The following is a 56,038-nucleotide window of genomic DNA, read 5'->3' as shown; positions in this document are numbered from 1 at the left end:
GACCCGGTGAGGTCTGCAGTGCAGTGGTGGAATTCAGCCCGCCTCTCACATCAACAGGCAACATGAATGGTGCTGTTATAATAGACACGCAGGCTCAGGTGGTAACCGTTCCCATGTCAGCAAGGATGGATGTTCCACCTCCTCCAATGTCTCAGCCAGCTCCCTCCATAGGGTCGGGTGGCGGAGGTGGTTGTTCTACAGGCGGCAGTAGCATGGCATGGCTTTCAATACTGCCTGCCCTTGCACTTCTCAGAAGGTTCAGAAAGAGATGAGAGGTCTATCATACAACTTTCTCCGCAGCAACAGAGTTGCCCTCCTTGAGGAGGGCGAGGATTATATCAGAATTGCCCTTGCTGAAGAGGACCCATACCTCATAGAAATTCTGGAAAGAGTCTATGGTAAAAGGGTTGAGTATGAGATAACAACACCTGAAAGGATAGAGGAGCTCCTCAAAGACCCTGTGCTGACCCTTGAGGCAGAGAGGGATATAATAGAGTCCGACTTTCTGGACGAAAAAAAACTTGAGAATATAGCCTCGGAAGCTCCCATAGTAAAGTTCGTTAACGACACCCTTGTAGAGGCCATAAGGAAGAAGGCAACCGATGTTCATATAGAACAGTTTTCAGAAGATGTGGAGGTTCGCTACAGGATTGATGGGGTGCTTCATACCATAAGAAAGCTTCCAAAATACGCTGCACCACCCATAGTTTCACGCATAAAGATAATGGCAAAACTGAACATAGCAGAAAAGAGGCTTCCTCAGGATGGGAAGTTTTCCTTTTCTTACGCAGGGCAGGACTATGACATAAGGGTTTCAACCCTCCCCTCCGTTCATGGTGAGGGGGTGGTGATGAGGATACTCACAAGGGGTGAGGTGTCTCTTAATCTTGACAACCTTGGTTTTTCTGTAGAAGACACTAAAAAGATAAGAAGGTTCATAAGAAAGCCCTATGGTATGGTGTTGGTGACAGGACCCACTGGCTCTGGCAAGACTACTACTTTGTATGCCAGCATAAAGGAGATAAACACAGGAGACAGAAAGATAATCACGGTGGAAGACCCTGTAGAATACAACCTGAGGGGTCTGGTGCAGGTGCAGGTAAACCCAAAGGTAGGTCTAACCTTTGCCACAGCCCTCAGAAGCATTCTGCGTCAGGACCCGGACATTATAATGATAGGGGAGATAAGAGACAGAGAAACTGCAGAGATAGGCATACAGGCATCTCTGACGGGGCACCTGGTGCTGGCAACCCTGCACACCAACGACGCTGCCGGTGCCTTTGCAAGGCTCATGGATATGGAAATAGAAGAATTTTTAATAGCCTCTTCCGTCATAGGCGTCCTTTCCCAGAGGCTGGTGAGAAAAATATGCCCCTTCTGTAAGGAAGAGCACAGACCCAATTCTGCAGAGCTGGCACTCTTTGAGAGGAATGGCCTTGAGCTTCCCGATAGACTTTACAGAGGTATGGGCTGTGAGGAGTGCAACCGCACAGGCTACTCGGGTAGGACTGTAATAGGCGAAGTGCTTGAGGTCTCTGACAGCATAAGGGAGCTTATAGTAAAGAGGGCGGACGCAGTCCGTATAAGAGAACAGGCAATAAAGGAGGGTATGACCCCCCTCCTCGTTGATGGTCTGAAGAAGGCAAAAGAGGGAATCACCTCTGTAGAAGAAGTCCTGAGAGTCTACAAGGATTAGGCAGAAAGAGACATGAGGTTATTTCCCCAGTTCATGGAAAGAAGAGCTCTCTTTACCAGCTCCTCAAACTGACTTGCTCCCTGAGGGTCGTTGAAGGATATCAGAAGCCCCTTGGAGGTGGGCATGCCATCCCCATATCTCTGAACGCTTGCTCTGTCCTGCTTCACAAGCTCCTCAGCCTGTCTGTAGAGATCTGGGAGGTTTTCCTTTGCCCAGAACCTAAGGTCGTCGGTTATGTAGAAGTAGCCGGCGCTGCTGGCAGGAGGGGCCGGCACTTTGGGAGGATTTTTAGAAAGGGACTGAAGATAGACCATATTAGCCCTCTCGAGAAGCTGTTGAAACTGAAAGGCCTTTACCGGGTCTGTAAAGGTCAGGGCTGTGCCGTCGGGAAGTGGATTGTCCTCTCCGTATCTTTCTGCTCTGGCATATCTGGCAAGGTTAAGAGCCTGATAGTAAACCTCAGAAAAGTTGGTCTGAAGCCACGCCCTCATGTCGTCGCTCACAAAGAAAGTGTAGGATGTGTTGACTGTGTTCATTCTTCAACCTCCCTTAGTTTATCATGCTTATAAATATAATCAAACATTATAACTTTGTCAAGCATACAAACATGATTTAAAAACCTTCTATTGAGTTGGTAAGGCTATAATTATTCATACATGAAAGCAAACGGCTTCAGCCTTCTGGAGTTGATAATCGTCCTTGCCATATCCGCCCTAACGCTGACGCTTGTCATTCCTGCCATAAACAGGACCTTCTTTGGGGAAGAAGATGTCCTGAGGGCTTTTTTAATGAGGAGCTTAAACCAGTCTATGAAAAAGGGGAAAGTAGTGGAGATAGCGGGGGACGGAAGCAAGATAAAAAACTCAGAAGGTGAGACCATTGACCTTCCTTACAGGGGGCAGTGCTACGCATACCCCAGCGGAGAACTGAGATACTGCTGGTTTGAGAAGAGGGGAGAGAGAAAGTATTATACGGTATTTGACCTATAAAACCAGACGCTATTCTTCATACACAAACTCAGTAGAAGGTAGTAAAATCTCTCTCATGAGAGAGGAGGAGTTGATAGCCCGAATTGCAAGAGGCGACCAGCAGGCACTGAAGACCCTCATACTCATGTATAACTCAAGGCTCTTTTCCTACGCCTACGGAATACTCCAGAACTACGAGGACGCAGAAGAGGCTGTGGCTGAGACCTTCTATCAGATATGGAGGTCAGCCAGGAACTTCAGAGGTGACTCAAGGGTAAGCACATGGCTCTTTGGAATCTGCAGGAACGTGATAAGGAATATGCTAAGGAAAAACAGGAGGCACCCATTTATGCTTGAGATAAGAGAAGAGGATGCGGTGGTAGAAGAAGAAATAGAACCCATGGAGGTGGAACTGATAGCAAAGGCTCTTGACAGACTACCGGCCATACACAGGGAGGTCCTCCATCTTGCCTACTACGAGGACATGCCCTACGAGGAAATAGCAAGAGTGCTGGGCGTGCCCGTCAACACGGTTAAGACTAGGGTCTTTAACGCAAAGAAAAAGCTGCTGAAGGCTATGGAGGAGCTTAAAAATGAGCATAAGGAAAGCCTTTGAAGAATACTACGGCTCTTTGAAGCCACCGGAAGCCATGGACTTCAAGGTCGCCCTCAGGCTGGAAAGGGAAAAAAGAAAAAGGCTCCTCAAGGTTGCGGTCCTTGAGGCTTTTCTCATGCTGGTGCTTTTGGGATTATATTTTTATCAGCCACTGAAAAACACAGAATATCAGACCTTCTCCGCCGGTATTCCAGTAAAAATTGTTGAGGACGTAGGCATCAAAAAACTCTCGGATGAGCTCAGAAGCCATCAGCTCACTATTGAAGGTCCATACGAAGGGGACGTGTTCATCCTAAAGGGCGAGGAGAGTAGGGTAAGGGAGTTTCTCAGCAAGTCAAAAAACCTCAGAGCCCTTGACTGAACTCCTCTCCACATAGCCACCTTGCCACTGGCATCTTAGCCTGTATTCTGGCTCTCTCTGGAAGTAGCCCGTGTTTTTGAGTTTTATGTAACTTCTCCATGGCGGTATGCGGTCAATATGGACCCTCTTTTCTCCTTCCCAGAGCTCAAGGGAGCACCAGCCAGCAAAACCCACCCTTTCAAAGCTAAAAGTCAAAATATCCTTCCGAAGTTCAAGACTGACCTTCAGGTCAATTTCTGGCAGATTGACAGCCTCCTGACCCGCCCTGAGCAGGACCCCTACCACAAGCCCGTCTGGATATCTGGCTTCTACCCACAGGTCTTCTTCCATCGCATAGGGAACCTCAAGACCCTCCCTTGCGGAGCTCTCGCAACGCCCCTCCATCTGAAGGTTTTCCGAATAGACCCTTATCTGGGCGCTGGGGTGGACGCCCTCAAGCCTTACCCTCTTCGTTCTGACCTCCACCTTTGCCTCACCAGAGAAGTTCTCCCCAAGATTTACCCACAGCCTGTAGTCCATCCTGCAGGGAGTTTTCACACTTCCCTCCAGCCTGAGCCAGTAGGGAATGCCTCTGAACAAAACAAACCTCTCCCCTTCCTGCACGGGGATATCAAGCCCGTATGGTCTTACAAAAAGTCCGTAGTTCTCCAGCTCCGGTGCTGAGATGGAAAGGTTCAGAGATATGCATTCAAACAGCTCACAGGCGGGCTTGAAAGAGCCATCCGCATAAAGGTAAAGCCTTCTGCCCACACCTGCCAGAAGAGGTATGCCCCCAGAGAGCAGACGCTCTGAGCTAATTTTTATGATTTTGTCCTCCTTGCCCAGCTCCCCCACATAGGAGCCATAAAGCTCCAGCCTGCTTTCTCCCTCAGGAAGAGAAAAGGGAATCTCGTAAAGCCCTGAGTATGCAAAGGCATACTCCCCGGGAGCAGGCAGGTAGTTAAAACGCCAGCCAGAAGAGTCCTGAAAGGCTAAATAGGAGCCAACCCAGAAGGGCTCTGAAACTGTGGAGTAATTCAGGCTATAAAAGTCTTCAGAAAAAAGGTAAAGTATCCTTCCATCCACAGGCACCGCACTATCCAGAAACCTCTCCTCCAGTCTTACCCTGAGAAAGCTCTCCTGCATATCCATAACCACCACGCCACCCAAGAGGTCAAGGGTCCTTCTCCCATAGAAGGCAGGCCTTCCACTGGGGTCAAGTATGACCGCCTCTATGTGCCTTTCCCTGCCCGGTGGGAGCTGAAGCTCAAAGACCACCCTGTCCCCGGGGTAGAAAACTCCTGACCTCTGCAAGAAAACAGGCTCAAAGTCCCTTCCTGAAACCCTGACCCATACGCCCGTGTAATAGGGCTCAGAGGAAGAAGAGAGCCTGAGCTGAAGGCTGACAGGCTCACCACCCCCTCCACAGGATAGAACAAAAACAAAGAACAGGAGAAACCATGCAAATACCATGAAAAAATTTTAACCCGTGAACCACTGGTTAAAACCTATACACCCACTGAGTGAAATGTCAGGGGAAAACAAAAAACCCTTGACAAGCAAAAAATTTTTTGCTATACTTGTAAGCAACTAAAACCTTTAAGGAGGGTAGAACCATGAAGAAGAAGGCTATCGCAGCCTCAGCTCTGACAGCAATGGCACTCTTTGGTGCCAGCCAGCAGGCAAAGGCATCTGCGGTGATGATACCCGCCATTAAGTCTGGAGGTGGGTGGGTAACCGTTCTGTCCTACATAACAACTACACCCAGTCTTCCTAACGTCCTGGGTGCACCCGGCGTCCACATAACCTATCAGTTCAAGTCCAGCCTGGCACCAGCCATGACTGCCTGCTCTGAGAGGAACCTGCTTGTTCCATCCTCCACAAACGACCTCACCACCTTCATAGTGGATGCCACCGTATCCCCCGTTCCAAAGCCACCCATATTTGAGGGCGGTCTCATAGGAACTGTGGGCGGTGGATACGACCCTGGCATACCCATGCAGGGCTTTGCAGTCCTTGAAAACGTGGCTTCTACACAGCCCATAACAGTGGAAGACTGCGATGCTACTGAAGGCACCACTGCCAACTGCCAGACCCTCGCCGCAGAGGCGATCGTCTTTAATCTCACATCCAGATTCCTCTACTCCCAAAGGGCAATAGAGATGCACCATAGAGGCTTTGGCGATGTGAGAGAGCTCTGGGAAGCAGGAGGAGGTAACCACAACACGATAGCGGCAACTGTTGGCACTACGGAACCTGTGGATCACAGATATGCCAACACCGATTCCGCTCCTAACGTTGGATACTTTGCTTTCCTTCCTACTGACGTTGCCGACACATTCGTCTACGCCATAGCCGTCAATCGAGACCGCTTTAATCCCGGTAGTAATAACAATCAGCCCGGCTCCACGGTCAACTTCAGCAGTGTAAACTACGCCGCTGCCATAAGGCTCACCGCAATAACAGAGGGAAGAAACAACGACTTCATACCCGGCAACCCAATACAGGGTTACTACCTGCGTGACGAGCAGAGGCTGTCTGCTGTGAGAACCATAGACTTCAGGTGTGCAGCAGAGATAAGGGCTGCCTCCGAAGAGGGAACACCCGGTCTTGTTCCACTTGACCCCGTCATAAGGAGACATGGTGCATGGTTTAACCTCAGGCCAGTGGCATACTGTCAAGATCCTGCCGGCACTCCTGCAGCGTGCAACACCCTGCCCCAAGAAAACAGGGCTGCTGAGCTTGGAGACGGCATCATAGCCTTCAAAGTGGAAGTAAACCCCGCCTACGGCTTTGCCATAACACCTCTCCATCAGCTCATCTATATCAGATAATCTATCCCGTGGCGGGCTCTGCCCGCCTCTTCAACAAAAGGTGAAGGAGAAAAGATGTCACGGTTGTTTTTATTTTTCTCTGTGGTTTTGATTGGTCTCGGCTTCCTTTCCTGTGAAAGAAAGGCTCAGTCTTTTATCAAGTCGGAGAAAGAGATAAGGACCATAGAAATCCCCATAAGGTTTGATGATTCCCAGTATGAACCCATTAGAGAAATGAATTCAGAAGACAGAATTGCCTTTCTCTATTACGACCCTACCGGCAGGATACACCTCTGGGTGGATGGCAGGGACGTGGTAATAAACGAGGATGTGGTAAAAGAGCATCCAAGAGCAATCTATGGCAGGCTCTCCTACCTTTACGATGGGAAGTATCTGTATGTGTCTTACTGGATAAAGGAAGCCAACGATAAGCAGGTTGTGTTTACAAGATACGACCTCAAGGATGGAAAGATACTGACCAGATACTTCTCTACCACAAAGCAGGCTCTCAGCCCCGCCCACATGGCAACAGATGGAAAAGGGAGACTGCTTCTTGCCTGGTATGATGAACATCTCGTGGGATACTCCATCGCCTACCTGGTTCTTGAAAACTACGGGGAAAAAGTCCCTGAAAAGGAAGAGTTTATACATTTCCAAGGGCAAACACTATACGAAAAGTTCATGCCAGCTTATGCGGAGGGGGCTGGTTTTTACATCATCTATGCCATGTCTGGTGGTAAGGATTTTATCAAATCCTATCTTGTAGACAGAAGGGAAGACAGGACACTCTTGGAACGTGATAACAGGACAATATATCATCTATACAGCTTTCCTAAAAATTCCTATATTGTTACAGGCTGGTATGACCCGGCTGTGGGAGGTAACATAGAGGTATTTAAAATTGAAGGACCCGACAAACTGCGAAAGCTCGCCTCCTACAGTCCAGAAGAGGTAAAGAAGTACTATTACGGAACAAATTACTATCCATTTGCCTTCAAAGATGGCTACGGATCTCTTTTCCACAGAAGCCAGACGGAACCCATAAAGCTGGAAGGCTTTCCAGTGAGCTCCAGAGCCAACATATTCCTGAGTGAGAAAGGAAAAGGTGTGCCCCTCACAGATGATGTTCCCGAATACTTTTTCACTCAACAGGTCCAGTCTGTTTACTCAACTGATGGGGCGACTTTTTTGGTTTACTCCGACAACAGATACATATTCCCCAGTCTCATGGTAGCGTATATAACAAAGGATGGAAAGGTTTATAAAAACGGATTAATCAATAAACCTTCAGAAAATTTGGGCGTTCCCAAAATAGTCCATATAAAGGAAGACCTCTACAGAATATTCTTCCAGAACTTTGACAGAGACAAAAACAGATGGAATATGAAGGTAGTGGACGTTCTTGGGAGTAAAATAAGCAAAAACCACAGCTTACCCAGATCTAGAGACATGGAAAAGACATTAAAGGAAGCTACTGAAAACTTTTCAAGGTGTCAGATAAAGGACGACGTAGAGTGCATATATAAGTACTTTGACCCAAGATACAAAACTTTTGTATCCTTAGAAAGGCAGAAGGAGATGAATAGACAGTTAAATCTAAAGGTTAAGGAATTCAAATACGATAGTGTTAAACTCATAGAAAATACACCGTTAGCAGTAGCTAAGGGTGAGATGACGGTCCAGCTACCTGAGCAAATAATGGGTAAACCTATACAACAGGCAGGTGAGAGGAAATACAAGTTTACCCACATATGGCTTTACATAAATGGCTCCTGGTACTATGCAGTGGAAGCCCCTGTGGGAGATTTCTTCATAAGGTGGTAATTTTCAGAACAGGAAGGGAGGGCTACTTGCCTCCCTTACTATCAGAATGAATTTTTGCCCTTTCACGTATATCTCTATATAGTTTTTATTAGCCTCTATCCTCTCTACCCTCATATCAAGCCTTTTCTCATAAAGGGTCTGCATATTGACAGGATTTATTTCCTCGTACACAATACCTTCTGAACTTATAACTACTTTTACCTTTACATACGGCGAAGTGTAACCCGCCGTGGTGTAGTATTCAAGAGTTTTGCCACTTCTGTTTTCCACTAATCTGAAGTTTCTACAGAAAAGCATCTGCTCCTGTATTTTTGTAAAAAAACCATTCACTTCGTATGTTCTCCTTAAGGATAGCCACCTGCTCTGAAAACTCGTTAGACTCCCAAAGGTTGCATAAAGCATGGTTAACAGGAACATGGCTATGAGCACAGAGACGAGAAGTTCAATGAGGGTAAATCCGTATTTTTTCTGTGCCTTCATAGTCTATCAAGAATCTGCATGTCTGGAGAAAGAATATATTCAGCCTCGGAATAAAAGGGCTTTGCCATCCTGACTTTTATTCTGTAATATGCAGGTCTAGGTGTTGACGTTGCATATTTTAAGAGAATTGTCTCATTAAATGTATTGGTTATATCCATTATGTTTACCACACCATCTTTTCTTCGAGAAATTATAGCTTCTATGTCACCTCTCCCCAATCCGATAACTCTTATGGATTTTTCATCTGCATAATTGAGATTTAATCGTGGTGAGTATGCAGTTACATGGTCTTTGAGCTTACCAAATCCATTGCTTCCTATTATGTTGTATAGCTCATTGACTGAATTCATGCGTCCGTTCAGCTGCAAATAAGTGAAAATTAGCCTACCTTTATTCCTATCACCAAGAAAAATATCTGTGAGGTTCATAAGTTCATTGAGATTAAGACGATTTACCGGCACTTTCGAATCCTCTGCTTCAATTCTAACATTGTAAACTCTATTCATTACCTTTAGCTCCATCTCATATGGTAGAGTGAGTATTCCTGCGTAGGTAGGTGGATAGCTGTTCAACAATTTCCAGAGTGCAATGCGTGCAACTGCCTGTGATTCAAAAGTGAAAGCCAATTTATCCCTGTCTCTACTCTCTCCAAGATAAATGTTCTGAACTGAAGCAGATGCAACGAATAGAATAACAAACATTGCACTCATCATCCATAAGACATAAATCGTGACAAACCCACTTTTTTTGTGCTTCATTTTGGTATTAAGAAATAAAAACCACTGCTAAAAACTATGACTCTTACACCGTCAACTGGTGTATCGAGATAAGGATTAAGGGGCGAAAAGTCCTTGTATGGACATGATATATATCTCTCTTCTGAGCCTTTTTCTTCACATTCCCCCTTTATGCTTTCAAGTTCAAAGTAGAAGCTTCTGATAATGCTACTCTGGTTTGTCAATTCTCCTACTACTGAGTTGTTGTATCTCTGAAGATAATCTATCTCACGGGAAATTTTATCAAGATAGTAGAGTCTTGAACTGAGGGTTGAAAGGGTTTGATAAATAACGGGTATAGCAATAATGGCTATAGAAAAGGCGACTAAGATTTCAATTAAAGTATAGCCTCGCATATTCGTTCAACTTTTTAAACGTTAAAATTAATTGTGTTACGTGTTTCTTTTATGTATGTAAGTGCGTCTAATACAGCTCTGTGCAGTATAGCTCCGATTAATTCTCTATCTTCATTTTTGGAAAATAAAAGATAGTAGCCAGTGTCCAGAGGAGAACTTTTTATTCCAAAATTTACCTTATCTATGCCCATGTCCTCTATATGCGATTCAATCTCTTTGATTACCTCCGGTTTGTTTAACTGTAACCATCTTAAAAAATTATCAGAAAGGAAAATATATTCTCCTGAAGTGGCTTTCTTAGGTATTTCTGGAAAGCCAAAGTTGTTTTCCTGATTAACCCACAGAAGGGTTGCTTCTTGCAGTATGGCTCCAAATGTCTGGCTATCATCTTCATTCCTAAACCTTAGAGCAATTCCTCTTTCAAAGCTTAGGGAATCACCATACCTTTCAGCCTTTGCAACTTCAGCCTGTTTAATTAGCTTCTCATACAGAACTCTATCTCTACCCGCTAACCAGCCCATGAACCTATCGGTAAGGTAATATACTCTTTCCATGGCACATTATACGATTATAGAACTTAGCATAGGAAGAGGTGCATGATTTATATCATACAAGACTTAGTTCATCGATTATACGAGTATGATACAATTAATAGTTCATGATAAAAGTTTTAAAAATCATGTGTATAAGAGATGACAGGAAGCTGACTGTGTCCTACTACAAACCTGGCAGATTGGAATTTGATTTTGACGGTGTTTCCGAGGCAGTAGACAGGATAGATATTGAAGGACTCGAAATAACCCCTCTTGTTCTACCATTTTTAGTAAATACCGATCTAGATATTGAGAATATATATGTAGATTTTAGACCGTTTAATGTAATTTTTAACGCTATATGTGAGCCGGACATATGTAAGAACGCTTTAAAGTCTGCTATAGAACTTTTGAAAAATAATGTTAATAAACCTATAATAAATCATCCTCAGTATGTTATGAAACTGTCACGGGACACAGTCTACGAAATTCTTAAGGGTATTGATGGTTTAATAGTTCCTAAAGTTTTGAGAATAAAACCAGATTCCTTAAAATTCATAAAGGAGATTGCGGATAAAGAGGCAATGTATCCATTTATTTTCAGGGAGGTTGGGGTACACACATATCACGAAGCGGTCCTTGTGAAGAGTTACAAAGATGTAAGTTTGCTTGAGAGGTATCCTTTCAGAGGAGAGGAATATTACCTCGTAAAGTTTGTAGACTATAAGTCCAAGGACGGTCTATACAGGAAATATAGAGTATTCATTATTGATGGCAAACTATACCCGAGGACAATGATAGTCTCTGATTATTGGAATATTCACGGCAGGGATAGAGAAAGAGTTATGGATAAGTACGAAAAGTATAGGCATGAGGAAAGGAAATGGTTAGAGTGTTTTGATGGAAAGGAGTATAAACCTCTTGTAGAAATTTACAAGAGAATAAAATTAGACGTATTTATCGTAGATTTTGGCATTTTACAGGACGGTAGTATAGTTTTGTTTGAAGCTTCACCCTGTTTTAAATACCAGGCATATTCGGGAACGGATCCAAAATACTCTTACCAGGCACCCTTTGTCACATCTATAAAGAAAGCCGTTAGAGAACTGATATTCAAAAATGCCGAAGGATGAGCAGAAGGGCGGTCTAAATGTCTTATGGCTAAATATTTACGGGGAAGATTTAGAGATATTAAAAAACCTTGAGACAGAAGGATTTTACGTGTATGGCACCAAACTGTCTCTTGATAACCGAGAGATTATAAATCTTGAATGGAAGGATGCTATAGACGTCATAGTTTTCTCTTCTGTAAACACAACCATTGATAAGTATATTATTGACAACTTTAAGCGTCTTCAGCTCATAGTTACGAGATCAACCGGCTGTGAACACATAAATTTAGAATATTGTAATAATAAGGGTATAAAGGTATGCTCCATAAGAGGTTACAGCACCATATCAACCGCTGAATACACCATATCTCTTATTTTTTCACTGTTGAGAAAGCTGAAAAGTACTATACTGAAAGTGCAGAAGGGAAGGTTTGAAAGGGAAACTGGCGCAGACCTCCATGGTAAGATTGTGGGGGTTGTGGGCACTGGCCTGGTGGGCACAACAGTAGCAAAGCTTTTAAAATGCCTTGGTGCTAAGGTCTTCTACTGGAGTTTCAGAAGGAAAGAGGAGCTTGAAGGGCTCGGAATAAGGTATGTTGACCTTGAAGAGCTATACAGGTCAGCGGATGTATTGACCTTTCACCTGTCCCTGTCTGAAAAAACCCGCTATATCTTCAACAGAGGTTCTCTGAGAATTGTAAAACCTGGTGTATACATAGTTAACACTGCAAGAGGAGGGCTCATAGAACTTGAGGCTATCTATGAAGGACTAAGAAATGGCATAATAGCAGGCTGTGCTCTGGATTGTTTTGAGGGCGAGAGTTATTTTATAAGAGGGAAGTCAAGCGATAGCCCCTCCAAAATTCAGATAATCAATGATATAGCAAAATTCCCCAACGTGATAATAACACCGCATAATGCATACAACTCTGAAGAAAGCATAAAAAGGGATGTGGAGTACACATTGAGAACCTTATTGCATTACAGAAAAACTGGAGAATGTCTCTATCCATGTCAATGAAATAGAAGTGTTCAAGAGGCCTTTTTGTGTTATAATTCTTATGGAGAAACATGAAAAGTATAGCCATTTTTTGCACAGTAGCCATAATGGTCTTTTCATGCGGTCAGGTAGTTCAGGAGCATTACACCATAAAAACTGAAAAAATCCAGAAACAGGAGGAAGTGCCTCAAACATCCATCAGCGAATTAAAGTCAGAGAGAGAGGAAAAGGTCAATCCAGTGGTTTATGAAAAGCCTGCGAGAGAGGCTGCTGAAGAAAAAGAAATCCAGAAGGGTGGAAAAATCTCCCTCCACTTTGAGGACATAAGCCTTCAGGAGCTTCTGAATGAGGTCTTCTACAAGATACTTGGGCTTTCCTACGTGGCACCTGCAGAGCTTACTCAAAGGGTTACCATTCATGCAGACAAGATATCAAAAGAAGAAGCCTATGAGTATGTAAAGAGCCTTTTAGAGATGGCTGGCTATGGGGTGTTAAAAGAAGACAGAGTTCTTAGGGTGGTTCCTCAGAAGGCTACTACAGCTCAGGGGCTCGGCTTTCTGGTCTACAGACCTACCTACATAGCCCCACAGACACTCAACGAAGCCATAAAGGGGCTTCTTTCTCCTATAGGTAAGTCCTTTGTAAGCGGACAGGCGATTGTAGTCATAGATGAAGGGGCCAGGATAGCAAGAATAAGAGGTCTTATTCAGGGCGTGGACAGCTCTCTCTATAGCTCCACGAATATAGCTTTCATAAGAACAGCCCTTCCGCCGGAGCAGGTTAAGGAAAGCCTTGAGAAGATACTTAGGCTCCTTGGAAAGGCGGACACACCACAGGTGGTGGAGGCCCTGAGGAGGGAGGGACTTCTTGTGGTAGTGTCCTCCGACAAGAACCTCTTTGAGGAGATAAAGGGTTGGGTCAGGATAATAGAAGAATACTCAAAGAGAGAAAGACAGGAGGTTGCCATATACAGGCTCAACTTTGTGGAGGCAAAGACAGTTGCTGAGATAATATCCAGTCTGGCTCTTCTTCAGGAAACCCTCACCATAACAACAACTACAGAGAAAGTTGCGAGTGAGCAAAGAACTCAACAGCAGGCACAGCCAGAAAGAGTGGAAACTCCTGCCGAGACAAGAGCAAGAACACCTCAGAGACAGGCTCAGGAACAGCAGCCAGCTCAGCAACCCGCTCAGCAGCTTCAACGACCCGCTGAACCTACAACCATAAGGGAAGAGAGAAAAGAGGAAAAGCTGACAACCTTTGGCAACATAATAGCAGACCCAAAGAGCAACTCACTTATAGTAAGGGCTACGCCTCTACAACATCAGGTTATCAAGGCCCTTCTTTCGGAGCTTGACAGGGTCCCCAGGCAGGTGCTCATTGAGATGGTTGTGGCTGAGGTATCTCTAGGTGATTCCCTTCAGCTTGGCTTTGAAGGTCTTATAAAAGGCTTTATAGACAGCAAGATGTTCAACATATCCACATCCTTTGGGCTCATTCCAAATGCCCAGAACCTGCAGGGTTTGAATGTAGCCATTTTTAACAACGCTGGAGATTTAAGGGCAATACTTAATTTTCTATCAACAAAAACTTCTGTAAGGGTGCTTTCAGCACCGCATATTATAGTCAGGGACAACGAAGAAGCCACCATACAGGTTGGTGCAGAAGTGCCTATCCTCAGTCAACAGCTGGCTGTAAGCACAGGAGGTCTTCCAAGCGTTCAGAATCAGGTTCAATACAGAAACACCGGCATAATCCTCAGGGTGGTCCCCACCATAAGCACTGATAACAGGGTGACACTCAGGATATATCAGGAGGTAAGCGATGCAGTTTCCAACACCATAACTCCTCAGCTTCAGTCTCCCATAATTACCAAGAGGTCTTCTTCCACTACACTTATAACCGATGGTAATCAGGTGGCCCTGCTCGGGGGAATAATACAGAGCAGGACAACAAAGGACACGAGCGGTGTCCCTCTTCTATCTGATATACCGGGACTGGGCATTCTTTTCAGAAATCAAAAGGAAAGCACATCCAACACGGAGCTAATAGTGTTAATAAAGGCAAATGTGATAAACACACCTGCGGAAAATACAACCTACAAGGGAGAATTTCTTGAAAAGACCAGAAAACTGAGAGAGCTTATAAGAGAAGAATGAAGCCAATCGGAGAAAATCTGAGGAGACTTGCAAAATACAGGAGACAGGCGCTTATCTTGCCTGGTCCATTAATCATAATCTTTCTTATAATAGCCCTTGGCTACAGACCATACATGGAGCACATAAACAAGCTCAAAGAAGAGCACAAAGAAAAAAAGGAACTTCTCAGGAGATACAGAGAACGTGTAGAAGAAATCCCAAGGTTAAAGGAGGAGTTGAAGGCACTACGGGAAAGAACTGAAGAAGCTACGAGGATATGTTTTAGGGAAAAAAATTCGGAAGAGGCAAAATCAAAGTTTTTCCAGATGGTATCTTCGGAAACTCAAAACATGAATCTAAACTTACAGGAACCTGCAACAGAAACTTATGGCGATGTGGATATTTTCACTATGAATATAAGTGGAAGGATAGTGGATATAAAACCTTTTTTGCTTTTTCTTGAAAAGATGGAAAAGTCAGGCAACGTTCTTGTAGAATCACTTGAGATAAAGGTTGAAGACCCAAATAACCCCGTAACCCTACTGGTAAATCTAAAACTCGTTTCCTGTAACCTCAGAGTTTCTCCCTGAAGCGTAAAGGTTTACCATTTCGAGGGTCCTGTATACTTTCCAGACATACTTGCTGGTCTCTCTGGCATTTTTCCCCTTGTTGTAACAGTCTACAGCCTTCCAGCTTACTCCGTTTTTTAGAATACACTCTCGCAAGATGTATCCACCTGCCATTATGTTTTTACAGGGATGCCACAGGTCCTGTTCTCCTCCTATAATGCCTTTTCTCATTAGCAAGGGGATATTGGATGAGTTAACCTGCATTATTCCTATGTCGTAAGTTCCATTTTTGTTTCTGTTATATGCCTTCGGGTTCAGACCACTCTCCACATAAGCTATGACCACCATCAACTTCTTGGGAATGTCATAAACTTCAGATGCCTGCTGGAAGCAGAGAGACAGATCCATGATACTTTTATTCTAACATGGAATCAAGCAAGTCCATCGTCTTTCTGGCAGTATTCTTCCACGTAAAGAATCTTGCTCTTTCCAGTCCTTTCATACTCATACTGAGCCTCAAGCTCTCGTTCCTGATTACTGTTGATATCTTTGTGGCCATATCTTCCACATCTTCTGGGTCAAAATAAACAGCCGCATCACCACATACTTCAGGTATGGAAGCCCTGTCTGAAGCAACCACTGGACAGCCACAGGCCATGGCTTCAAGGAGCGGAAGACCAAAACCTTCATACAGAGAGGGGAATATGAGTGCTATTGCTCCATTATATAGCTTGACAAGCTTTTGCCTGTCTACGTAATCCAGAAAGTATACCCTCTTCTCAAGCCCCATCTGCCTCACTTCCCTGTAGACTTCTTCATAGTATTCGCCGGACCTTTCTCCCACAACCAAAAGCTTTACATGACCATGGTTAAGTTTTCCAAAAGCCCTCACCAGTCTATGAAGGTTTTTGTATCTTCTGACCGCACTCACAAAGAGAACATAATCCCCATAGACAAGCTTCTCCTGATACACCTCTTCGTAGGACAGCCTTTTGAAGGTATCTGTATCCACACCCGGATAAATGGTCTCCACCCTTTGAGAGTTTGATGGAAAATATTTATACAAGTCCTTTCTTGTGCTTTCAGAAACGCAGACTATACACGATGAGCTCTTTATTACGAGTGGTAACACGTACTTGAAATAATATCTCATTCTTGGATATTCACCCCAGAATATTAGAGGAAGAAAGTCATGAATTGTTATAATCTGCCTTACGCCACTTAATGTGTATATCATACCCTCTGGAACTGTTGAATAGAAAACTCCCACGCTGTTTTTTTTCAGAATGAAAGGAAGTCTTAACTGTAACCAGGCTATTCTCGCAATGCTGTTCAATAAACTTCTTCCCGGCATCACAATGTCAGACACCCCGAAGAACCTTGCAGAGAAATTTCCTTGGTAATTACGAGAATGTGATTCTGGTAGCAGAAATGCCAGTTCCCTGTTCAGATTAAGAAGGGATTTAACCACTTCATCTGTGTAAATTCCAAGACCAGTGGGTTTTTTATGTATAAAAAGTGCATTGATTAGAATATTCCTGTTCCCAAGTTCTGAGACGGTCATGGAGTTTCACGCTCTGAATATTTTAACGCAGTTCAAGTTATAATTTGTGCATGATACGGCTATTAGCCTTCTTCATGAGCATAAACCTGGCACTCTCTCAGACAATTGTAGTTCCCATACCAGGTCAACCAAGGGAGCAAACGCCACAACCTATCCAGACACCACAATCCTCCAGCGGTGGTGGTGCGGGGCTAGGTTTGGTAGTGGGTTCAGTGGTGGGCGGTCTGATTCTGAGCCTTATCTTCTCAAAGGCTGTGCCTGCAAAGCCCGCTGAAGGTAAGGGTGGGAAAGACCAGAAAATGCCAGCCTTTGTTCCCTTTGAGTTTATAGTGGTTCACAGAGGGCTTCTGGAGGGGCTTGAGGTGATAGAAAGGGGAATTTTTGAAGATATAAACTTCTCCCTTGTGCGGTGGGAGAAGAGCCAGAGGGAGCTGGAGGAGAGCCTGAAGGATAGTGTGCTCTTTGTTCAGCCAAACTTTATATACGAGCTCTTTGGCGAAGCCACAGCCCAAGTAAGGTCTGGTGAGGGAAGAGAGGGCGGGCTGAAGGCTGGCGTATGCCTTCTGGATACGGGCGCAGACCAGAAGGCAGTGGGTGGATTTTTACTGAGGGTTGAAAACCATCTGAGAAGTCCATACGCTCCAGAAGACCACGGCACTGCCAGCGCCTACCTCATAGGTTCAGGGGGAGCGGGTGTTTACCTCCACAGGGTCTGCTCTGAGGGCAGGTGCACCTCCTTTGCCTTTGCGAAGGCTCTGGTGGAGTGCTTCAGAGAGGGAGTGAGGGTGATAAACACGCCCTTTGGCATGTATGGGGAGGACAGGCTGGCAGGACTGATAATTTCTGGAATATCAAGGGCTGGCTTCAGGGTGGTTGCGCCCGTAGGCAACGAGCCATCAAGGGTTCTACCCTTTCCCGCAAGGCATCCGGCAGTTGTAAAGGTGGCAGGAGACCCTTGCTTTCCAAGAGGGCTGTGTGAAAACTTTCCCAGAGAGCCCTACAGGGTAAAGGCTCTGGGAGTGGGTGGTATGGAAAGGCTCTTTGTGGGTACCTCTTTCTCAAGCGCCCTCCATGCGGTCAGGCTTGCCCTTGAACCTTCTGAGGACAAGCAGTAGGGCAACAAAGCCATACACCCACAGATACTGAGCAGAGCCAGTGCTGCAACCCCCACCCCCGCCAGAAGTTGTGAGAGTGCCACCAGAGGGTGGTGTCTGACCTCCAGAACCGGGGGAGACGCTCATGACCGCCTGTGCCTTTCCACAGCCAAAGAAGTTGTTAGGCACACTGCCCACTGCTGAGTCCCTCAGGGCGTTCTGACAGAGAAGCTCCTTCGCCTGTTCTGGGATAAGGCTCGGGTTTGCTTCCAGCATGAGGGCAACAAGCCCCGCCACTGCAGGTGTAGAGAAGGAGGTGCCCGCCTCATAGGCATAACCCCCCATTTCCTGCGGCACATATACCACATAACCCCCTGCGCTTATGTCTGGCTTTGTCCTTCCGTCCACGGTGGGACCCCTCGAAGAGAAAAAGGCAAGCATTCCAAGGCTGTTGAAGGCTGGAGAGCCACTACTGAGAGCCTTTGAGGTAAAGGCACCCACCGCTATAGCCCTCCTTGCGGTAGCCGGCTGGGCAACTGTGTAGAGGTATCCACCTTGTCCGTCAGAGACCGTGTAGGCTCCAAAGGAGTTGCCCTCAAAACCTCCAAAGAGGTCCACTCTTGAGGGACCACCTGAGGTGAGTGTGAGCTTGAGAGTATAGCTTCCAGAGCAGTTGTGGTCAAACTCCACATAGACCTTTCCATTGAGAGGATAACTCTGGTGGGTTATGGAGTTGACGCAGGACAGGTTAAGGGTCGGAGGACTGCCCCTCTGAGAGACTGCACACCTTCCAGAGCTGTCGCAGAGCTCCACCCGATAAGAAGAACTTCCTCCATACCAGACCTCAAAGGGTATGCCAGGGCTAAGGCTGACGGGAACGCTCACAAAAGTAGCCTCCTGAATGACCGCCCTTAAGGGCAGGTGTCCCTCGTTTCCTGCGGCAGCTACTACGATGGTTCCAGGACCAGAGTTCTGGTCTATGAAAAGGTCAAGGAGTGAGGTGCCGTCGGCAGGTCCAAGGGTATTGCCAAGGGATATGTTCACCACCATGGGCATACCAAGCTGTTGTCTTTTGCTTTTTATGTATTCAAGTGCCCTCATTACGGTGGCGTCGTCAATGGCGCCTATAGAACTAACAACTTTTACCGCCACTATGCTGGCCCCGGGTGCAATGCCGTTTTTGCCCGCCAGCACTCCAGCAACCGCAGTGCCGTGCCCCCCAAAGTCGTAGTCGCAGTCTCCAGACTGACGCCTCTGTCTTATGGCGTTCTGGTCCAGCTCCAGCCCAGAGGTTGCATCATAAAAAAGCACTATCCTGTCTTCAAACTCGGGATGGCACAGGTCTATACCCGTGTCCACTACTACCGCCAGCACACCCCTCCCCGTCCTGCCAGAGAGCCTCGCAGATGTGCCAAGCCAGTAAGAGTCTGGCAGAAGGCTTAAAGGATGGGTCTCACTCCAGAGCAAAAGCCTGCCATCGGAGGAGCTGGCGCTTATGTTAAGGCTTCCGTCAGAAAAACAGCTGAGGATATTGCCAGACTGGGAGCAGGGACCTGAAAAGCTCACCGATGCGTTTATGGTGGAAAAGCCTATGGTCTGTCCTGCCCTCACTGGAAGGCTGTAGCTTTTTGAGCCCCTGACCCATATGCCAATGGAGGAACTCCTGAGTATTTCATCCTTTAGCCATAGCCTCTTGGGCTTTTCTGTGTATACAAGCTGAGACTTGAGACTTTTCAGAGCCTGCTCTGAAACCACGCCCACCCTGCCATCGTGATAGAGAACCTTTAGCTCCCCTCCCAGAGCAAAGCTCAATAAAAAGAAAATCAAAAGCCACATGGTGGTTTAAAATTTTAACAGAGATGGTTGACATAGTAAAAAGCTACAGGCTCATTCCAGTTGAGGAAAATGACTCCCTTGTGAAAGTTCTTGCACCGAGGGGAGCAGACCCTCTCCTCTTTGAGGAGCTTCGTTTTTCTCTTGGAAAGGAGGTGGTGCCCCTTTTTGTGTCTGAGGAGGAGTTTTCCCAGAGGCTTCAGGAGGTGCTGGCTCAGGAAGAGGTGCGTATAGAGACCGAAGAGGGGCAGGAGCAGGAGGTCAGAGATATCCTCTACGAAGAGGAGACAAGCCCTGCAGTGAGCTTTGTAAACCAGACGCTCATCAGAGCAGTGAATGTCTCTGCGTCAGACGTTCATATAGAACCCTACGAAGGGCAGTCTGTGGTCCGGATAAGGCTTGATGGTGTGCTGCATGAATACACGCGCATACCCCTTTCCCTGCACGAGCAGGTGGTCTCCCGCATAAAGGTGCTGGCAAACCTGAATGTGGCAGAGAGAAGGGTGCCTCAGGATGGAAAGATTGCAGTAAGAGTTGGCAGGAGACACCTTGACATAAGGGTATCGGTTGTCCCCACCGTCTTTGGGGAGAGGGTGGTTCTCAGGCTTCTGGAAAAGGGTGGAAGGCTTCTCAGGCTTGAGGACCTGGGGCTCTGGGAGGAAGACCTCATAAGGCTCAGAAGGCTCTCTCAGAAGCCCTACGGCATAGTGCTTGCCACAGGTCCAACAGGTGCGGGCAAAAGCACCACCCTCTATGCCATGATACTGGAGATTAAAAGCCCCACCAGAAACATCATCACCATAGAAGACCCGCCCGAGTATCAGATAGAAGGGGTGAGCCAGATACAGGTAAACCCAAAAGTGGGTCTTACCTTTGCGGTGGGGCTAAGAGCCATCCTGCGTCAGGACCCGGATGTTATCATGGTGGGGGAGATAAGGGACGCAGAGACCGCAGAAATAGCGGTGCAGTCCGCCCTAACGGGGCACCTGGTGCTTTCCACCCTCCATACAAACGATGCACCCTCCGCCATAACAAGGCTCTTTGACCTTGGCATAGAGCCCTTTCTCATAGCTTCAGCCCTTGAGGGGGTTGTGGCTCAGAGGCTTGTAAGAAAGATATGTCCACACTGCAGAGAGGAATACAGACCCACTGAGGAAGAACTTCTGGAGCTGGGTCTTTCTGGGGAATTCACCTTTTACAGGGGTAGGGGCTGCGAGCACTGTATGGGAACGGGCTACAGGGGAAGGACGGGCATATACGAGGTGCTGGAGGTGGACGAGGAGATAAAGAGGGTTATACTAAAAATGCAGGATGCGGTGGAGCTCAGAAACTCTGCAAGAGCGGGTGGTTTTAAAAGTATGCTGGAGGATGGCATAAGGAAGGTGCTTGCAGGCATAACCACACCTGAAGAGGTGCTCAGGGCTGTAAGGGCAGAGGATTGATGTAGGGTTGAAGTGATGCTTAAAAAAGTTGTAACCGCAAAGGATGGAGAGAAGAGTTTAAGCATTGAATATAGCTCGCTTTCAAAAGAGTGGAGGACCTCTCAAAAGTCTGGAAGAGTTCTTTGTTGTGTGCCATCTGACAGGGTTTTCATAAAGGTTGAAAGTTATACTCAGGAAGATAAAAAGACAAAGCTCTCTGAACTTAAGAATTACGCAAGGGAAAAGTTTCCGGAAAGCAGACACGATATAAGACTCTCCGAGGGCAGGGCTTATCTTGCTCTCTGCAGAAGCTGTGAGGACTGTGAAGCCATTGAGCTTGAACCCTTTGCCCTTGCAAGACTTGGAAGTCTCTACGGCGACGAGATTTTTGTCATAGACTGGGGCAGGAGGAAGACGGTCTTTGTAGAACTTAGGGATAGTGTGCTTCAGTCCTTCAGGGTTGTGATGAGGGGTGGAGACTACATAAGCCGTAAGCTCTCAGAGGTCAGAGGTATATCCCATGAAGAAGGGGAAAGGCTCAAAAGGCTTGAAGGCATTACCCTCAGAGAGGTGGAAGAAGCAGTTAAGGAAATCCTTGAACTCTCTGGCTACAACTTTGAAGGCAAAAGGGTGCTTCTTACGGGTGGAGGCTCAAGGCTAAGGGGGCTGAGAGGTCTTTTCCCTGAGGCTCTGGAACTGAGGCATTGTGAGCCAGAATATGCAGTCTGTCTCGGAGCATGTCTAAGGGAAGTTTTAAAAAACTCATACCCGGACTTTGTCCAGAGGGAGCTGACACCCCAGGGCATGAAAAGACTGGCCTATGTGGGCGCAGGTATGGGTATAGCTTTTATGCTTAGCCTGTTTGCCATGCACAGGGTCTACTCGGTGGAGACCCTGAGAGATGCTCAGAGGACTGAGTTCAAAAAGCTATTTCCAAGAGAGCCCATAGTTTCCCTTCAGGAGCAGGTCCGGGCAAAGGTATCTACCGGTGAAGAATACAGGCTTACAAAGCTCTTCTCAAGGGCTCAGGAGAGTCTCAGACCGGGCATGAAGCTATACAGCTTTGAGTATGCGGATGGAAGGCTCACCATAAAAGGTGAGGCAGACAGGAATACCCTTGAGGGTCTTAAACTGCAGTCAATAAAGGAAACACCCACTGGAAAGGTAGAATTTGAGCTGAGAGTGCCATGAGTATGAGCAGGCTAAACCTCATATTCTTCTTGCTGACGCTTGTCCTGCTTGCCCTTCTCCTTGACCGCTACTACAGGCTAAGGGACGGCTACTATGCTGAGTATTTGAGGTATAAGGAGGTTATGCTACTTTTGAAAAACTACCAGACCCGTCAAAAGGCTAATATTGACGAAAACTTTGTCCGTCAGAAGCTATCAGAAGTGGGTGCAGACTTTGTTTCTTTCAAACAGGTGGATGTGGGCTATGAAGTAAAGGCGAGAAACCTGAGAGGTGAGAACTTGCCAAGGCTTGTGTATTCTCTGGAAAATTCGGGTGTGGAAATACTCAAGCTCAGGTCTGTGGACAACACTGGTCAGGGAATTTATGAGGTTGATATGACCATAAGATGACAGTTGTTCTTGCCCTCATACTTTTTATCAGCGCCAGCGTCCTTGTTCTTGACCTCTACAGCACAGTCAGGAGCACTCAGATTGCAGTCCAGCAGGTCTATGCACGCACTCAGGCTCTTTATGTCTTTAAATCTGCTCTGCCCCTTGCCCTCGCTATAATAAGGTCTGATGACCCTTCTGTGGACCATCTGCAGGAAAGATGGGCCTTCCCCATAAGCTTCAAAACGGAGAAGGGAGAGCTGACCATAAGCATCTACGACGAGGATAGGTTCATAAACCTCAACACCGCAGGCGAAAACCCAGAGCTTTTCAGGCATCTCTTTTCCTCCCTCAGAATTGACCCCCAGTATTTGGACAGGCTCCTTATATGGATTGGTAAGAAGGATGGTAGCTTTGACAGCCAGTATCCCATAAAGAGGGCACCCCTGAGTTCAAAGGAAGAGCTCCTTTATGTGGGCTTCAAGCCAGAAGACCTGCAGGGCAAGACAGTAGGAAACAGCTTCTACCCGGGGCTATGGAGCTTGACCACCACCTTCTCTTCTGGAAGGGTAAACGTAAACACCGCACCCCTTCAGGTCCTTACTGCCCTTGACCCTCGCATAGACCAGACCCTTGCAAGCAGGATAATGGAAAGAAGAGCTAAAGAGTCCTTCAAAAGACCAGAAGACCTGGTGCTCGTGGAAGGCTTTACCTTTGACATGCTTTACAGGATGAAAAACTACATAGATACAAAAAGCAGGTTTTTTCACATAGTTATGGACCTCAAAAGCGGTGGCTACAGCGTGAGCTTTTCTGCCATCTACGACAGGCAGGAGGGGAGGATTGTCTATAAAAGGGTCTACTGAGCTTTTACTTTATGGACTTCTTCTTATAAACCTGACCCTTCACAGGTTATACGGTTTCCCAAACCTGAGCACCGCCCTTCTTCTCCTTCCCCTTGCCTTTCTGCCCTCTGAAAGGTTTGGACTGAGGAGTAGGTGGAATGCAAGTCTTCTTTTACTGCCATTTCTGTATATTCTTTACCCTCAGGGTTTTTTCAGCCTTGCTCTTCAGGCTTTTGCAGAAGAGCTTTTCTTCAGAGCCTATCTTATGCAGAGGTTTTCAAACCTTGCAGTTTCAGTTCTTTTTGCCCTTCCACACATTATTCTCTACACAGACATCTGGTCAGTGCTTACCTTTTTCCCTTCACTCTTTTATGGATACGTATACCAGAAGACAAGATCTCTGGGCTTTGCATTCCTTCTTCACCTTGCCAGCAATGTGCTGTGGCTGAGCTTTTTAATCCCCTATGTGCACGGCGGTCACTGAATCCCAGCGGGATATGTGGAGCAGGAGCCATGGTATGAGCCTTTCTTCTATAAAGTCTTTCACCTCCCTCATGTCTCCTGAAGATTTCCAGCTGAGGTAGAGGGCTTTCAGGTCTTTTCTCATGCTGTCATGCTCTGCCTTGTGCATTGGATAGGCAAAAAACTCTGCCTCCTTCATCAAATCTTCCTCTGTAGAAAAGTGGTCTTCCACATCGTATAGGAGTATATCCATCAGTCTGTCCACTTCATCCCTCTTACCCTTCTCGCAGGCAGAATATAGCTCCCTTATTATCTCCAGCTCCTCCTCGTGAAGGGTGTTGAAGAGTTCATTGGCAACTTTTGGCAGGTCCTTAAGCTCAAGCATGGTCATACCTCCTGAGTTTTTAAGTAAATATATACTTAAATCTTCTGCGCTACCCTGATAAGGCTCATAACCGCTAAAATATTCCCATGACCTCAGAGGAAAAAGATTTGGTGCTGTCTTACCTTCCCCTAATCCAGCAGATAGCCTACCGAATTCACAGACACCTGCCAGCCTCAGTGGATGTGAGAGACCTTATAGGATATGGGGTGCTGGCTCTCGTGGAGGCTCTACCAAAGCTGGACAGGACAAAAAACCCGGCTGCCTACCTGAAGTTGCGCATAAAGGGGGCCATGTATGATTATCTGAGGAGTCTTGACTTTGTCAGCAGAAGTCTCAGGTCAAAGGAAAAGGCAATAAGAGAGGCAATGGAGAAGCTAAGTATGGAAAAGGGCGGTGAGGTGAGCGACGAGGACCTGGCACAGTATCTTGGCGAAAGTCCAGCAAAATTGAAGGAAGACCTGCAGGCTATAAGCTTTTCATACCTTCTGAGCCTTGACGAGATCTTTCAGGAGGGCAGAAGCTATGAGGAGCTCTTTGAAAGCAAGGAGGAGGGGCCTGAGGAGGCTGTTATAAAAAGAGACATGAGGGAGAGGTTGCTCAGGGCTGTTGAAAGCCTTGATGAAAGAGAAAAACTGGTGCTCCAGCTTCTCTACTATGAAGAACTGCCAGTGAAAGAGGTGGCAGGGTTGCTGGGAATATCTATGGCAAGGGTCTCTCAGATAAAGGCTGGTGCCATTGAAAAGCTCAAGAAGTATTTAACCTCTGCTGGATAAGCTCAAGTAGCTTCTCATAAGTGTATCTCAGCTCATAGGCCATGCTCACCAGCTTTGAGTCTCTTGAGGCCTCTGCCCTTTTTACAAGAGGTATAACAACTCTGCTCAGCTGGTCTGAATACTCCTCAAAGTCAGCTTTCATCTCTTCCTCTGTAAGGTCATCAATGCTTACAGAATATGTCCTGTAGAGCATCTTTGCAGATAAGAGAGTGTGTTCAAGCTCTTTCTGCAGGTCACCTCTGTCAAGCCCGGCCTTTGTAAGGTCAGCCATCAGGGTTCCACCACCACGCAGTGATGAATTTTAAGGTATTTTTCCCTAAGCTTCTGCACATCTTCAAAGCGAACAGCCTTTATCCTTTCTGGATACTCTTCATCCGCTTTCCAGCCAAAGCCCATCACCTCAAAAAATCCCAGATACCAGGCCTGCCTTGCCCTTGTCTGATGAGCCAATAAAAAGTCGCCGATTATCTTATTTTTTGCCAGTTCCACGTCTTCGGGCTTAATGTCCGCCTTTTTGACCACTTCCACCATGTCTCTCAGAGCGTCCTCTCTTTTTTCCGGGGATGTGCCTATGTAGGCTATGAGCCTTGGGGAGGCAAGGCGAGTGGGATAGGTAGAGTAAACAGCATAGGCGTAGCCCCTTTTCTCCCTGAGCTCTTTAAAGAGCTTTGAAGTCATTCCATCTCCAAGAACAGAGTCCAGCACCTTAAAGGCGAAGTATTCTTCACCCCTGAACTCAGGTGCATCAAAGGCACAGAAAACGGTTGCCTGAGAGCCCGGTCTTTTTACCCTCTCAAGAAGGTCTTCCTTCATAGGCACATCTGTAGGGTTTATCCAGTAAGCGCCCTCAGGAATTGCAGAAAAGACCTCCTTCAGAAGAGGCAGGACCTCCTCCCCTTTGAAATCTCCCACAAGGGCTACCACCATATTTCTGGACTTAAGAACCTCATGCCACCTTTTTATCACATCCTCCCTGCTTATGGCTTTGATATCCTCTTCCAGTCCAAGCGGAACCACCTGATAGTTTGAGCCCCTGTAGGTTAGCCTTCTGAGGGCATCCATGGCAAGCTCATGCCCCCTTTCTCTTCTTGACTTTATTGCCTGAAGGGCATTCTGCCTTTCTCTCTCAAGGTCCTCCTGAGAAAAGAGGGGCTCAAGAAGCATGCTTTTTATAACCTTCAGACCCTTTTCCAGACCATCCACCTTTGTGGAAAAGCCTATCTCCACATAGTCATCCCCCGTGGAGGCATATATGCTCCCTCCATAGTCTTCAAAGGCACTGGCGACTTGGTAAGCGTCATAGCTTTTTGTGCCCTTTGTAAGAAGGGTGGCAGTCAGATTTGTAAGACCCCTCTTATACTCTCCGTGAGTTCCCGACTTTATGAAGATAACTCCAGACACTATACCCCTACCCTTTGTCTCCTTAATTATGAGTTTTACTCCGTTCTCAAGAGTGTATTCCTGCACCTTTGCACCTCCAGAGGAAAAGCTGAAAAGCAAAAGCAAGAGTATTATAAACCTCATCTTTCTGGCACCATGATAACTTCGCTATAGGGCTTGCTGAGGATATACTTTTCCAGAACCCTCAGCACATCCTCTCTTCGCACGCTTCTTATGTTGTTCTCAAAATAAAGGTAGTAGTCAAGAAGACCAACCACAGTGAGGGAGTAGCCTATGTAGAAGGCGTCTCTTTCAACCCTTTCAAGGGCAAAGGCTTCAGAGTTTATTACCCTCTCTTTTGCCTTCTGGAGCTCTTCCTCTGTTAACCTTTCCTTCAAAGAGTTCATCAAATCAAACACCTTTGACTTGACTTCCTCAAGCCTATTCTGGTCAAGAGTTGCAGATACAAAGAAGATATTATCCCTTGGTCTTCCAAAGTCTCCGGTGGATATGCTGTATACAAGTCCCTTCTCTCTCAGCTCCCTGTAAAGTAAGGATGTCCTGCCGTTGCCCAGTATCTGGTCAAGCACCACAAGGGCATAGTATTCCTTTGTGCCTATGGCAGGCACTCTCCAGCCTATGAGCCAGTAGGTTTTTTCAACCCTTCTGTCTTTTATGGTTTTGCTTCTGCTTTCTAACTGTTCTGGCTCAGGGATTAGCTCAACGCGTGGCACGGGCTTTCCCTCCTCCTTCCCGAAGGTTTTGAGCACCTCCTGATAGACCTCCTCCGGCTCCACATCCCCAACCACCACCACATACATGTTCCTTGGCTGGTAGAAGTTTCTGTAAAAGTCAAGGAGCATATCCCTTGTAAACTTCTGAATGGTTTCTTCGTAGCCTATTATGGGATGGCGATAGGGTGAGACCTTGTAAAGTAGCTTTTCAAATTCTTCCCAGAGGACCGTTGTGGGGTTGTCTTTGCCGCGCCTGAGCTCTTCTATGACTATAGGCTTTTCCTTTTCTACCATGTCCTCAAGTAATAGGGGCTTCTGGGTAAGCTGATAAAGCACATCCAGTGCCTGCCTCCAGTAGGGCTTGGCTATGGTTATATGGTAGAAGGTGTATTCCTTTGATGTGCCGGCGTTCAGATTACCACCAAGACTTTCCACCATGTAGTCTATCTGACCATAAGGATACTTTTCTGAGCCGTTAAAGAGCATATGCTCAAGAAAGTGAGCCATGCCTTTTTGCTGATAGTCCTCGTATACAGAGCCTACCCTGAACCACACATGGAGGGCTACCGCTTCTGTATCATCCCTGCGGTTTACGATTAGCTTTGCACCGTTAGGTAGTTTATAGGTTTTGAGTTCTCCGGCAAAAACTGCTGTAGCCATAAAAAACACCTCCAGAAATATTAAAAATAGTTTCATTGCCCCTTTCTCAGGTTTCTGGTCATGGCTTCTTCATAGGTGTAGGGACACTCTTTGCGAATGTGGAAGTCCTCTGGGTTATAGCCATTGTCTTCGAGCCAGTTTTCTATCTTCCTTCTTGCGGAGCCCCATGCCAGCTCAATCCCCAGCGGTAGTTTCTTCTTCAAACTGGGTGCCATGTCAAAGGCGTCAAGTATTTTGCTTCTTGCTGACCTTATACTCTTGAGCCATCCTATACCACCAGTCTCTCCACCAATAAGGCTCCTGAAATGGTCCCACTTATACATGTGATCCAGTATTCTTGCCAGCTGGCTTATACAGGTTTTCAGGTCAGAGCGTGCCATATCTTCTATCTCCTCCAGCAGGTTCTCCCAGTCCACGAGCTCGTAGAGCCTTTCTCTCAGAAGTTCATAGTTTATCTGCGCCCACAGGGGGAAGTCCTTTTCGTAGAGTTCTCTTAACTCTTCTTTGCTCAGGGTTTTCATGAGCTTATAACCTCGCCTATGTTTCTATTCATTGCCATATCGTAGGTATAGGGGCACTTCTCTGGAATGCGGAATTTTTCAGGGTCGTAGTCATTGTTTCTGAGCCACACTCTCAGGTTTTTTCTGGCACGCCTCCACGCCCTTTCTATCTCCTGAGGTATTTTCTTCTTCAGGCTTGGGTATTCTTCCAGAATGGTTTCAATCTCATCTCTTGCATTTTCCACGCTTTTTATCCATCCCTTTCCTGCAGTCTGTCCACCTGCCAGCTCTCTAAAATGGTCCCATTTATACATATGCTCAAGAATTCTTGCCAGCTGACTTATGCAACTATCAAGGTGCTTCTGAGCCATGTCCTCTATCTCCTCCAGCAGGTTCTCCCAGTCCACGAGCTCAAAGGCTTTTTCCTTCAGAAGTTCAAGGTTTATCTGAGCCCACAGGGGGAAGTCCTTTTCGTAGAGTTCTCTTAACTCTTCTTTGCTTATGGTCTTCATAGCTTTTTAATATATGACCTTCAGCCTTGCAGAGCCACCGCTTTTTTCCACCTCAATACGCTGCGAGAACTTCTCCGCTATGTCCTCCACATGGGTTATTATGCCTACAAGCCTGTCTGTGGACTGCCTTATGAGGTCAAAAAACTCCGATAGGGACTCTCTCGTTTCCCTGTCAAGAGAGCCAAAGCCCTCGTCGATGAAAAGACTTTCAAGGGGTGCATTCTGGGAAAGTATGTCCGCAACCGCAAAGGCAAGGGAAAGGCTTGCAAGGAATGTCTCACCACCACTCAGGCTTGACACTATTCTATGATGGTCGGTGGTGTGGTCGTAAACATGAAGGTCTCCATCAAGCAGGTCAAAGGTAAACTGTCCGGCTGTAAACTTGAAAAGGTAGTAGCTTGCCCTTTCTGTGATTCTTCTCAGCATGAGCTGGCTTACAAACTCAGGAAACTGATTGTCTGCAAGGTCATTCTTTAGCCTCTCATACAGGCTTACCTGCCACTGGAGCTCGGTCAGGACCTTTTCGAGCTCTTCCCTCTCAAGGAGTTCCCTCTTGAGCTTCTCTATCTCACCCTGAAGGCTTCCGTATGTTTCCCTGTTCTGATATAGCTCTGAGCTCAGCTCTCTGAGCCTTTCTTCCACATAGTGGGTTTCGGGAAGGTGTTTGAGGGCTTCAAGTCTCTTTTCTAGGCTCTCAAGCCTGCTCTGGAGATTGTGTCTCTCCTTCTCGTAGTCCTCTATATGCTTCTGAATTGCCCTTATCTCCTCCTGACTGAGGGCGCATTTTATTGCCTCTTCAAGGCTTCCGAACCTCTCCTGAAGCTGGTAGAGCTCAACGGATAAGCTTGCCCTCTGCTTCTGAAGTGAGGATATGAACTTCTCCATGTTCTGTATGTCTGAGACAAGCCTTGCCTCTTCCGCTCTTACTTTCTGCAGGTATGATACTGTATTCTGGTATTCCTTCTGCACCTCCCTGACCTTTTTTTCAAGCTCCTCCATCTTCCTCTTCAGTCTCTGGGCTAAAAGCTCAGAGGGTTTTTCCCCTGTTATTTTTACCACCTCCTCCTCTATCTTTATGAGCTTTTCTTCTACAGAAGCCTTCTGAGACTGGAGTCCTCTGACCTTTTCATTGAGTTCTGCAAGCCCTTTTTCCACCTCTGATAGTTCTTTCTGTATCTCCTCCAGCTTCTGCATGAACTTTCTTTCCTTCTCTCTAAGGGACCTGAGCTCCGCATACTCCTTTTCAACTCTCTGAACCTCCTCAAGCACAGCCTCAACATCTCCACCCAGCGAGGTAAGTATGGACTGCTCTTCCTCCTCAAGCCTTTTAAGAAGAGTCAAACTCGCAGAGACCTTTTCCCTGAGCTCTGCCTCCTGAGACCTGAGCAGGTCAATTTGCTTTGAAAGCTCTCCGTGTCTTTTTCTGAGAATGTTAAGCTCTTGCTCCTTTTTCTGGACAGTTTTCCTTTTTTCCTGCATTTCTTTCAGGCTCTTCTGCACTTCAGAAAGCCTCTTTTCAATTTCTTCCTCGGAAAGTCCACCCAAGAGGCCTGAAAGCTCTTCCTCCTTCCTTTCAAGGAAGGATATGTTGGCATGGGCTTCTGAAAGCTCTTTCTTTAGCCTCTCCCTTTCCTCCTCAAGCTCTTTCAGTCTATGCAAAATCTCCTGCAGGTCCTCCTCAGATTTCTCAGATACAAGATGTCCAACGGTTCCACCACATACGGGACATGTATCTCCCTCTCTGAGACCTGCCCTTATCTCAAGTGCGTAGACATCAAGCCTCTTCTCCTGAAGCTTTTCCCTCTCACTTTCTAAGAGTCTCAGGCCCTCCTCCAGCTCCAGCACCCTGCTCTGATAGAGCTTTTTCTTATTCCTGAAGTCCCTGAGCTCTACAGCCCTTGCATGCAGGTCTCTCAGCCTTGCCTCCTCCTGAAGAAGTTCTCCTTCCACACTCAGAGATAGCCTGAGGGCCTCCAGCTCCCTTTCAAACTCCTCTATCTCTTCCGTCAGACTGTTCTGCTCATCCAGTTTTGCTCTGAGTTCTTCCCTTTTTTTATCAAGCTCTTTCTGCAGGATGCCCTTTTCCTCTCTTAGCCTGTCCTCCTCTTCTTTCATCTCCTCAAGTTTCCTGATTTTCCCCCTGAGCTCCTCCACTCTTATCATTCCATCCTCCACGCCCTTTTCTTCAAGGGCTCTGATGGCTTCACTGACCTGTCTTGTAATGTCAAGCCCCTTTGAAAACCTCTCTCTTAGCTCCTTTTCCTTCTCACTTCGCTTAGCCATCTCCCTCTCCACTGTGCCTATTTCTTCCTCCAAGCTGTCTCTTTCCCTCCTGAGGCTTGCATATTGCTGAAGGATTTGAAGAAGACTGCCAAGTTCAAGCCTTTTTTTGTTATAATCTTCAAGGCTTTCAAACTCCTCACGTATCCTCCTGAACTCCTCTTCCACCATCTGTCTTTCATCTGAGCACTTCTTCAGGTCAAGTTCTCTGCCCTGTTTTTCCCTCAAGAGCCTTTCTTCTTCCTTCAAAAGCCTTTCGTAGTGCTCTATCTTTGGCAGGTGGGGCAGTATCTCAAGGGCACGCTCAAGGGTCTGCCTTTTTCCCTGTATGGTCTCTTCCTCAGAGATGAGTTCGCCGAGCTTTTCCTGCACCTCCTCCTTTTCCCTGAGCAGGCCGTCCCTCTCTCTGCAGAGGGAAAGGGTTTTTTCAAGTTCAGACTTTTCCCTAAGGAGCCTTTCATACTCCTTCTCAAGCCTGCGGACCTCCGCTTCCTTTCGGGCAACTTCTTCAGGGCTTATGTGTGAAAGCTGTTCAAGCCTCAGCTGCAGAGCCTGAAGCCTGCTCATAAGACCTCTATACTCCTCTCCCACAAGCTCTTTTAAAGCGGAAAATAGCCCAGAAAAGCCTAAAAGTGAGTTGAGTATCTCCCTTCTTTCCCTCTGCTCCTGAGGCTTTAGAAATCTGTCAAACTGGTTCTGTGGAAGGAGAATCACCTTTGTAAAGGTATTGTAGTCAAGTCTGAGGATATCCTTTATGTGCCTCCTTAGCTCCTCTTCCTTGAAGGGTTTTGGCTTTCCCTCCTCGTAGAACCTGAAGTCCGACTGAGCCCTTTTCTTCCCCGCTTCGTATTCTCTTTCTACCCTGTATCTCCTGCCCCTCACAGAAAACTCCAGAGCCACACGCATAAAATTCTGACCTCTTGAAATCAGATGCCTGTGGGCTTTCTCACCTCCATATCTGGGCACAGTTCCGTAGAGGGCGTAGCATAGGGCATCTATGAGGCTTGTCTTTCCTGCCCCAGTCCTTCCCTTTATAACGAAGAAATTCAGGGGTGAAAAGTCCAGGCTGTGCTTTCCTCTGTAAACGGTAAAGTTTTCAATTTCAAGCCTTATGGGTCTCATGACTGGCCCTGACTATAAGGTCTTGAAGTAGAGACTTCAAGCTCTCAGCTGGCTCTACCCTGTATTTGCCCCTGTGGAACTCCTCATAAAGGCTCATGAGGTCAAGCTTTTCATCCAGACTTTCCCTGCTTTCAGAGGTGCCCACTGGCTCCATCTCAAGCCTTGCGAGCTTATCCCCGAGGATTCTGTTTATGTAATCTTTCTTTAGCTGAAAGGAGGGGTCCCCCATCCTGACCTCCATCTGCACCTTTACCAGCACATCCCTTAGAGCTATAGGTTCGAGCACGCCCTCTATGCTCTCTCCCTCCCTGAGCCTTATCTCCACCAGCTGTCTTTTTAGGTCAAGCCTTACAGGCTCCACTCTTGCCATTCCATCCTCAAGCACCACCAGGTTCACAAACTTATCCATCCCCTTCTCTGAAAAGTCTATCTGGTATAGACTGCCAGAGTAGTAAACCTTTGGTGCTGTTCCTTCTATCCTCTGGTTTCTGTGCACATGTCCCAGAGCCACATACTGAAAGGTATCAGGGATGGATTCCGCTTTTACCGCATAGTAGGGGCTGACGCTTGAGTAGAGTTCACTACCTGCTATCTGAGCCCTGTCCACCATCAGGTGGGCCATGAGTATCCTGTATGGTGCATCCTCCAGCTCCCTGGCAAGAGCTTTCATGTATAGCTGCACCTTTTCTGCGTAGCTCCTCCTCTTTTCTTCATCAAGGTGGGTTATAACACGCTCATCCGGATATGGAAGGCAGGCAACTTTTAGCTCATGGTAATGGAATATGGCTTCTTCAGGCTTTTTTGAAGGTCTGTCAAAAACATGAATGTTTGCAAGCCTTCTCAGATTCCTGTATATCCTCATAAAATCATAGCTGTCATGGTTCCCTGCTATGAGAAGTATATGTGTTCCAAGGGTGTTTATCTCAGTGAGAAAGTCCATGATTAATTCCTGAGATTCAAAGTCGGGGTTCCTCTTATCAAATATGTCCCCGGCTATCAGGAGTATATCTACTCTGTTATCTCTGCATATGTGCTTCACCTGCTCAAGGGCATAGAGGAGGTCTTCGTTCCTGCCTATCCTGTCGTAAAGCTTTTTACCTGCATGAAGGTCTGCAATGTGAAGAAGCCTCATGGTAGGACACCCGCCCCCGCCAGTATGGTTCTTAACCTTTCAAACACTGGGTTGAAGGGCTCCTCCCTTTCAAGCCTTCTGTAAAGGGTCAGCATCTCATCAATTATAAGCTCAACAGCCTCCTCCGGGCTGTCGCACAGAGATATGAGGCCTATGTCTCCCTGGTCAATGGTGCCATAAGAAACCATTGTGTTTTTCATAAAGTCCAGAAGGGGCTTCCAGTATTCAGAGCCAAAGAGGATTATGGGGAATCTCGGGCTTTTGCCTGTCTGTATGAGCGTCAGGGCTTCGAAAAGCTCATCCAGGGTGCCAAAGCCTCCAGGGAATATGAGATAGGCGGTGGAGTATCTGAGAAGCATCACCTTCCGGACAAAGAAGTAATCAAAGTTCAGGGAAAGGTTCTGATAGGGGTTGGGCACCTGCTCTGTGGGTATCTGGATATTCAGACCAACAGAAAGCGTTCCTGCATCTTTCCCACCTCTGTTGGCGGCCTCCATTATGCCTGGACCGCCACCGGTAACTATGTGAAAGCCAAGACTTCCAAGCATGAAGGCAGTCCTGTAAGCCTTCTTATAGTAGGGGTCTGTTTCAGGGAGCCTTGAGCTTCCAAAGAAGGTTATGGCTGGTCCCACAGAAGACAGCCCATCAAAACCTTGGACAAACTCGCTCATTATCTTGAGCACTCGCCAAGTATCACCCTGTTTTATCTTGAGCTCTTCTATGAGCCTTATCTCTTCACTGTTCATTCAGGTCTTTTACCATACCCTCCAGCTTGAGCATATCCCCCTCCTGAGGCTGGTTAACATTGCTGGCATACCTTGGGCGCTTGTAGCTGGCTGTGGTCCTTTTACCCTTCTTCTTTGCCTTTATGCTTTTCCCTTCCTTCTTAGCCTTTCCCTGCACAGTCTGCTTCTTTGGCTGCGTGCCTGCAAAGGAAAGGTCTGTGGGCACGGAAAGGCTAAGGACTGAAAGAATAGAAGCAAAAATTAATATTTTCCTCATAACAACCCTCCTTTGCCCCAGAGGGGCAGGTAAAACTATACCCCAAAAATTCAGTTTATGTCAAGAAGGTTCAGGATGTTCTCCACAAGTGCATCTCTGTTTTCTTTCGTTACCTCCATAAGGACTGCGCCCTTTAACCTTCTTATCTCTGCAACAAGGGGATGAACATCCCTTGTGGGTATGGTTATCACCATGCTCTTTCTGGGGTCGTGGATGAGCTTCCTCACAAGCCCCACAAAAGTCTTTGAGAAAAGCTCCATCTTGCCCACTTCGTCTATGACCACTATCCTGTCTTCACTCAGGGCTTTCTGAAGCACCGGGATTGCAAGGCTTTCAAACCTCTGCACGTTTACTCCATAAGAGCCAACCAGGTGCTTTGAGGTAAAAGTTTTGCTTGCAAAGAGCAGACTTTTGCCCTCCGTGGTGACTATTTTGAAGCCGGTGCGTTTTCTGGTCTGCGGGTCTCTCACCTCCTCCGTCCAGAAGCCCACAGCTCTATCCCCCAGATGCTTGAGAAGTTTCTTTATGAGAGTAGTTTTGCCCACGCCGGGCTCTCCGGTAAGGACTATCTTCATAGGTCCTGAAGGGCGTAGACCTTTAGCCTTCCTCCATGTTTTATGTAGCTCTTTATAGCCTCAAGCATGGCGTAGCCCCCCCTCACTGTAGTTGTGTAGGGTATATTATACTGCACTGCAGACCTTCTTATATGGTAGGCATCGCTCCTTTCCTTCCTGCCAGTTGGCGTGTTTATTATAAGGTTTATCTCCTGGTTTTTTATCATGTCCACCACGTTTGGCCTTCCCTCAGAAACCTTCAGAACATGCTTTACATCCAGTCCCCTTTCTCTCAGGAACCTGTAGGTCCCTCCCGTGGCGTAAACTTCAAAGCCCAGCTCAAGAAATCCCCTTGAAAGGTCAACCACTTTTGGCTTATCTCTGTCTGCCACGCTTAGAAAGACCCTGCCTTCAAGTGGAAGCCTGCTACCGGCTGATAGCTGTGCCTTGTAGTAAGCCAGTCCAAAATCCTCCGCTATGCCCATAACCTCTCCCGTGCTCTTCATCTCAGGTCCAAGCACAGGGTCTTCCTCAGGAAACCTGTTCCACGGGAAAACCACCTCTTTGATAGAGTGTATCCTCTTACCTGAGGGCATGAAGTCGCTGGCAAAGTGCGCATTACCCTTCTGGAGCCTTTCAAAAACCTCAGGCACAAGCTCTCTCAGTTTCTTACCAACTCCTACAAGGGCAGAGAGCTTCGCCAGAGGATAGCCTATGGTCTTGCTCACAAAGGGCACCGTCCTTGAAGCCCTGGGGTTTACCTCAAGCACGTAGACTTCCCCCTCCTTGACTGCAAACTGAAGGTTTACAAGACCCTTCACACGGAGGGCTCTGGATATAAGTTTTGACTGTCTTTTTATCTCCTCCACCACCTCCTCAGAGAGGGTGTAGGGTGGGATGCTTGCGGCGCTGTCTCCTGAGTGGACGCCAGCCTCTTCTATGTGTTCCATTACAGCACCTATGAGGTAATCCTCACCATCCCCTATGGCGTCCACGTCCACCTCCACGCTGTCGGAAAGATACTTGTCTATGAGTATGGGTCTTTCAAAGCTGACGCTCACCGCCTCTTCAAGATACTGCAGAAGCTCATCCCTGTCGTAAACTATCCTCATGGCTCTTCCACCCAGCACATAGGAAGGCCTCACAAGAACGGGGAAGGTGAGTTCCTCTGCAATCCTCAGAGCCTCTTGATTTGTCCTTGCTGTTCCGCTGGGAGGCTGTTTTATTCCCAGGCTTTCTATGAGCCTTCTGAAAAGCTCCCTGTCTTCAGCCATGTCTATGCTTTCTGGTGGTGTGCCAAGTATGTTAATGCCAAGGTTTTTCAGGGGCAGAGAAAGTTTGAGGGGAGTCTGACCCCCAAACTGCAAAAACACCCCATCGGGCTTTTCCCTTCTTATTACCTCAAGCACATTCTCAAGAACAACGGGCTCAAAGTAGAGGGCATCTGCAGTATCATAGTCCGTAGATACTGTCTCGGGGTTGCAATTGAGCATGATGGTTTTTATACCCTGCTCTCTGAGGGCAAAGACTGCATGCACGCAGGCATAGTCAAACTCTATTCCCTGACCTATTCTGTTTGGACCACTGCCAAGAATGAGGACCTTTTTCATTAAGTCTAATATTTTACCTCAGGACCTGGATTTTCTCAGGCACAGAAGCTTTTCCTTCAACTCTGCCAGTTTCATAAGTGCCTGAAGGGGTGTTAGATGGACAAGGTCAAGCTGGAGTAATTCTTCAAGTAGTGCCCTTTCCTCCTCCCTTAGGCTTTCCTGATAGACCTTCTCCAGAACTGGAAGGGTCTTTGAAGTGGTAAGCTCTGCAAGAACCTCCTTGGCTCTTTTTACAACCTCTTCTGGCAGTCCTGCCTTTTTTGCAACCCTTATGCCGAAGCTCCCTTCAGCCCTCCCTGGTCTAAGGACATAAAGAAAGTTTATGTCTTCACCATCTTTGCTTACCGCCATGTGGTAGTTTCTGATACCTTTTCTGTTTATCTCCGTAAGCTCTAAAAAGTGTGTTGCCACCAGGGTCCGTGCCCTTATATGCTCCAGTATGTATTCCACTATAGCTCTGCTTATGGCAATGCCATCATAGGTGGATGTTCCCCTTCCCACCTCGTCAAGCACTATGAGGCTCCTGCTATCTGCGTTGTTGAGTATACTGGATACTTCCAGCATTTCATTCATAAAGGTGGATACTCCAAGGGCAAGGATATCTCCAGAGCCTATGCGGGCATGGATTGAGGACACAATTCCGATTTTTGCAGACTTACAGGGAAGGAAAGAGCCCATGTGTGCCATGAGGGTGAGCAGTGCGGTCTGCCTTATGTAGCTGGACTTTCCCGCCATGTTGGGACCGGTTATGATGAAAAGAAAGTTCTCCTCGTCCATATGGGTGGAATTGGGGGAGTATGTCTTTACAAACTCCTCAATTACGGGATGTCTTCCCTCCTCTATGTGTAGGACCTTTTCCTCCACTATCTGCGGTCTTACCCATCCCTTCTCTATAGCCACGGCGGCAAGAGACTGAAGATAGTCAAGCCAGCCTGTAAGTCTTGCGTTATGGGCAAGCTCTTCCAGCCTTCTAAGAATTCTTTCTCTCAGAGACATAAAAAGCTCATACTCAAGGCTGTTTATCTTGCTCTGGGCAGAGAGTATTTTTTCCTCAAGCTCTTGAAGGTAATCGGTGGTAAACCTTTCTGCGTTTGAGAGGGTCTGACGCCTGCGGAAGTAAGGAGGCACATACCTGAGATTGGGCTTTGTCACCTCCACATAATAGCCCATTACCCGGTTAAAGCCAATTTTGAGGCTCTGAATGCCTGTTTCCTTTCTTAGCTTTGCCTCATACCCATCTATGAGTTTCTGGGCGTTGTCCCTATAATAGCGGAGCTGGTCCAGCTGTGGGTCCACGCCTTCTCTTATAAGACCTCCCTCTCTCACATGCAGAGGGGGGTCATCCACTAGAGTTCTCTCTATGTCTTCTCTCAGGTCAGAAAGCTCCAGAAGACCATCATAGACCTCCCTCAGAACCTCTACAGTCACATCTTCAAGACTTCTTTTAATCCTTTCTGTAGACTCCAGCGCCCTCTTTATCTGCACTATGTCCCTCGGTGTTGAAAGCCCCCCGCTAATCCTGCTTATGAGCCTTTCAAGGTCTGGCATGTTTTTGAGGCTCTCCCTCAACTGCTCTAAAAGCCTTCTGTTTCTTGTTAGCTCTTCTACAGCATCCTGAACCCTCTCAATTGAACTTATTTCCCTGAAGGGGTGCATTATATGAAACCTCAGCCTTCTTCTTCCCATACCAGTAAGGGTTTTGTTCAAAACCCCAAAGAGAGAATACTTTTCTGAGCCCTCGTAAGACTCTAGAAGCTCCAGACCTCTGCAAGTTCTATAGTCTATCCTTACATAACCCTCGTCCGTATAAGGCTTTGGTCTTCCCACAAAGGGAAAGAAAGATTTCTGGGTCTGTTTGAGGTATAGATAGAGTCCACCAAAGGGCAACAGCTCTTCCTCTCTTTCAAAGCCAAGGCCTTTTGCGCTGAATATGTTCATATCTTCAAGGAGCATCTTTAGACCTTCATAAAAGTATTCTTCTGCCACAGCGCTTCTGAAAAGCTCCAGCTCCCTGATTTCAAAATTCAGACTTTCTGGAATCAAGAGCTCTCTGGGGGAGAACTTGAGAATAAACTCCCTTGCTCCCCCCCTGCTCAAAGCTACCTCCTACAAACTCCCCGGTGGCAGGATTGAGATAGGCACACATATAAAGACTTCCACGCCTCAACAGGCCGGCAAGCCCACAGGATTCCTTTTCAAAATATGTGCCTGGGGTTATAACCCTTACCACATCCCTCCTTACAAGCCCCTTAGCCTGAGCTGAATCCTCCACCTGCTCGCATATGGCTATCCTGTAGCCTTTAGAGACGAGCCTTGAAATATAAGAGCTGGCAGAGTGGTAAGGCACACCACACATGGGTATCCTCTCTTTCCCCTTGCCTGCAGGTCTTGAGGTAAGCACAAGCCCCAGCTCCCTTGAGCCCAACTCCGCATCCTCGTAGAAAAGCTCGTAAAAGTCCCCCAGTCTGAAAAAGAGCAGACAGTCCGTATACTGCCTTTTAAAGTGATGATATTGAGAGAGCATAGGGGTGAGGTCTTCCTGCATGGCTCAGAGCAGTCCTGCTTCTTTCAGATCCTCTGTTCTTCTTATGGCGGGTGAAAGTGCAGTCCTTCTGTCCCATATAACAAAGCCTATCAGCGTCATCATACCAGCAAACAGCACCCCAAAACCCCAGAGCATAAAGTTCTTCAGGTCTCTGATTTCTTCCCTCACATCGTCTATACGCTTGTTTGTGTCTTCTATCTTTTGCATAAGAGCCTTCTGGCCTTCTTCTAGCCTTATTATTCTCTCCCTGTCTTCAAGGGTGAAGGGGACTTCCTTCGCACTTACCAGAGAAAACAGGATTACCAGAAAGGCCAAAAACCACATGCTATTAATTATAAGCCCGCCGAAGCGGGCAGATTACTTGGCGTATTCCACGTGCCTTGTTTCTCTTATGACCACCACCTTTATCTGACCGGGAAACTGCATCTCCTCCTCTATCTTTCTGGCTATGTTCTTGGAGAGCATATAGGCTTCCTCGTCGCTTATCTCCTCTGGACTTACTATAACCCTTACTTCCCTTCCTGCCTGCACTGCATAGGCGTTCTGCACACCCTTGAAGGACCTGACTATTTCTTCCAGTTTCTCAAGTCTCTTGAGGTAGGCTTCAAGGCTTTCTCTTCTTGCTCCAGGTCTTGCGGCAGAAAGGGCATCTGCGGCGCACACGAGGGCAACCTCAGGGTATCGGACGGGTTCCTCGTTGTGGTGAGCCTTTATGGCGTTGAGAACCGGGTCTGGCTCTCCGTAGCGTTTGCAGAGCTCAATGCCTATGTCCGTGTGCGAGCCTCCAAGTTCGTGGGATATGGACTTGCCCACATCGTGCAAAAGTCCTGCCCTTCTTGCCATTTTGGCATCAAGCCCAAGCTCCTCTGCCATCATGCCCGCTATGTAGGCAACCTCTTTAGAGTGTAAAAGCACGTTCTGAGAGTAGCTTGTTCTGTAGTAGAGCTTGCCTATGTAGTAGTAAAGTCCCGGGTTTACATCATAAAGACCCAGTTCCATGCAGGTCTCTTCTCCCATCTTTCTGACCTTTTCGTCCATTTCCTTTTTGACCTCGGCAACCACCTCTTCTATCCTTGCAGGATGAATCCTTCCGTCCTGTATAAGCCTTTCAAGGGCATCCTTTGCAAGCTCTCTTCTCATTGGGTCGAAGGAGGAAATAGTGACTATGTCTGGTGTGTCATCAATGATAAGGTCAACACCAGTGAGAAGTTCAAAGGTTCTTATGTTTCTCCCTTCTCTCCCAATTATCCTTCCCTTGAACTCGTTGCTGGGAAGTTCCACGGTGGTCGTGGTGTAGTTTATGGCAATCTCAGAGGAGAGCCTCTGAACTGCGGTGGTTATAACCTTTTTTGCCTCAAACTCTGCCCTTTCCCTTGCCTCTTCTTCTATACGCTTCATAACCCTTATGGCTTCCACCCTTGCCTCCTCCTCTACTCTCTTTAAGAGCTCTGTTCTGGCCTCCTCAAGGGTCATGCTGGCTATCCTCTGAAGTTCAAGAATTTCTCTGTGCCTGAGGGATTCTACCTCTCTTTCTCTTTCTTCAAGCTCTTTGAGTCTCGCCTGCACTTCTCTCTGAGCCTGGTCTATGTGCCTTTCCATCTCCCTTATTTCTTTTTCCCTCCTGTAAAGCTCCTCCTCGCGCCTTTCAAGTGCCTGAACCCTTCTTTCCAGGTTTGCCTCACGGTGCTGGAGAGACTGCTCCAGCTTCTGAATCTCCTGCTTCCTCTCTGCAAGGTATTCCTCCATTTCCCTGCTCTTCTTCTCAAGCTCCTTTCTTATCTTTTCCGTTTCTTCCTTAAGGGTAGCTCTGAGCCTGTCCGCCTCTTCCTGGGCAAGCCTGACTATCTTCTCCGCCTCTCTTTCCGAGCTGAGCCTCAGTTCTCTCACCTCTTCCTGAGCCTTCTTAAGTATTTCCTGAGCCTCTTCTCTGGCTCTGGAGATTACCTGCTCTGCTTCTCTCTTTTTTTCTTCCACATCCGTGGCTGCCTCTATCTGAGTGGGTGCCCTTCCACTCCTCTTTGAAAGTATAAAACCCACAAGCCCCCCGATGACCAGCGCCAAAAAACTCACAATAAGAAGCACTTCCACGCTCATATTTCCTTACCTCCTTGATAGATTTTTTCCTCCGTGACCACAAGGTCAACAGGCATGTCCCAGTCATCCCTTGGCACCTCCTCCAGAAGCTGAAATTGATAGCACACTCCCACCTTTAGCCCCCCAAGCCTCTCTAAGAGCCTGTCATAGTATCCCTTCCCATAACCTATGCGGTATCCCTCCCTGTCAAAGGCCACACCAGGCACCAGAGAAACATCCACCTCTTCAGGGTTTACCTCCTCACCCCCAGAGGGCTCAGGTATGCAGAAGGCACCCGGGCTCAGGTCCACACCTTCCTCAACTCTTATGAGCTTTAGTCCATCCCCTTCTACCTTTGGAAGAAGAAGGGATTTTCCTTCTCTTATCACCCAGGAGAAGAGAAGTGTTATGTCAGGCTCCCCCCTGTGAGGGCAGAACATAAGAACTGTCTTTGCCTCCCTCAACTGCTCAAGGCTCAGCAGGTTTCTGACTACACCTTCTGATAGCCTTCTCCTCTCTTCCTCTGTGAGTGCTTCCCTCTTATGTATGAACTTCTTTCTTATATTCCTTTTGTCAGCTACCTTCATCTTCCGCCTCCTTTGCAGGAGGGGAAGGCAAGAAATACCCGCCCATGCCGTGGAGGAAGGAGCCTTCGGTGGGCCCCAACAATAACAGGTGGGTGCCCTCCCGGAAAGCCTTTCTGGCCCCTCCGGAGACCGGGCTCCCTATTGCCTCACCATGTGGACCCCAATATAAACTCCTTCACCACGCACAGGGCAGGCTCTATCTCAGCTTTGCCCCAAACTTCTCTTCCAGCTCAGCTACTATTTCTTCTACGAGCCTGTTAACCTGCTGGTCTGAAAGGGTGCCTTCTCTGCTTCTAAACACCAGCCTGAAGCTAACGCTCTTCTTGCCTTCCCCAAACTTCGGGTCTGTATAAAGGCTAAAAACCTTCATGTCTTCCACCAGCTCTTTTTCCCTGATATGGAATATTAATTTATCCAGACTCACCCCTTTGTCCATAAGTAGGGTGAGGTCCCTCAGCACGGGTGGATACTGGGCAAAGGGTTTATAGGTTCTTATTCTCTCTTTAAGAAGACTTAGCCTTATCTCACCCACCATAACCCTGTGTCTTATACCCAGCCTGTCCTGAAGAGCAGGGCTAAGAAGACCAAAGTATCCAACCTCCCTTCCGCCTGCATAGAAAACCCTCTGAATGCCGGGGTGAAGGAAAGGTAGAGCAGAAGCCTCAGAGGTGAAGTTTTCTGAGTAGTTCCTGAGAACGTCCTGAACAAGGCTCAGTCCATCATAAGGGCTGTATTCTTCCTCTGGAAAAAGCCTCCTGTAGCCAGTCATGAGAAATCCGAGCCTCGGCTCTTCCTCCTCAAGAAAAACCTTTCCGAGTTCAAAGATAGCCATGCTGTAGTTGTAATTTCTTGTATTATTAATACACACTCTCAGAAGGGATGGTAGAAGGGAGGTTCTCATATACCTCTGGGTTTTGTTTAGGGGGTTGACAAGCTCCACCTTTGGCAGTGGAAGTGATAGAAGTTCGTAAAGTTCAGAGTCCTCAAAGGAGAAGGTTATCACCTCGGTAAAGCCTCTGCTCACCATAAGGCTCCTCAGCCTTTCCTCCAGACTTTCCACCTGTGAAGGTCTTGAGGGCTCCCTGAGGATGGGAGACCCCACTTCCGAGTAGCCCCCTATCCTGAGAAGCTCCTCTATCACATCCACATCACCCTGCATGTCAAAGCTCCTGTGAGGCGGAATATGAACCTCCACACCACACCTCATTACCTGATGGGGTATTTCAAGGGCTGTGAGAGCCTCTGAGACAAAATTTCTGTCAAAGTCTCTTCCTGAGTATCTTCTGAACTTTTCAAGACTCAGAAAGACCCTTTTGGGTTGGTAGGGCTCTGGATAGACATCCTTCAGGGCTGTAAGCCTTTCACCTGCCAGCTCAAGAACCAGCTTTATGGCAAGGTTCTGGGCGGTCTTTACTCCTTCTATGTCCACGTTTCTTTCAAACCTGTAGGAGCTATCCGTCTGAAGGTTCAGAGACTTTGCGGACTTTCTTATTCTGTATGGGTCAAAGTAGGCGGACTCAAGGAGTATGCTTTCTGTGTCCTCCTTCACGCCACTTTCCAGCCCTCCCACCACGCCCGCAAGGGCAAGGGGCCCATCTGTGTCCGCTATGAGAAGGTTTACAGGGCTCAGCTCCCTCTCGCTTCCCATGAGGGTAGTTATACTCTCTCCCTCCACCGCATCCCTGACAACTACTGGGAAGTTCACTCTTTTCAGGTCAAAGGCATGCAGGGGCTGACCTTCCAGAAGCATTACATAGTTGGTGATGTCCACCACATTGTTTATGGTCTTTATACCGCACTGCCAGAGCCTCCTTCTGAGCCAGAGGGGTGAGGGTTTTACTCTCAGACCCTCTATGACTGCACCCCTGTATCTTCTGCAGTCCGGAGATTCAAGCCTTATGTCAAGGTTTCCAGAATCCTCAAATTCTGGGTATTCTCTTTTCTTCTTTTTAACACCCATTATGGCGGATATTTCTCTGGCAAGACCCTTTACAGAGAGCAGGTCTCCCCTGTTGGGAGTTGGTTCTATCTCAAGGATGTATTCCCCAAGGCCAAGAAGGTCATAAGCTGAAGTGCCTGGCTTTATGTCTTCATCAAGCACCAGCACACCTCTGGAACTATCCTCAAGCCCAAGCTCTTCTGCGGATAAAAGCATACCCTGTGAGATAATACCCTCAAAGTCCCTTTCTGTTATGCACATGCTTCCAACCTTTGCGTTGGGAAGTGCAAGAAGCACACCATCGCCCACCATTAGTGAATGGTCTGCAGACACTACCTGAAAAAAAAGCTCTTCACCCGCCTTAACCCTGTAAACGCTGAGATTTTTTGTGGGATGGGGCCTCTTTCCCACCACCTTTGCAAAGACCACACCATCAAGGTCAAAATCCCACCTGCTTAGAGAAGCTTCAACGCTCTTGAGAGTGAGCTCTTCCGCAACTCTCTGTGGGTCAAGACCTTCCGTATCTATAAATTCTGAAAGCCAGGAGAAGGGAAATTTCATAGAAATATTTTAATGCAGGATTGTTTTATCATAGTAATGGAGGCATTGGTATGAAAAGCCTGCTTTTATTCTTACTTATTATCACCCTGTCCTTCGGGACCACAAAGGAGGACATGGATAAACTTTTAGAAGACTCCGTGGCCATGCTCAAAGAACTTGGAAAAAGCAAGGAAGATATACCTTCTGACCTTCTCAGGAGGGCAAGAGGGGTGGTTATCTGCCCCAGTATGTTAAGAGGTGCTTTTATAGTTGGGGCTGGTGCAGGAAATTGCGTGGTAAGTTATAAAGACCCGAAGACCGGAGAATGGAGTGCACCTGCCTTCTATACACTTGCTCAGGCATCCATAGGCTTTCAGTTAGGAGTTGAATCTGTTGACCTGCTGCTTGTAATAGGCACAGACAGAGGGATGAAAAGCCTTTTAAGAAACAAAGTTAAGCTGGGTGCAGACGTTTCTGTGGCAGCTGGACCAGTGGGCAGAGGAGCCTCAGCGGGAACGGACATTGCTCTCAAGGCAGACATATACTCCTACTCAAGGGCGAGGGGAGTATTTGCGGGTGTTTCACTGCAGGGTGCTGTGCTCAGCTTCAATAGCGAGGGAATCAGAGCCTACTACGGAGAGACACTGAGCCCAAAGGAAATACTGTTTGGGAAGGTGAGAAGGCCAGAGTCTGCAATAAGACTCTCACGCACCCTTACAGAAATAGCCTCCGGCAGGGATTAAAGGTCCCTGTAAGGTGCGGTGGTAAGATACTTTTCTCCCCCGTCGGGGAAGACCACCACTATAACTCCCTCCTCCAGCTCCCTTGCCAGCTCAAGGGCTGCGTGCAGTGCTGCACCACATGACTGACCTGCAAGGATTCCTTCCTCTCTGGCAAGCCTTTTTGTCATCTCATAGGCAGGCTCCGTTTCTACGAATATGGTTCTGTCAAGAAAGGTCTCGTCAAAGATGCCCGGTTTTATGGAGCTCTCTATATGCTTGAGACCTTCTATGCCATGAAAGGGATAGGCGGGCTGAACACCAACTATCTGAATGTCGGGGTTGTAAACCTTTAGCCTCCTTCCCGTGCCCATTATGGTCCCACCAGTGCCAATGCCAGCCACAAGGTGGGTTATTCTTCCTCCCGTCTGGTTCCATATCTCTATGCCCGTGGAATAAAAGTGCGCCTTCCAGTTGGCAGGGTTGTTATACTGGTCAAGGTAAAGGTATTTGTCGGGCTCTTTGCTCACCCTTTCCCTCACAAAGAGTATGGCACCGTCTGTGCCCTCAAGGGGGTCTGTAAAGTATACCTCTGCACCGTAAGCCTTTATGATTCTTTTTCTCTCTTCGCTGACATTTGCAGGCATGGCAAGCTCCACAGGCACACCGAGACATGCACCCACCATGGCGAGGGCTATACCGGTGTTGCCAGAAGTGGCATCTATGACCACTTTCCCTTCTTTGAGAAGTCCCTTTTCCATGGCATCCAGAAACATACTCAAAGCCGGTCTGTCCTTTACAGAGCCTCCCGGGTTGAAGCTCTCGAGCTTTGCGTATATCTCCACCTTTGGAGAGACATCTGTGGGGACGATTTTTCTGAGCCTCACAAGGGGCGTGTTGCCCACAAGGCTGAGGATAGAGTTTCTCAGTTTTCTGTATGGTTCATCGTGCTGACCAAGAACCCACACAGAAAGATTATAAGCCAAGCCTCTGTCTTACGAGGTCTATCAGTCTCTCCTGCCTTTCCCTGCCTTCTGGCAGGCTTTCCCTTATTTTTTCAAGTTCTGAAAGAAGCCTTTCCAGGTCTTCTGGGAGCCACTTTTCAAGAAGCTCCCTTACGCCTGCAGAAAGGGCTGGCACTTTGCCAGAGGTAGAGATACCCACCACAAGCTCACCCCTGACTATTAAAGCCGGGAAGAGGAATGTGCAAAAGTCTGGGCTGTCCACAGCGTTGCAGTGTATTCCCCTCCTTATACAAAAGCTATAAACCTTTTCCTGCAATTTGATATCATCCACAGCCACAATAACCATGAAGGCATCTCTGAGGTCTTTCAGTCTCAGTCTTCTCTTCAGGAGCTCTATCTTTTTCTCCGCGGCAAGGCTCTGTAGATAGGGCGTGGCTTCCGGTGCTACCACCTTGATTTTGGCACCAAAGGGAAGGAGCTTCTCCACCTTTCTGCTCGCCACACTTCCACCCCCAGCCACCACCACCTTCTTACCCTCAAGGCTCACGAACATGGGAAAGTAAGGCATATCATTCCTCCATTCGCTCAAAGGCTCTTACTATGTCAGGAAAATCTCTTTCCTGAAGGGTCCTTACATCAAGAAGGAGCATGTCTTCTTTGAGTCTTGCCACCACAGGGGGCTCTGAACCTCTTAGCCTTTTTTCAAGCTCAGGAGTGCTGAGCACCTGGTGCCTTACAGCAACGCAGTATGTCTCAAGAAGAAGCTCTGGAAGTGCACCACCACCACATCTTGAGAAATCCTTCAGCACTGCCACCTTCAACCTCCTGAGTTTTCTGAGCCTTCTTGCCAGAGCAATGGCTTTTTTTCTGAGCTCTTCGGGGCTGGACAGAAGCATACGCAAGGTGGGAATCTTTGTGTATTCTCCTCTCATGTATAGCCTCAGGGTCATCTCCAGCCCAGCAAGGGTCAGCTTGTCAATTCTGAGGGCTCTGCTCATGGGGTTCTTTCTTACCTTTTCCACATGCTCCTTCTTTCCCAGTATTATGCCCGCCTGAGGTCCACCGAGGAGCTTGTCTCCGCTGCCGGATACTATGTGGATGCCCTTTTTTATACACTCTGAAAAGCTAGGTTCTTCTGTCTTTATACCCAGCTCTTTCAGGTTCAGAAGGCTTCCGCTCCCCATGTCGTAGTATACGGGAAGTCCAGAGCTGAGAAGATCCTCTGGCTGAACCTCTTCCACAAAGCCTTCCATGTAGAAGTTGCTTCTGTGCACCTTCATAAGAAGTGCAGTGTCCGGACCTATTGCCTTCTCGTAATCAGAGAGCCTTGTTCTGTTGGTGGTGCCCACCTCCACAAGCCTTGCGCCCGACGCCCTCATGATATCAGGGATGCGAAAGCTTCCCCCTATCTCTACCAGCTCACCCCTCGAAACCACCACCTCCTTGCCGCAGGCAAGGCTGTTGAGCACAAGATAAACAGCTCCTGCGTTGTTGTTTACCACATGCACTGCCTCTGCACCTGTGAGGTCCTTCAAAAGCCCTTCTAAATGGCTCAGTCTTGAGCCCCTTCTCCCCTCATAAAGGTCATACTCAAGGTTTGAGTAGCCCATTGCCACTTCCTTTATAAACTCCGCCACCTCCTCCGCCAGAGGCGACCTTCCAAGGTTTGTGTTTATGACCACACCAGTGGCGTTTATGACCCTTCTGAGGCTCGTAGAAGACAGCTCTCTTATTCTTGCTTCTATGAGGCTCCTGAGGTCCTCAAGGGACTGCCTCCTGCCCTGAAGTATTTCCTCCCTTACCCTCTGGAGCATCTCCCTTATGGCTCTTTTTGCCAGCTCCTTAGGGTATTCTCCAAACTCTTCGAGAAGTTTTGAGACCTGCGGTATCTGCCTCAAAAGGCTCATCTCAGAAAGACCCTCCTTTCTCCTTCTCTTCTTGTTATGCCAAGCCTGTCCATGTGTTCCAGCAGAGGTATGAGGTATTTTCTTGTAAAACCCAGAACCTCCTTTGCCTCCTGCAGGGTAAACTCTCTACCTACAGCCCTTAGCCTTTTCACGTATTCCTCAAAGAGCTCTTTTGATACATAAAGATAGTCTCCAAGGCTGTAGACTCTACCCTTTCTTACTGCAAGAGATAGATACTCCCTGTAGGGTTCAAGCTCTTTCTCTTCCCTTATGCCCTCCGAAAGAAGCTCTATGAGCCTTCTGTAGCCCTCAAGCTCCTCCGGTCCTGAAGCTTTTGCATCCACCACATAGCCCTCAATCAGCCTGATATCCTTTACGTTTTTCAAAATGAACTCAAGCAAACCCTCCGAGGTCTTCAGCCTTGACACCGCCTCCGAAAGGGAAATAACTCCACCTTTCTCTCTGAGAAGCTCCTTAAGTCTTTTGGTAAGTAGTGCAAGCACCTCCTGATGGTAGAACCTTCCCTCAACCTCAGGAGCCCTTGGGGGCTGAAGGGGCTTTCCATAAAAGGAAAATACCTCCTTAAGGCTCAATCCCTTCAGACCACTCTCTAAAAGTAGATACTCAAGTGGCTCACTCTGGAGAAGGGAGAGGTTTTCTCTGATAAACCTCTTTGAAACTCTCACAGGAAAGGGATGGAGCACTTCATAGCCTCCCACCAGCTCACCAGAAGAGTTAAGAAGAGGTCCCCTGTCTCCCCTCACTGCAGGCACGGGCTCAGAGAGCCTGAAGATACACACATCCTCAGAGATACCACTTACGTAGACGGGGACCTCCCTCATACCGAAGAAGGCATAGCCCAGACCTCTGGGCGGGTTGCCCTTTAGCCTTACCAGAAGCTTTTTTGAGCTCTTTATACCCTTTACCAGGAAGCATCCCCTCTCCACCTCATGAGGCTCCAGCTCTGGAATGTTAAGGGCAAGCCTCTCGCCCGCCCTGCCCTCTTTTACAAACACTCCGTGGTTCTGCATCCTCCTTACCCTGCATGTCTTTCCCAGAGGCTCAAGGGTAAGAATATCACCCTCCAGAACCCTGCCAGATATACAGCTCCCCCTCAAAACGGTCCCGTAGCCCTTCACGCTGAAGGCAGAATCCACCAGAAACCTGAAGAGCTCCCCTTCTTTGTCTCTGAAGTTTCTCTCCGCATACTCAAGGATACCACTTTTGAGCTCTTCAAGCCCGTAGCCGGTGACGGCGGAAAGGGGAAAAACACCGGAAACCCTTACACCTTCACGGTTCAGCATCTGAAGGGCTTCTTCCCTTGCCAGCTCGAGGGTTTCTTCGTCCACCCTGTCAGCCTTTGTAAGCACAAGGAGCACATCCTCTATACCAAAGCTCTTTGCAAGCCTTGTGTGCTCCACCGTCTGGGGCATAACACCTTCCCCTGAATCCACAAGGAGCAGAAGCCCCCACACGGGAGCAAGACCGCATATGGCGTTTTTTATGAACCTCTCATGCCCAGGCAGGTCTATTATCTCCACCCTCAGGCTCTTCTCTGGAAAGTCCAGAAAGGCAAAGCCTATGTCTATGCTCATGCCCCTTCTCTTTTCCTCCGGTAGCCTGTCCGTGTCTATGGAAGTGAGGGCTCTCACAAGGGAGGTCTTGCCATGGTCCACGTGCCCGGCGATGCCAAGGGGGAAGTATCTCATGGCTTTAGCTTGAAAAGCACTTCTTTAAAAAGTTCGTAGACTTCTTCTTTCAGAAGCTCTTTTCTGAGAGCCTTTGTCTCCATCTCATCATAGACATGCACAAGCCTGTTTCTCAGGTATATGAGCTCACCGAGCAAGCTCTCTTTTTCAAATCTTCTAAACGCCTTCTCAAAAGCGTCATAAGCTCTTTTGAGCTTTTCCAAAAATAGCCCTCCTGAATTATTTTATCCAGAAACTCAGCAGATTTAACCCTCCAGAGGTCAATGAGCTCTACATCCCTCAGAAGTGGGAGCTCTTCAAGACGGGAGAGAAGCCTCATGTATTCCTTTCCTTCTATCTGGTCTTTGCAGAATATGCCCACATCCACATCGGAGCTCCTGCTGAACCTCTCACTGAGCACGGAACCGTAAAAAACTACAAGGCAATCTTTTTGCAGAACTTCCTCTATCGCAATACCAATCAGAGAGAGAATTTGAGCCCTTTCCACACTCCTATTTTAGTCCTCCCCGTATGCCATAGCAAGCACTTCAAGGGGATGGTAGACCCTTTTGCCCGTCATGAGCTCTATGTGGTTGCCCGAGAGGGGACAGTCGGAGACATAGAGGTCTGCACTGGAGTTTTTCATGTCTTCAAAGAGCTTTGAGCCAACTTTTATGGACATGTCAAAGGTCTCCTTTCTAACCCCAAAGGTGCCGTCATGCCCTGAGCATCTCTCAATTAGCTGGACCTTTGTGTTGGGTATGAGCCTCATAAGAGCCAGAGCCCTGTATCCCACGTTCAGAGATTTGAGGTGGCAAGGTATGTGATAGGCAATGCTTCCCACGGAGACCTTGAAGTCCCTGTTGAACTTCTTTTCCTGGTGGAGCTTGAAAAGGTATTCGTGCACATCGTAAACCTTCTCTGATACAGCTTTCACATCCGGGTCATCGGGCAGAAGTAGAGGGTATTCATACTTTATCTGCAATGCACATGTAGGCACTGGAACCACTATGTCAAAGCCTGCATCCACATAGGGCTTTAGCCTCTGCACATTATACCTTGCCCTCTCGGTGGCTGAATCTATGTCCCCTATGTCAAAGAAGGGGATGCCACAGCACTGCTGCTCTGGGAGCTCTACATAAATGTCGTTCTTCTCAAAGACTTTAAGAAGTGCCTTTCCCCTCTCAAGGTAGTTGTAGTTGAGCAGGCATGTGTAAAAGAGTGCCACCTTGCCGTTTTCTCCCTTCACGGGCTTTCTGTTTTTCCTGAACCAGCTCGTGAAGGTCTCTGAGTTTATGGGTGGCAGTTTCGCCCTTCTGTCCACACCCATCACGCCTTCCATGATTACCCTGAAGGCGGGGATGTTGTTGACTCTGTTAACTATGGGTGCAAAGGGCACTGAAAGCTTGCCCACAAGGTCCGTGTTTAGCATGAGCTTATCGGTGAGCTTTGCCCCCTTATTTTTGAACTTCCACACCTTATACCTCAAAGAAAGGTGAGGAAAGTCTATCCTCCACTCATGGGGTGGCGTGTATGGACACTTAAAGTAGCACTGCTTGCAGTGAAAACAGAGCTCTAAGGGAAGGGCAAGCTCATCCTTTGAGAGCTTTTCTATGTCATCCTCGTGTCTGTCCACCGCATCAAAGAGAGCGGGGAACGAGGGACAGTAAGTGACGCACATCCTGCAGTCTTTGCACTTGGAATAAACCCTCTTTGCCTCTTCCCATAGAGCCTGTTCGTTGAGGAAGTTGGGGTCTTTTATGTTGAACTCAAAATCCTTTACTCCACCGAGGGCAAACTCTTGCATGATTCACTCCTTATGTTTTTTTAGGAATGGGGGGCAGAGCCCCCGAAATATGGTCTAAGATTATCCCTTCAGGGACTCCAGAGCCTTCTGGAACCTTCCTGCGTGGGACTTTTCTGCCCTTGCCAGGGTCTCAAACCACTCCGCTATGTCGTCAAATCCCTCTTCTCTTGCAACCCTTGCAAAGCCGGGATACATCTCTGTGTATTCGTAGGTCTCGCCGGCTATGGCAGCCTCAAGGTTCTGCTCCATGGTGCCTATGGGCATGTCGGTAGCAGGGTCTCCGCCACCATACTTTTCCATGAACTCAATGTGGCCAAAGGCGTGACCTGTCTCGCCCTCTGCTGTTTCTCTGAAGATGTTGGCTATGTCTGGGTATCCCTCAATGTCCGCCTTTCTGGCAAAGTAGAGATACCTTCTGTTTGCCTGGGATTCCCCGGCAAAGGCATGCTTGAGGTTCTCAAGAGTTTTTGTGCCTTGCAGGCTCTTGCTCATGGTTAACACCTCCTTTTAAGGTTTTTGGTTATGTATATTATATGCAAACTTTTTTCATTTGTCAAGGGGTATTGATAGACCCTCCTCTGGAGTTCTTCATCAGCATTATGATGCCAAAGTGTTCTCTTGTGCTGGCTGGAAGGATGTGGGGGTATTTCTGAAGAAAACTCTTGATGAGAAAGTTGGAGGCAAGGGGTGGATGGAGCTCAAAGACCACCCTGAGCTGGCTCTCCACTTCCCGTGGAAAGAGGGCAAGGAAGAAGGGGAGGATAACATTGAAAAAGGATTCCTGCCTTCTCTGAATACCAACTCCAGAAAGTTCCATTACCCTTCTTACAAAGGCGGAGGCATCAACTGAATTTTCTATCTTTCTTTTCCAGCCTTTTATTCTGCTCAGGAAAAAATTAACAGCACCTATCCCTGCAAGCTCCTCAAGAAAAAGAGACGCACCCTCAAGCCTTCTGCGAGGATGGTTGGCCGGTCTTATTCCCTTTTCCACCCACTGGAACCTCTCCATCCTCAGAGATAGGTCAAAAAAGGGGGGAAGTTCGTCCACATTCTCCTCAAACCCAGCCCTGTATAGGAGAGCCTTTCTTATCAGGTCCTTTGTCTTTAGAAGCCTGATTTCTTTGAAGGGAAGGAGGAGCGCAAGGTTGAGAAACTGGACCCTGTTTTTTGGATACCCGAGAGATACCATTAGCTCTCTGTAAAGAGCTTCATCCGGTTCTGCAATTTTCAGGAGGTTTTTCATCCTCTGAACCTTCTGAAAAAGCCAAATATCTCCCAGCCTCTCAAGGTCGGTCCTTAAAACTTCCATTTTTCCTACCCTAAGGGTGGTTATACCAGACAGTGCAAGTCCCTACACACTCCTTGCCTTCTCCAGCCTTGCTTGGACAAGCTCGGCAACGGCATAGTAGACTTCTCTTCTCTCATCCTCTGTGAGACCGAGGGCATCAAAAACCACATCGTCAATGGCTTTGCGGTCGGGCAGTGGGTTTGGCTCCTGCTCCCTTATGGGCTTGCTGGGGTCAAAGCCAAGTTCGGTGAATATTGACAATCTTTCTGAGCTATTACTGGTAAAAATATGCTCATACACCTCTTTGCTATCAACAAATTCAGGGCTTGGTATTAGCATCTCATTAACCTCATAAACCTTCACATCAACTGGGCCACCACCTCCACCATAGCCTCTTGCCTGCAGTTCAATCCACAAAAGGCAGTATGCGCTGTTAAGGGTCGGAAGCAATTCTTCACTACAGTAGATATCGTATAAACGGGCATCAGCGAATGCCACCTTGTTGAGAGGAATAAAAAATCTCTCCCTATATGTCATTGTCCAGAGTGCAGTGCTAAGACCCCTCTCCCCCAAATCCCACCACCTTTCCCTTGAACTGCATGTAGGTCTTTTGTGGTATCCCTGCTTTTCTCCCCACTTTATGTATTTCCATACCTCAGTGTCTTTCAGTTCCTTTTCCCTTCCGTGGCACATAAACACAAGATGGCTCAGGTCTTCCAGGCGAACAACAAGACTTTTTAGCTCCCTCGGGCTTTTTACCACAGGTTTTAAGAACCTTGCGGGTATTTCACCCTCCCATCCTGCAGAGTTCCTCACCGCCACAGGGGCATCCGGGTCTCTTTTAGAGAGCTCCACCACCTCCTTCACGCTGAGCCCCATGGGCTTCAGGTAGAAAAACTCGTTGGCACCGGTCGTGAAGCCGCGACGCACTTCGGCGATGTCGCCGAGACGCACGAGCTTGCCTTTGCCCTTTTCCAGAATGGTGAAGAAGATCTCCGGCGCGCGCAGGTACTTGCCGCCCCATTTGCTACCGGTGTATCTGTTATCTTCTTCTGTGCCCTCCTGAAGGAGCTGGCTTTTCTGTCTTATTATGAGCCTGCAGGTGGAATGGTCAAAGCTGTCCTCTCTGAGTTCATGCAGTTCTTTGAGGGTCTGGGCGTTGTTAACCTCTTCAAAGAGTCTTCTGAAGGATACAAAACGCACTCTGTAGTCCTCCTCTTCCTGCCTTCTTCTGGCGAGAGTTATTACCGTGTTCACATCCGCCTCTTTGAAGGACCTTTTTACCAGATTGTCTATAACATACTCAAGCCTTGCCTTATTGAGGAAAAACTCCTGAAGCCCCGCACCGTAGCCCACATCCAGCCAGGAGTTTGAGGTGATAAAGCAAAGGATTCCTCCCTCTCTCAGGAGCGAAAGCCCATGTAGGAAAAAGTAAACATACAGGTCGCTTCTTTTTGAGAGGTTTATATGGCCCCAGAGCCTTTTTACAGACTGCAGGAGCTTTTCCTTGTATTGCTCTTTTAGGGCTTTCCAGCTCTCTTCTGAGTGTCTCTCCATCTTTTCAAGGGGTGGTGCTATTTCTTCCTGCCTTACATAGGGCGGGTTTCCTATGACTATGTCAAAGCCCCCCTTCTCAAAGACTTCTGCAAAATCTATCTCCCACAGAAAGTAATCCTTTGACTTACTCTTACCCACTTCAGACACAAGCCTCTGGTATTCTTCCTTTTCCTGCTTGAGAAGTTTCTCTTTTTCTCTTAGCTCCTTAAGGCTTTCCTTTTGATGAGAAGCTGCATACATGTCCTTTTGAGAAAGAAGCTCAATGTCTCTTTTGAGCTTTTGAAGGTCTTTTTCTATGTTCTGGAGCTTTTCTTTCAGGACCTCAAGGAGTATTTCTCTTTCAAGCTCGTGTATCTGTTCAAGCTCTCTGAGGTCTGAGCTGAACTCTCCAGAGTAGAACCTGTTTTTTCTATCTATGAGCTCCTGCAGTTTTTTCTTTATCCTGGAGGGTATGAAGGCACCTTCTGCCCTCAAAAGCAGGGGCGTGCCACCCACCTCCTCAATGAGAGAATCCCCCTGTCTGAGCTTGAAGGAAAAGTTGGGAAGCAGGGGCTTTGTGTATATGTCCATCTCCTTTTCGTCGCTCTCTATAACGAGAGAGAGCCAGAGCCTTAGCTCTCCCACCATCACCGCCCAGTCCTTGACATCCACGCCATACAGGTTGTCCTGCACTATCTTTCTTTTCAGGGCAAAGAGGTTGGGCTCCTTCCCCTCCAGATTCCTGATAAGGGCAGAGTTCAGGGAAACCAGTATGTTGAGCATGCCAACCAGAAAAGAGGCAGAGCCAACCGCCGGGTCCACCACCTTCAGCTCCTCAAGGGACCTTCTTATTGACCTGAGCTCGTCATGGCTAAGCCACGCAGTTTCAGGATTGTAGACAAAATCCAGAAGCCTTCGCCGTTCAATGCCTGTCTTTTCCTCAAGATAGCCCGTAAGGGCAAGACGGCACATAAAGTCTATCTCAAGCCTTGGAGTGTAAAAAATTCCACTGCCAGAGCGTTCCTCCTCTGCGATTAAAGATTCGTAGACCTTGCCAAGCATTTCAGGGTCAACTGCCACCTCCTCGTCCAGAGGCATGGACTCGTCCACGGTAAAGTTGTAAAGCTGTAAAAAGCCCTTCTGTTCGTCCCTGCCCGTTGGGTCTGGCTCAAAAAGCCACTCAAAAACCTCATCGGGAAGGCTTTCCACCATAAGGTCAAGCTCGTTCTTTGTAAAGAGACCACCGTTCAGGTAAGGCATAAGAGCCAGAGACTCCCTTATGTCCTCCGGAAGGCTCTGGTCCACCAAGGAGAGCCTTTTGTTAAAGGCTCCAAAAAAGAGGCTGGATAACCACTTTGAAAAGAAGGTGTCTTTCTGGTGGGGACTATCTTCAACATGCACCCTGTATCTTTTCCAGAAGCCCAGCATATATTCCCTGTCTGGCACATAGTCTTTCCATTTGAGCCATCCCTTCTTCTGCAGGAAGTAAACAAACATAATCCTTGAAAGAAGTTGCTGTGCAAAGGCGTGGGCTTTGCCCGGGTCAATCCTTCTATCCAGAGCTGACCTTATTCTGTTGACCGCGGAGCGGTAGGCGTTGAAAAACTTCTCTGTAAGCCTTTCGGTGCTGAAGGCTCTCTGCAGGCTCTGAAGGTCTTTCAGCTCAAGTTCAAGGAGGGCCTTCCTCAGGGTGTAATAGCCCTTTCCCCTCTCCACAAAGTAGGTATAACGCAAGTTGCAAGTTATAGCATCCCTGCACTCCAGAGCCTATGGAGATTGTAAGAAATTACCGCCATGTAGA

Annotated in this window: 56 protein-coding genes and 1 other RNA gene (1 of these 57 cut by a window edge); 19 read left to right on the top strand and 38 right to left on the bottom strand. The window is 47.5% G+C overall.

The genetic code is table 11. The features are described 5' to 3' along the window. Together WHS43_06400 and WHS43_06395 are read left to right on the top strand one after the other, a co-directional pair. A protein-coding gene (locus WHS43_06400) for a choice-of-anchor D domain-containing protein (GenBank protein MEJ5339268.1) crosses the window boundary here: on the top strand, positions 1 to 272 show its final stretch. Its footprint begins 1,441 nt before the window's first position; only the last 272 of its 1,713 coding nucleotides appear in the window; its start codon lies off the left edge, out of view; its stop codon occupies positions 270 to 272. Then, positions 269 to 1,696 (top strand): GspE/PulE family protein, encoded by a 1,428-nt coding sequence (locus WHS43_06395; GenBank protein ID MEJ5339267.1) that lies wholly within the window; start codon positions 269 to 271, stop codon positions 1,694 to 1,696. The genes WHS43_06400 and WHS43_06395 overlap by 4 nt, the downstream gene beginning before the upstream one ends. Here WHS43_06395 and WHS43_06390 read toward each other — a convergent pair. Next, positions 1,693 to 2,232 carry a hypothetical protein gene (locus WHS43_06390; GenBank protein ID MEJ5339266.1) on the bottom strand — a complete coding sequence of 180 codons (540 nt, stop codon included), beginning with the start codon at positions 2,230 to 2,232 and terminating at the stop codon, positions 1,693 to 1,695. The genes WHS43_06395 and WHS43_06390 overlap by 4 nt on opposite strands. A gap of 120 nt (positions 2,233 to 2,352) precedes the next feature. On the opposite strand from WHS43_06390, the gene WHS43_06385 reads away from it, so the two are divergent. From WHS43_06385 to WHS43_06375, 3 genes are read left to right on the top strand one after another with little or no spacing between them, the layout of a single operon-like run. After that, positions 2,353 to 2,685, top strand: a complete 333-nt coding sequence (locus WHS43_06385; GenBank protein MEJ5339265.1) for a type II secretion system protein — start codon at positions 2,353 to 2,355, stop codon at positions 2,683 to 2,685. A 55-nt stretch (positions 2,686 to 2,740) separates the two neighbouring features. After that, on the top strand, positions 2,741 to 3,280 hold the full coding sequence (locus tag WHS43_06380) for an RNA polymerase sigma factor (GenBank protein ID MEJ5339264.1): 540 nt from the start codon (positions 2,741 to 2,743) through the stop codon (positions 3,278 to 3,280). Beyond that, a complete protein-coding gene (locus tag WHS43_06375; GenBank protein ID MEJ5339263.1) occupies positions 3,258 to 3,641 on the top strand; it encodes a hypothetical protein in 384 nt (127 codons plus the stop codon). The genes WHS43_06380 and WHS43_06375 overlap by 23 nt, the downstream gene beginning before the upstream one ends. Here the strand turns inward: WHS43_06375 and WHS43_06370 are convergent. Then, complete coding sequence (locus WHS43_06370) at positions 3,615 to 5,093, bottom strand: hypothetical protein (GenBank protein MEJ5339262.1); 1,479 nt, start codon at positions 5,091 to 5,093, stop codon at positions 3,615 to 3,617. The genes WHS43_06375 and WHS43_06370 overlap by 27 nt on opposite strands. Before the next feature lie 143 nt (positions 5,094 to 5,236). Here WHS43_06370 and WHS43_06365 point away from each other — a divergent pair, with 143 nt between their 5' ends. Beyond that, positions 5,237 to 6,454: a hypothetical protein gene (locus WHS43_06365; protein MEJ5339261.1), complete on the top strand. Its 1,218-nt coding sequence runs from the start codon at positions 5,237 to 5,239 to the stop codon at positions 6,452 to 6,454. Between the two features lie 54 nt (positions 6,455 to 6,508). Further along, positions 6,509 to 8,257: a hypothetical protein gene (locus WHS43_06360; GenBank protein ID MEJ5339260.1), complete on the top strand. Its 1,749-nt coding sequence runs from the start codon at positions 6,509 to 6,511 to the stop codon at positions 8,255 to 8,257. A 3-nt stretch (positions 8,258 to 8,260) separates the two neighbouring features. Here WHS43_06360 and WHS43_06355 read toward each other — a convergent pair whose 3' ends face one another. From WHS43_06355 to WHS43_06340, 4 genes are read right to left on the bottom strand one after another with little or no spacing between them, the layout of a single operon-like run. Continuing rightward, positions 8,261 to 8,737 carry a prepilin-type N-terminal cleavage/methylation domain-containing protein gene (locus WHS43_06355; GenBank protein ID MEJ5339259.1) on the bottom strand — a complete coding sequence of 159 codons (477 nt, stop codon included), beginning with the start codon at positions 8,735 to 8,737 and terminating at the stop codon, positions 8,261 to 8,263. Next, entirely contained in the window at positions 8,734 to 9,495 is a 762-nt protein-coding gene (locus WHS43_06350; GenBank protein ID MEJ5339258.1) for a hypothetical protein, read from the bottom strand. The genes WHS43_06355 and WHS43_06350 overlap by 4 nt, the downstream gene beginning before the upstream one ends. Continuing rightward, positions 9,492 to 9,869 carry a type II secretion system protein gene (locus tag WHS43_06345; GenBank protein MEJ5339257.1) on the bottom strand — a complete coding sequence of 126 codons (378 nt, stop codon included), beginning with the start codon at positions 9,867 to 9,869 and terminating at the stop codon, positions 9,492 to 9,494. Before WHS43_06345 ends, WHS43_06350 begins: the two co-directional genes overlap by 4 nt. A 14-nt stretch (positions 9,870 to 9,883) precedes the next feature. Next, a complete protein-coding gene (locus tag WHS43_06340) occupies positions 9,884 to 10,423 on the bottom strand; it encodes a hypothetical protein (protein ID MEJ5339256.1) in 540 nt (179 codons plus the stop codon). Between the two features lie 104 nt (positions 10,424 to 10,527). Here WHS43_06340 and WHS43_06335 point away from each other — a divergent pair, with 104 nt between their 5' ends. From WHS43_06335 to WHS43_06320, 4 genes are read left to right on the top strand one after another with little or no spacing between them, the layout of a single operon-like run. Then, positions 10,528 to 11,535, top strand: a complete 1,008-nt coding sequence (locus WHS43_06335) for a hypothetical protein (protein ID MEJ5339255.1) — start codon at positions 10,528 to 10,530, stop codon at positions 11,533 to 11,535. Continuing rightward, complete coding sequence (locus tag WHS43_06330) at positions 11,522 to 12,535, top strand: NAD(P)-dependent oxidoreductase (protein MEJ5339254.1); 1,014 nt, start codon at positions 11,522 to 11,524, stop codon at positions 12,533 to 12,535. Before WHS43_06335 ends, WHS43_06330 begins: the two co-directional genes overlap by 14 nt. A 50-nt stretch (positions 12,536 to 12,585) precedes the next feature. Beyond that, positions 12,586 to 14,673 carry a secretin N-terminal domain-containing protein gene (locus WHS43_06325; protein ID MEJ5339253.1) on the top strand — a complete coding sequence of 696 codons (2,088 nt, stop codon included), beginning with the start codon at positions 12,586 to 12,588 and terminating at the stop codon, positions 14,671 to 14,673. Beyond that, positions 14,670 to 15,242, top strand: coding sequence for a hypothetical protein (locus WHS43_06320; GenBank protein MEJ5339252.1), 573 nt, complete (start codon positions 14,670 to 14,672; stop codon positions 15,240 to 15,242). Before WHS43_06325 ends, WHS43_06320 begins: the two co-directional genes overlap by 4 nt. On the opposite strand, the gene WHS43_06315 is transcribed toward WHS43_06320, so the two are convergent. Together WHS43_06315 and WHS43_06310 are read right to left on the bottom strand one after the other, a co-directional pair. Then, positions 15,204 to 15,629, bottom strand: coding sequence for a lytic transglycosylase domain-containing protein (locus tag WHS43_06315; protein ID MEJ5339251.1), 426 nt, complete (start codon positions 15,627 to 15,629; stop codon positions 15,204 to 15,206). The two genes, WHS43_06320 and WHS43_06315, sit on opposite strands and share 39 nt — an antisense overlap. A gap of 7 nt (positions 15,630 to 15,636) precedes the next feature. Continuing rightward, complete coding sequence (locus WHS43_06310; protein MEJ5339250.1) at positions 15,637 to 16,785, bottom strand: glycosyltransferase family 1 protein; 1,149 nt, start codon at positions 16,783 to 16,785, stop codon at positions 15,637 to 15,639. 50 nt (positions 16,786 to 16,835) lie between these two features. Here WHS43_06310 and WHS43_06305 point away from each other — a divergent pair, with 50 nt between their 5' ends. After that, a complete protein-coding gene (locus WHS43_06305; GenBank protein MEJ5339249.1) occupies positions 16,836 to 17,900 on the top strand; it encodes a protease in 1,065 nt (354 codons plus the stop codon). Here WHS43_06305 and WHS43_06300 read toward each other — a convergent pair. Then, positions 17,844 to 19,715, bottom strand: coding sequence for a S8 family serine peptidase (locus WHS43_06300; protein MEJ5339248.1), 1,872 nt, complete (start codon positions 19,713 to 19,715; stop codon positions 17,844 to 17,846). The genes WHS43_06305 and WHS43_06300 overlap by 57 nt on opposite strands. A gap of 23 nt (positions 19,716 to 19,738) precedes the next feature. On the opposite strand from WHS43_06300, the gene WHS43_06295 reads away from it, so the two are divergent. Genes WHS43_06295 through WHS43_06275 form a run of 5 tightly spaced genes read left to right on the top strand, consistent with a single transcriptional unit; the run spans position 19,739 to position 24,021 of the window. Beyond that, a complete protein-coding gene (locus tag WHS43_06295; protein ID MEJ5339247.1) occupies positions 19,739 to 21,154 on the top strand; it encodes a GspE/PulE family protein in 1,416 nt (471 codons plus the stop codon). Between the two features lie 15 nt (positions 21,155 to 21,169). Then, positions 21,170 to 22,324, top strand: a complete 1,155-nt coding sequence (locus WHS43_06290; GenBank protein MEJ5339246.1) for a cell division protein FtsA — start codon at positions 21,170 to 21,172, stop codon at positions 22,322 to 22,324. Positions 22,325 to 22,326: 2 nt separating this feature from the next. Then, the gene (locus WHS43_06285) at positions 22,327 to 22,713 is read left to right on the top strand and encodes a hypothetical protein (GenBank protein ID MEJ5339245.1); all 387 of its coding nucleotides are present in this window, start codon (positions 22,327 to 22,329) and stop codon (positions 22,711 to 22,713) included. Next, positions 22,710 to 23,558, top strand: a complete 849-nt coding sequence (locus tag WHS43_06280; GenBank protein ID MEJ5339244.1) for a type II secretion system protein GspK — start codon at positions 22,710 to 22,712, stop codon at positions 23,556 to 23,558. Before WHS43_06285 ends, WHS43_06280 begins: the two co-directional genes overlap by 4 nt. Beyond that, the gene (locus WHS43_06275) at positions 23,536 to 24,021 is read left to right on the top strand and encodes a JDVT-CTERM system glutamic-type intramembrane protease (protein ID MEJ5339243.1); all 486 of its coding nucleotides are present in this window, start codon (positions 23,536 to 23,538) and stop codon (positions 24,019 to 24,021) included. Before WHS43_06280 ends, WHS43_06275 begins: the two co-directional genes overlap by 23 nt. Here the strand turns inward: WHS43_06275 and WHS43_06270 are convergent. Next, entirely contained in the window at positions 23,992 to 24,384 is a 393-nt protein-coding gene (locus WHS43_06270) for a hemerythrin family protein (protein MEJ5339242.1), read from the bottom strand. The genes WHS43_06275 and WHS43_06270 overlap by 30 nt on opposite strands. A gap of 86 nt (positions 24,385 to 24,470) precedes the next feature. Between WHS43_06270 and WHS43_06265 the strand changes: the two genes are divergently transcribed. Then, positions 24,471 to 25,157: a FliA/WhiG family RNA polymerase sigma factor gene (locus WHS43_06265; GenBank protein ID MEJ5339241.1), complete on the top strand. Its 687-nt coding sequence runs from the start codon at positions 24,471 to 24,473 to the stop codon at positions 25,155 to 25,157. Here the strand turns inward: WHS43_06265 and WHS43_06260 are convergent. The 18 genes from WHS43_06260 to pheT form a co-directional block, all read right to left on the bottom strand. Continuing rightward, positions 25,129 to 25,428 carry a hypothetical protein gene (locus WHS43_06260; protein ID MEJ5339240.1) on the bottom strand — a complete coding sequence of 100 codons (300 nt, stop codon included), beginning with the start codon at positions 25,426 to 25,428 and terminating at the stop codon, positions 25,129 to 25,131. The two genes, WHS43_06265 and WHS43_06260, sit on opposite strands and share 29 nt — an antisense overlap. Continuing rightward, complete coding sequence (locus WHS43_06255; GenBank protein ID MEJ5339239.1) at positions 25,428 to 26,681, bottom strand: pitrilysin family protein; 1,254 nt, start codon at positions 26,679 to 26,681, stop codon at positions 25,428 to 25,430. The genes WHS43_06260 and WHS43_06255 overlap by 1 nt, the downstream gene beginning before the upstream one ends. After that, positions 26,678 to 27,931: a pitrilysin family protein gene (locus WHS43_06250; protein MEJ5339238.1), complete on the bottom strand. Its 1,254-nt coding sequence runs from the start codon at positions 27,929 to 27,931 to the stop codon at positions 26,678 to 26,680. The genes WHS43_06255 and WHS43_06250 overlap by 4 nt, the downstream gene beginning before the upstream one ends. A 32-nt stretch (positions 27,932 to 27,963) precedes the next feature. Then, positions 27,964 to 28,452 (bottom strand): DUF29 domain-containing protein, encoded by a 489-nt coding sequence (locus WHS43_06245; protein ID MEJ5339237.1) that lies wholly within the window; start codon positions 28,450 to 28,452, stop codon positions 27,964 to 27,966. Next, a complete protein-coding gene (locus WHS43_06240; GenBank protein MEJ5339236.1) occupies positions 28,449 to 28,943 on the bottom strand; it encodes a DUF29 domain-containing protein in 495 nt (164 codons plus the stop codon). Before WHS43_06240 ends, WHS43_06245 begins: the two co-directional genes overlap by 4 nt. 6 nt (positions 28,944 to 28,949) lie before the next feature. Next, the gene (locus WHS43_06235) at positions 28,950 to 32,345 is read right to left on the bottom strand and encodes an AAA family ATPase (protein ID MEJ5339235.1); all 3,396 of its coding nucleotides are present in this window, start codon (positions 32,343 to 32,345) and stop codon (positions 28,950 to 28,952) included. Beyond that, entirely contained in the window at positions 32,326 to 33,477 is a 1,152-nt protein-coding gene (sbcD, locus tag WHS43_06230) for an exonuclease subunit SbcD (GenBank protein ID MEJ5339234.1), read from the bottom strand. Before sbcD ends, WHS43_06235 begins: the two co-directional genes overlap by 20 nt. After that, a complete protein-coding gene (locus WHS43_06225) occupies positions 33,474 to 34,223 on the bottom strand; it encodes a TIGR00730 family Rossman fold protein (GenBank protein ID MEJ5339233.1) in 750 nt (249 codons plus the stop codon). Before WHS43_06225 ends, sbcD begins: the two co-directional genes overlap by 4 nt. Next, positions 34,213 to 34,479, bottom strand: coding sequence for a hypothetical protein (locus WHS43_06220; protein ID MEJ5339232.1), 267 nt, complete (start codon positions 34,477 to 34,479; stop codon positions 34,213 to 34,215). Before WHS43_06220 ends, WHS43_06225 begins: the two co-directional genes overlap by 11 nt. A gap of 50 nt (positions 34,480 to 34,529) precedes the next feature. Continuing rightward, positions 34,530 to 35,054 (bottom strand): NTPase, encoded by a 525-nt coding sequence (locus WHS43_06215; protein MEJ5339231.1) that lies wholly within the window; start codon positions 35,052 to 35,054, stop codon positions 34,530 to 34,532. Then, the gene (gene carB, locus WHS43_06210; protein MEJ5339230.1) at positions 35,051 to 36,643 is read right to left on the bottom strand and encodes a carbamoyl-phosphate synthase large subunit; all 1,593 of its coding nucleotides are present in this window, start codon (positions 36,641 to 36,643) and stop codon (positions 35,051 to 35,053) included. The genes WHS43_06215 and carB overlap by 4 nt, the downstream gene beginning before the upstream one ends. Positions 36,644 to 36,661: 18 nt before the next feature. Then, entirely contained in the window at positions 36,662 to 38,740 is a 2,079-nt protein-coding gene (gene mutS, locus WHS43_06205; GenBank protein MEJ5339229.1) for a DNA mismatch repair protein MutS, read from the bottom strand. Next, a complete protein-coding gene (locus tag WHS43_06200; protein MEJ5339228.1) occupies positions 38,661 to 39,188 on the bottom strand; it encodes a hypothetical protein in 528 nt (175 codons plus the stop codon). Before WHS43_06200 ends, mutS begins: the two co-directional genes overlap by 80 nt. A gap of 3 nt (positions 39,189 to 39,191) precedes the next feature. Beyond that, complete coding sequence (locus tag WHS43_06195; protein MEJ5339227.1) at positions 39,192 to 39,512, bottom strand: hypothetical protein; 321 nt, start codon at positions 39,510 to 39,512, stop codon at positions 39,192 to 39,194. Between the two features lie 33 nt (positions 39,513 to 39,545). After that, positions 39,546 to 41,282, bottom strand: coding sequence for a ribonuclease Y (rny, locus tag WHS43_06190; GenBank protein ID MEJ5339226.1), 1,737 nt, complete (start codon positions 41,280 to 41,282; stop codon positions 39,546 to 39,548). Continuing rightward, entirely contained in the window at positions 41,279 to 41,848 is a 570-nt protein-coding gene (locus WHS43_06185) for a 5-formyltetrahydrofolate cyclo-ligase (protein ID MEJ5339225.1), read from the bottom strand. Before WHS43_06185 ends, rny begins: the two co-directional genes overlap by 4 nt. A 31-nt stretch (positions 41,849 to 41,879) precedes the next feature. After that, positions 41,880 to 42,047, bottom strand: a non-coding RNA gene (gene ssrS / locus WHS43_06180) — 6S RNA. After that, the gene (gene pheT, locus WHS43_06175; protein MEJ5339224.1) at positions 42,045 to 44,348 is read right to left on the bottom strand and encodes a phenylalanine--tRNA ligase subunit beta; all 2,304 of its coding nucleotides are present in this window, start codon (positions 44,346 to 44,348) and stop codon (positions 42,045 to 42,047) included. The genes ssrS and pheT overlap by 3 nt, the downstream gene beginning before the upstream one ends. 50 nt (positions 44,349 to 44,398) lie before the next feature. Between pheT and WHS43_06170 the strand changes: the two genes are divergently transcribed. Further along, positions 44,399 to 45,070: a lipid-binding SYLF domain-containing protein gene (locus WHS43_06170; protein ID MEJ5339223.1), complete on the top strand. Its 672-nt coding sequence runs from the start codon at positions 44,399 to 44,401 to the stop codon at positions 45,068 to 45,070. Here WHS43_06170 and cysM read toward each other — a convergent pair. From cysM to WHS43_06120, 10 genes are all read right to left on the bottom strand, one after another. Next, positions 45,067 to 46,014: a cysteine synthase B gene (gene cysM / locus WHS43_06165; protein MEJ5339222.1), complete on the bottom strand. Its 948-nt coding sequence runs from the start codon at positions 46,012 to 46,014 to the stop codon at positions 45,067 to 45,069. The two genes, WHS43_06170 and cysM, sit on opposite strands and share 4 nt — an antisense overlap. Before the next feature lie 7 nt (positions 46,015 to 46,021). After that, positions 46,022 to 46,579 carry a bifunctional precorrin-2 dehydrogenase/sirohydrochlorin ferrochelatase gene (locus WHS43_06160; protein ID MEJ5339221.1) on the bottom strand — a complete coding sequence of 186 codons (558 nt, stop codon included), beginning with the start codon at positions 46,577 to 46,579 and terminating at the stop codon, positions 46,022 to 46,024. Position 46,580: 1 nt separating this feature from the next. After that, positions 46,581 to 47,918 (bottom strand): L-seryl-tRNA(Sec) selenium transferase, encoded by a 1,338-nt coding sequence (selA, locus tag WHS43_06155; protein ID MEJ5339220.1) that lies wholly within the window; start codon positions 47,916 to 47,918, stop codon positions 46,581 to 46,583. After that, on the bottom strand, positions 47,915 to 49,627 hold the full coding sequence (selB, locus tag WHS43_06150; protein ID MEJ5339219.1) for a selenocysteine-specific translation elongation factor: 1,713 nt from the start codon (positions 49,625 to 49,627) through the stop codon (positions 47,915 to 47,917). The genes selA and selB overlap by 4 nt, the downstream gene beginning before the upstream one ends. Further along, entirely contained in the window at positions 49,624 to 49,764 is a 141-nt protein-coding gene (locus WHS43_06145; protein MEJ5339218.1) for a hypothetical protein, read from the bottom strand. Before WHS43_06145 ends, selB begins: the two co-directional genes overlap by 4 nt. Further along, a complete protein-coding gene (locus WHS43_06140) occupies positions 49,740 to 50,114 on the bottom strand; it encodes a nucleotidyltransferase domain-containing protein (protein ID MEJ5339217.1) in 375 nt (124 codons plus the stop codon). The genes WHS43_06145 and WHS43_06140 overlap by 25 nt, the downstream gene beginning before the upstream one ends. 9 nt (positions 50,115 to 50,123) lie before the next feature. After that, entirely contained in the window at positions 50,124 to 51,413 is a 1,290-nt protein-coding gene (locus WHS43_06135) for an anaerobic glycerol-3-phosphate dehydrogenase subunit C (GenBank protein ID MEJ5339216.1), read from the bottom strand. Between the two features lie 60 nt (positions 51,414 to 51,473). Further along, on the bottom strand, positions 51,474 to 51,905 hold the full coding sequence (locus WHS43_06130) for a rubrerythrin family protein (GenBank protein MEJ5339215.1): 432 nt from the start codon (positions 51,903 to 51,905) through the stop codon (positions 51,474 to 51,476). A 61-nt stretch (positions 51,906 to 51,966) separates the two neighbouring features. Further along, on the bottom strand, positions 51,967 to 52,722 hold the full coding sequence (locus WHS43_06125; protein ID MEJ5339214.1) for a DUF2851 domain-containing protein: 756 nt from the start codon (positions 52,720 to 52,722) through the stop codon (positions 51,967 to 51,969). A 42-nt stretch (positions 52,723 to 52,764) separates the two neighbouring features. After that, complete coding sequence (locus WHS43_06120; GenBank protein ID MEJ5339213.1) at positions 52,765 to 55,971, bottom strand: DNA methyltransferase; 3,207 nt, start codon at positions 55,969 to 55,971, stop codon at positions 52,765 to 52,767. Positions 55,972 to 56,038: the final 67 nt, after the last annotated feature.

This window comes from Aquificaceae bacterium, assembly GCA_037481935.1.
Taxonomy (GTDB): domain Bacteria; phylum Aquificota; class Aquificia; order Aquificales; family Aquificaceae; genus Pampinifervens.
This window is presented reverse-complemented; position numbering and strand designations above follow the sequence as displayed.

What these genes read in the sequence shown, in the direction of transcription:
- WHS43_06395 (MEJ5339267.1), top strand. Translation starts at nt 269, where the DNA reads ATGAGAGGTCTATCATACAACTTTCTCCGCAGCAACAGAGTTGCCCTC.
- WHS43_06390 (MEJ5339266.1), bottom strand. Translation starts at nt 2,232, where the DNA reads ATGAACACAGTCAACACATCCTACACTTTCTTTGTGAGCGACGACATG.
- sbcD (MEJ5339234.1), bottom strand. Translation starts at nt 33,477, where the DNA reads ATGAGGCTTCTTCACATTGCAGACCTTCATGCAGGTAAAAAGCTTTAC.
- WHS43_06375 (MEJ5339263.1), top strand. Translation starts at nt 3,258, where the DNA reads ATGAGCATAAGGAAAGCCTTTGAAGAATACTACGGCTCTTTGAAGCCA.
- WHS43_06160 (MEJ5339221.1), bottom strand. Translation starts at nt 46,579, where the DNA reads ATGCCTTACTTTCCCATGTTCGTGAGCCTTGAGGGTAAGAAGGTGGTG.
- WHS43_06310 (MEJ5339250.1), bottom strand. Translation starts at nt 16,785, where the DNA reads ATGACCGTCTCAGAACTTGGGAACAGGAATATTCTAATCAATGCACTT.
- WHS43_06365 (MEJ5339261.1), top strand. Translation starts at nt 5,237, where the DNA reads ATGAAGAAGAAGGCTATCGCAGCCTCAGCTCTGACAGCAATGGCACTC.
- WHS43_06340 (MEJ5339256.1), bottom strand. Translation starts at nt 10,423, where the DNA reads ATGGAAAGAGTATATTACCTTACCGATAGGTTCATGGGCTGGTTAGCG.
- WHS43_06260 (MEJ5339240.1), bottom strand. Translation starts at nt 25,428, where the DNA reads ATGGCTGACCTTACAAAGGCCGGGCTTGACAGAGGTGACCTGCAGAAA.
- WHS43_06170 (MEJ5339223.1), top strand. Translation starts at nt 44,399, where the DNA reads ATGAAAAGCCTGCTTTTATTCTTACTTATTATCACCCTGTCCTTCGGG.
- WHS43_06215 (MEJ5339231.1), bottom strand. Translation starts at nt 35,054, where the DNA reads ATGAAGATAGTCCTTACCGGAGAGCCCGGCGTGGGCAAAACTACTCTC.
- WHS43_06350 (MEJ5339258.1), bottom strand. Translation starts at nt 9,495, where the DNA reads ATGAAGCACAAAAAAAGTGGGTTTGTCACGATTTATGTCTTATGGATG.
- WHS43_06315 (MEJ5339251.1), bottom strand. Translation starts at nt 15,629, where the DNA reads ATGGATCTGTCTCTCTGCTTCCAGCAGGCATCTGAAGTTTATGACATT.
- WHS43_06220 (MEJ5339232.1), bottom strand. Translation starts at nt 34,479, where the DNA reads ATGAGGAAAATATTAATTTTTGCTTCTATTCTTTCAGTCCTTAGCCTT.
- WHS43_06380 (MEJ5339264.1), top strand. Translation starts at nt 2,741, where the DNA reads ATGAGAGAGGAGGAGTTGATAGCCCGAATTGCAAGAGGCGACCAGCAG.
- rny (MEJ5339226.1), bottom strand. Translation starts at nt 41,282, where the DNA reads ATGAGCGTGGAAGTGCTTCTTATTGTGAGTTTTTTGGCGCTGGTCATC.
- WHS43_06270 (MEJ5339242.1), bottom strand. Translation starts at nt 24,384, where the DNA reads ATGCTTGAGCTTAAGGACCTGCCAAAAGTTGCCAATGAACTCTTCAAC.
- WHS43_06325 (MEJ5339253.1), top strand. Translation starts at nt 12,586, where the DNA reads ATGAAAAGTATAGCCATTTTTTGCACAGTAGCCATAATGGTCTTTTCA.
- WHS43_06185 (MEJ5339225.1), bottom strand. Translation starts at nt 41,848, where the DNA reads ATGAAGGTAGCTGACAAAAGGAATATAAGAAAGAAGTTCATACATAAG.
- WHS43_06135 (MEJ5339216.1), bottom strand. Translation starts at nt 51,413, where the DNA reads ATGCAAGAGTTTGCCCTCGGTGGAGTAAAGGATTTTGAGTTCAACATA.
- selB (MEJ5339219.1), bottom strand. Translation starts at nt 49,627, where the DNA reads ATGAGATACTTCCCCCTTGGCATCGCCGGGCACGTGGACCATGGCAAG.
- selA (MEJ5339220.1), bottom strand. Translation starts at nt 47,918, where the DNA reads ATGAGCCTTTTGAGGCAGATACCGCAGGTCTCAAAACTTCTCGAAGAG.
- WHS43_06235 (MEJ5339235.1), bottom strand. Translation starts at nt 32,345, where the DNA reads ATGAGACCCATAAGGCTTGAAATTGAAAACTTTACCGTTTACAGAGGA.
- WHS43_06225 (MEJ5339233.1), bottom strand. Translation starts at nt 34,223, where the DNA reads ATGAACAGTGAAGAGATAAGGCTCATAGAAGAGCTCAAGATAAAACAG.
- WHS43_06195 (MEJ5339227.1), bottom strand. Translation starts at nt 39,512, where the DNA reads ATGTGGTTTTTGGCCTTTCTGGTAATCCTGTTTTCTCTGGTAAGTGCG.
- WHS43_06360 (MEJ5339260.1), top strand. Translation starts at nt 6,509, where the DNA reads ATGTCACGGTTGTTTTTATTTTTCTCTGTGGTTTTGATTGGTCTCGGC.
- WHS43_06280 (MEJ5339244.1), top strand. Translation starts at nt 22,710, where the DNA reads ATGACAGTTGTTCTTGCCCTCATACTTTTTATCAGCGCCAGCGTCCTT.
- WHS43_06355 (MEJ5339259.1), bottom strand. Translation starts at nt 8,737, where the DNA reads ATGAAGGCACAGAAAAAATACGGATTTACCCTCATTGAACTTCTCGTC.
- WHS43_06245 (MEJ5339237.1), bottom strand. Translation starts at nt 28,452, where the DNA reads ATGAAAACCCTGAGCAAAGAAGAGTTAAGAGAACTCTACGAAAAGGAC.
- WHS43_06345 (MEJ5339257.1), bottom strand. Translation starts at nt 9,869, where the DNA reads ATGCGAGGCTATACTTTAATTGAAATCTTAGTCGCCTTTTCTATAGCC.
- WHS43_06250 (MEJ5339238.1), bottom strand. Translation starts at nt 27,931, where the DNA reads ATGGCTACAGCAGTTTTTGCCGGAGAACTCAAAACCTATAAACTACCT.
- WHS43_06125 (MEJ5339214.1), bottom strand. Translation starts at nt 52,722, where the DNA reads ATGGAAGTTTTAAGGACCGACCTTGAGAGGCTGGGAGATATTTGGCTT.
- WHS43_06385 (MEJ5339265.1), top strand. Translation starts at nt 2,353, where the DNA reads ATGAAAGCAAACGGCTTCAGCCTTCTGGAGTTGATAATCGTCCTTGCC.
- WHS43_06335 (MEJ5339255.1), top strand. Translation starts at nt 10,528, where the DNA reads ATGATAAAAGTTTTAAAAATCATGTGTATAAGAGATGACAGGAAGCTG.
- WHS43_06330 (MEJ5339254.1), top strand. Translation starts at nt 11,522, where the DNA reads ATGCCGAAGGATGAGCAGAAGGGCGGTCTAAATGTCTTATGGCTAAAT.
- WHS43_06255 (MEJ5339239.1), bottom strand. Translation starts at nt 26,681, where the DNA reads ATGAGGTTTATAATACTCTTGCTTTTGCTTTTCAGCTTTTCCTCTGGA.
- WHS43_06130 (MEJ5339215.1), bottom strand. Translation starts at nt 51,905, where the DNA reads ATGAGCAAGAGCCTGCAAGGCACAAAAACTCTTGAGAACCTCAAGCAT.
- WHS43_06370 (MEJ5339262.1), bottom strand. Translation starts at nt 5,093, where the DNA reads ATGGTATTTGCATGGTTTCTCCTGTTCTTTGTTTTTGTTCTATCCTGT.
- WHS43_06240 (MEJ5339236.1), bottom strand. Translation starts at nt 28,943, where the DNA reads ATGAAGACCATAAGCAAAGAAGAGTTAAGAGAACTCTACGAAAAGGAC.
- WHS43_06295 (MEJ5339247.1), top strand. Translation starts at nt 19,739, where the DNA reads ATGGTTGACATAGTAAAAAGCTACAGGCTCATTCCAGTTGAGGAAAAT.
- WHS43_06320 (MEJ5339252.1), top strand. Translation starts at nt 14,670, where the DNA reads ATGAAGCCAATCGGAGAAAATCTGAGGAGACTTGCAAAATACAGGAGA.
- WHS43_06290 (MEJ5339246.1), top strand. Translation starts at nt 21,170, where the DNA reads ATGCTTAAAAAAGTTGTAACCGCAAAGGATGGAGAGAAGAGTTTAAGC.
- pheT (MEJ5339224.1), bottom strand. Translation starts at nt 44,348, where the DNA reads ATGAAATTTCCCTTCTCCTGGCTTTCAGAATTTATAGATACGGAAGGT.
- WHS43_06265 (MEJ5339241.1), top strand. Translation starts at nt 24,471, where the DNA reads ATGACCTCAGAGGAAAAAGATTTGGTGCTGTCTTACCTTCCCCTAATC.
- WHS43_06305 (MEJ5339249.1), top strand. Translation starts at nt 16,836, where the DNA reads ATGATACGGCTATTAGCCTTCTTCATGAGCATAAACCTGGCACTCTCT.
- WHS43_06285 (MEJ5339245.1), top strand. Translation starts at nt 22,327, where the DNA reads ATGAGCAGGCTAAACCTCATATTCTTCTTGCTGACGCTTGTCCTGCTT.
- WHS43_06300 (MEJ5339248.1), bottom strand. Translation starts at nt 19,715, where the DNA reads ATGTGGCTTTTGATTTTCTTTTTATTGAGCTTTGCTCTGGGAGGGGAG.
- WHS43_06200 (MEJ5339228.1), bottom strand. Translation starts at nt 39,188, where the DNA reads ATGCAGGAAGACCTCACCCCTATGCTCTCTCAATATCATCACTTTAAA.
- carB (MEJ5339230.1), bottom strand. Translation starts at nt 36,643, where the DNA reads ATGAAAAAGGTCCTCATTCTTGGCAGTGGTCCAAACAGAATAGGTCAG.